The following is a 57,671-nucleotide window of genomic DNA, read 5'->3' as shown; positions in this document are numbered from 1 at the left end:
GCCCGCGATCGCGCTCGCGTCCATCCCGCTCGCCGTCATCGTGCGGATGACCAGGGCCAGCGTGCTCGAAGTGCTGGACGAGGACTACGTACGTACGGCGGAGTCCAAGGGCCTGGACAAGCGCGTCGTACGCTCCCGGCACGTCCTGCGCAACGCGCTGCTGCCGGTGATCACCGCCGTCGGTCTGCTGACCGGCAGCCTGCTGTCCGGCGCCGTCCTCACCGAGTCCGTCTTCTCCTTCGGCGGGATCGGGTCCTTCATCCGCACCTCGATCGACGCCCGCGACTATCCCGTGCTCGTCGGCTTCATCCTCTTCATCGCGCTGGTGTACGTGCTGATCAATCTGCTGGTCGACGTGGCGTACAGCCTCATCGACCCGAGAGTGCGGGTGCACTGACATGAATGCCATCCCGAACATGACGAAGAAGGCCGACAAGATCGACCGCCTCGCGCAGCTCATGGAGCGCACCGAGTCCACCTCGGGCGCCGGGCTGTGGCGCGAGGCGTTCCGACGGTTGTGCGCCAGCAAGACGGCGATCATCGGCGCGGTCGTGATCGGCCTGTTCGTGCTGATCGCGATCGTCGGCCCGTGGCTCGCCCCGTACAGCCCCACCGCGCAGGACTGGCGCGGCGAGGTCTTCCCCAACCAGGGGCGGTTCGTCGGACCGCGCGGCGACAACTGGTTCGGCCTGGACCACCTGGGCCGCGACGAGTTCTCCCGGATGCTCGTCGGCGCCCGGCAGACCCTGCTCGTGGGCGTCGTGTCGATGCTCATCGGCCTGGTGGCCGGCGCGGTCATCGGCGCCGTGTCGGGCGCGGCGGCGACGCTCGGCGGGGAGCCGGGCCGGCGCGTGGACAGCGTCATCATGCGTGTCACGGACATGATGCTGGCGCTTCCCTCGCTGCTGCTGGCGGTGTCCGTCGCGGCCGTGATGGGCCAGTCGCTGACCACCGTGATGATCGCGGTGGGTGTGGTCCAAGTACCGGTGTTCGCAAGGCTGTTGCGCGGGTCGATGCTCGCGCAGGGCAGCTCGGACTACGTACTGGCGGCCAAGGCGGTGGGCATTCGCAAGCGCCGTATCGTCCTCACCCAGATCATGCCCAACTCGCTCAGCCCGGTGATCGTCCAGGCGACGCTCAGCCTCGCCACCGCGATCATCGAGGCCGCCGCCCTGTCCTACCTGGGCCTCGGCAATCCGGACCCGGCGGTCCCGGAGTGGGGTGTGATGCTGTCGCAGGCACAGCGCTTCTTCGACAACGCGCCGATGATGTCGGTCTATCCGGCGGTCGGGATCATCATCACCGCACTCGGCTTCACGCTGCTCGGTGAGGCGATGCGGGAAGCTCTCGATCCGAAGCTGCGAGGCTGAAATCCCATGCCACTTCTGTCAGTTGACGCCCTGTCGGTCTCCTTCGCCGGACACGGTACGGGGCGGGGTAAGGGGCGCGACACGAAGGCCGTCGACGGCGTCTCCTTCGACGTCGCCGAGGGCCAGGTCGTCGGCCTGGTTGGCGAGTCGGGCTGCGGCAAGTCCGTGACCGCGCTCGCCCTGATGGGCCTGCTCCCGAGCAAGGGGGTGAGCGTCGGCGGGCGCGCCGAGTTCGACGGCGCGGACCTGCTGTCCATGGGCGAGAAGAGGATCCGCGACCTGCGCGGCAGCCAGCTCGCGATGATCTTCCAGGACCCGCTCTCCTCGCTCAACCCGGTCGTCCCCATCGGTGTCCAGGTCACCGAGATCCTCAGCCGCCACCGCGGACTGAAGGGCGAGCCGGCCCGCAAGGAGGCCGCCACGCTGCTCGACCGCGTCGGCATCCCCGACCCGGACCGGCGGCTCAAGGAGTACCCGCACCAGCTCTCCGGCGGAATGCGGCAGCGCGCGCTCATCGCCATGGCGGTCGCGTGCGCGCCGCGTCTGCTGATCGCGGACGAGCCGACGACGGCGCTCGACGTCACCATCCAGGCGCAGATCCTCGAACTCCTCAAGGAGTTGGTCGACCAGGAGGGCACCGCGCTCCTGATGATCACCCATGACCTGGGCGTCGTGGCCGGGCTGTGCGACCAGGTCAATGTGCTCTACGCGGGGCGCGCGGTCGAGACCGCGGGCCGCCGCGAACTGTTCGCACACCCCACCCATCCGTACGCGCACGGCCTGCTCGGCTCCATCCCGCGCCTCGACGCACCGCGCGGCGAACCGCTGCGGCCGATCCGCGGCTCGATCAACGACAAGATCGCGTGGGCCGACGGCTGCGCGTTCGCGCCCCGGTGCGACTTCTACACGATGGAGTGCCTGACGGGCACACCGGAACTCACCGAACCGCGCGCCCCCGGCCACCAGGTGCGCTGCGTCAACCCGGTCCTGCCGGCGGAGTCTGCCGCCGACACGGCGGAGGTCTCCTCATGAGCCTGCTCGAACTGGACGGCGTCAAGGTCCACTTCCCGGTCAGGAAGGGTGTCGTCTTCGACCGTACCGTCGGCCATGTGTACGCCGTCGACGGTGTTTCGCTGAAGGTCGAGGCGGGCCAGACGTACGGCCTGGTGGGGGAGTCGGGCTGCGGCAAGACCACCCTCGGCCGCGCCGTCCTGCGCCTCGTCGACATCACCGAGGGCGAGGTCGTCTTCGACGGCACGGACCTGGCGAAGCTCCCGGACGAGGAGATGCGGAAGATCCGGCACCGCCTCCAGATGGTCTTCCAGGACCCGCTGGGCAGCCTCAACCCCCGGCAGAACATCGAATCCATCCTCTCCGAGGGCATGGCGGCGCACGGCATCGGCGCCGACCAGCGGGAGCGCCGCGAGCGGATCAAGAAGATCCTCGCCGAGGTCGGCCTGCCGGCCAACGCGCTCTCCCGCTACCCGCACGAGTTCTCCGGCGGCCAGCGCCAGCGCATCGGCATCGCGCGGGCGCTCGTCCTCGAACCGGACGTGATCATCTGCGACGAGCCGGTCTCCGCGCTGGACGTCTCCATCCAGGCGCAGGTGATCAACCTCCTTGAGGAACTTCAGGAGTCCAAGGGCCTGACCTATCTCGTCATCGCCCACGACCTGGCCGTGGTCCGCCACATCTCGGACGTCATCGGAGTCATGTACCTGGGCTCGCTGGTGGAGGAGGCCCCGAGCGACGCGCTGTACGCCGAGCCGAGGCACCCGTACACCAAGGCACTGATGTCGGCGGTCCCGGTGCCCGACCCGGAGGTGGAGGACCACCGCGAACGGATCCTGCTCCACGGCGACCTGCCGTCACCGGCGGCACCACCGGCCGGCTGCCGCTTCCACACCCGCTGCCCGTGGAAGCAGGAGACACGGTGCGCGACGGAGCGGCCGGAGCTGACGGCGGTGGGCGACGGACACCGGGTGGCGTGCCACTTCACGGCGGAGATCGAGGCGGGCACGGTGGAACGGACGAGGGCGACGGGGATCGCGGCGGTGACGGAGACCGTATGAGACGGGACTTCCGGAAGGGCTTTCGGAAGGACTTCGGGAAGTCCTTCCGAAAGCCCTTCTAGAACACGGCCTTGAGGGCCGCCCGGCGGAGCGCCTTCGACGGGTACGGGGTTTCCCTGCTCTCGTCCTGGATCTTGAGATAGAAGTCCGTCAGCACCGCGGCGAGCGGGGCGTGGCGGGCGAGGATCGCCCTGGCCTCTCGCGGTCCGTCCGGCGGGACCTGCCCTCGCGCACACGCGTGGATACGCGCCACGCGTTCCTTCCGCTCGTATCCGTACAGATCCGTGATCAGCCAGTTCACCAGCCGACTGAGCGTGTAGCAGCGATCGTAGGTCCGGTGCGATGCGAAGAATCCGGTCTCGCTCCGTGACAGATCGAACCGGGAGGAGAGCGCGAGGCCGTAGTCGGCGAAGTAGAGGCGTCGGCCGTCGGTGAGGATGTTCTGGAAATGGGCGTCGAAGTGCAGGAGCCCGCGAGCGTGCATGAAGGACGTGCCGGCCTCCAGCTCGCTCTCCACCAGGCGCAGCGCCCGGTCGGCGGACTCCTCACCAGCCCGTACCTGCTCGGTGAGCCACGCGTGGAGCGTCCGAGGGACGTACTCCAGGAACAGCGCGAGGCAGGCGGAGGACCGCTGAAGGGCCTCGATACGGCGTCGTACCTCCGGCCCGCCTCCCCAATAGGCCACGGCCCGCTCCACGTCCGCCAGTTCGTCGGGAAGCGCGGTCGTGTCCGGCAGCACGCGCCAGTGGTACATCATCGGAAAACCCGCGTACCGCCCTTCGAGTACCCAGTTCGTCGTCATGGTGTGAACGGCGAGCTCCCGCCACGCCCCGAAACCCGGCCCGCCGACGCCGTACTGGCAGAAGGTGGGGAGCCCGAACAGATTGGCCGTGGACCGTACATGCTCCGGCAGCCGCTCCAGGTCCGTGAGCGGCACCCGCTTCACGAAGACCGGCCTTCCGTCCACCTCCAGCAGCGCGGACTTCCCGCCGATACCGGAGCCGAGTGGCACGGCGGCGTCCACAAGCTCGCCCAGCCGCCGATCACTTCGCAGGGCGAGTGAGGTGGCGACAGCGCTGTAGGCGGCCAGGCGCGCGCCCGGTGACATATCGGGATGCTCGACCGCTGTCCGTGTCGCAACGCCCACTTCGTTTCCTTCCGCTCTCTCCACCGCGCCCGCGAGTGCCCACGGACTCCCGCCCCCGCTCCGTAGAGGTGGGACGCGCGAGCGCCTGATCCGGTGCCCGGCGCCAGGTGTAGAACTGTCGGGTGTTCCAGGAACTGTTCAGCCCCTCCGTCCAGCACTCGCTCGACCTCGCCGGAATCTTCGTCTTCGCGATCTCCGGTGCCCTGCTCGCCGTCCGCAAGAACTTCGACGTCTTCGGTATGGCGGTGCTCGCCGAGGTCACCGGGCTGGGCGGTGGTCTGCTCCGGGACCTGATCATCGGAGCCGTACCGCCGGCCGCCTTCACCGACCTCGGCTACTTCGTCACGCCGCTGGTGGCCACCGTCCTGGTCTTCTTCCTGCATCCGCACGTCGAGCGCATCCAGGGCGCGGTGAACGTCTTCGACGCGGCGGGGCTCGGGCTGTTCTGCGTGACGGGCACGGTGAAGGCGTACGAGTACGGGCTCGGCCTCACCGCGTCCGCCGCGCTCGGTCTCGCCACGGCGGCGGGCGGCGGTGTCCTGCGTGACGTGCTCGCCAACGAGGTGCCGTCGCTGCTGCGCTGGGACCGTGACCTGTACGCGGTGCCCGCGATCGTCGGGGCGACGACGGTGGTGATCTGTATACGGTTCGACGCGCTGAACGGGCTGACGAGCGGGCTCGCGGCCATCACCGCGTTCGTGCTGCGGCTGCTCGCGACGCGCTTCCACTGGCGGGCGCCCCGCGCGTACAACCGCCGCTCGACGGCGGCGGAGGAGCCACCGGCGCCGTCCGGACCGAACATATAAGCTACCGCTCAGTAATGCATTGTTGTACGGTGCTGCTCATGGCACAGGCAGCGCGGGAACCCACCGCGGACAACGAGTTCGACCGCGACACCGCCGTCACCCTCCGCGAACCGGGCGTCTACGACGCCGACCTCCGCGAGGGCTGGGCGATCCTCTCCGCCGTCAACGGCGGCTATCTGCTGGCGATCGTGGCCCGCGCCCTGCGCGACGCGCTGCCGCACCCCGATCCGTTCACGGTCACCGCCCACTATCTGAGCCCGTCGCGGCCCGGCCCGGCGGTCGTGCGCACCGAGACGGTACGGGCCGGCCGTACGCTCGCCACCGGCCAGGCGTCGCTGTTCCAGTACGAGCCGGACGGCACGGAGGTCGAACGCGTCCGGGTCCTCGCCGCGTACGGCGCGCTCGACTCCCTCAGCGACGACGTCCGCACCTCGGTGAAGCCGCCCGCCCTGCCGCCGCCCGAGGAGTGCCTGGGCACGGACGACGGGCCGGCCGCCTTTCCCGGCGACTCCGGCTTCACCCGGCGCGTGGTGGTCAAACTGGCCCCCGAGACCACGGGTTGGGCGGTCGGCTCCCCTTCGGGGAAGGGAGAGGTACGCGGCTGGTTCTCGCTGGCCGACCCCCGCGAGCCCGACCCGCTCTCCCTGCTGCTGACGGTGGACGCCCTTCCGCCGACCTCCTTCGACCTCGGGCTCACCGGCTGGACCCCGACGGTCGAACTGACCACGCACATCCGGTGCCGCCCGGCGCCCGGACCGCTGCGGGTCTTCGTCACCACGCGGAACCTGGCGGGCGGCTATCTGGAGGAGGACGCGGACGTCTGGGACAGCGCGGACCGGCTGGTCGCCCAGTCCCGGCAACTGGCGCGCGCTCCTCGGGAGGCCCGCGGGCCGAGCGGGAGGGAGTAGGGGGCGGCAGGGGCCTCTGCCGCACCCGTTGCCGCACCCGACGGTCGGACCGTGCGCCGTACGCGATGCCGCACCGATGCCGCACCGTACGCCGCACCCGGCCCGCGCGGTGCGCGCGGTGCGCGCGCCCGTACGCGATCCTGGCCCCGTGAAGTCCGACCGTCTCCTGTCGATCCTGCTGCTGCTCCAGACCCGCGGGCTCGTCCCCGCCACCGAACTGGCCACGCGCCTCGAGGTGTCCGTACGGACCGTCTACCGCGACGTCGAGGCGCTGTCGTCGGCGGGCATCCCCGTCTACGCCGAACGCGGCAGGCACGGCGGCATCGCGCTGCTGCCCGGCTTCCGTACGGACGTCACCGGCCTCACCGCCGACGAGTCCCGCGCCCTGTTCGTCCTCGCCGCCCGGGGCGCGCACTCCGCGCTCGGTCTCGACCAGGCGCTCGGCTCGGCGCTCCGCAAGTGATGGCCGCGCTGCCCGCCCCGCACCGCCCCGCACCGCCCCGCCGCCGAACAGACCAGCCGCCGCATCATCGTCGACCCGGAGCGGTGGATGCGCGCCGGGCGGCCCGCCGTCGACCTGGACGTCCTGAACACGGCGGTCTTCGCCGACCGCCGGCTGCGGCTGGGCTACCGGCACAGCGGCACCACGGAGCCGAGGACGTACACCGTCGACCCGTACGGCCTCGTCCTCAAGGCCGGCGTCTGGTACCTCGTCGCCGACCACCGCGCCGTGCCCGGTCTCTACCGCGCCGACCGCGTGCGCGACGCCACCTTGACCGACGCCCCCGTACGCCGCCGCGACGGCGTGGAACTGGGCGACGTCTGGAAGTCGCTGCGCCGGAAGGTGGAGCTGCGCCCGACCGCCGTCGACGTGACGGCCCGGGTCCGCGTCACCCGGCTGGACATGTTCCTGCGTATCCAGGCGGCCCAACTGACCGACGAGGAACCGGTCGTGGAGACGCCGGGAGAGTGGGCCCGGGTGCCCCTCGCCTTCACGGAGCTACTGGCGGTCCGCGCCCTGCTCGCCTTCGGCGACAACGTGGAGGTGCTGGCACCGCCCGAGGCCCGCGCCGTACTGGCCGAGGCCGCCGCCGCGGTTACGGAGCTGTACGGAGGAAGTCGCCCAGCGCCAGGGTGAGTTCGGCGGGGGCGTCCTCCTGTACGAGGTGGCCGGCGCCCGCGACGAGGCGCAGCTCGGCACCGGGGATCAGCCCGGCGAGCCGCCGCCCCTTCTCCTGCGGGATCCAGGTGTCCTCCGCGCCCCAGCAGATCAGCACCGGCAGGTCCAACTCGCCGTAACGGCCCTCGATCTCGTCGGTGAAACGCTGGTCGTTCCGCGCGATCTGCCGGTAGAAGGCGGCCTGCCCCTCCCGCGTGCACCACGGCTCCACCACGGCGTCCAGGACGTCGGCGCGCAGCCCGAGGTGGCTGGCCGACCCGACGTACTCCCGCACGAGCGCCCGGTGCAGCGCGGGCGGCAACTGCGCGAAGACGTCGCCGTGTTCGCCGAGCAGCCGGTACGTGGGCGAGCCCCACGGAGCGAGCGCCACAGGGTCCACGAGCGCCAGCCGTTCGTACCGCGCGCCGTGCAGCAGCGTCGCGCGCAGGGCGACGCACCCCCCGAAGTCGTGCGCGACGACGGCGGGCCGCTCCAGCCCCCAGTGCCCGAGCAGTTCGCCGAAGACCCGCGCCTGCGCGGCCAGCGACACGTCCTGCCCCTGCCGCATCTCCGACGCCCCGTACCCGGGCATGTCCCACACGTACACCCGGTGCCGACCCGCGAGGGCCCGCGCGGGGCCCCGCCACACGTACGACGAGAACGGCGTTCCGTGCAGCAGCACGACGGGCGGCCCGTCGACGGGTCCCAGTACGTCCCACCGGACGTCACCGGACGAGCTGTTGAAAGTGCGGTCGAGAGTCCATCCGTCCATGCCCACCAGGCTAGGTCCTGTTGCGAAAGTCCCGCCTGGCCGACGACGCCCGGCACGCACTCCCCCGTAGCCCCGAGGGGGGCACGGGAGGTGCCCCTCGCCGCGTTGACAGCGTTTTCGAAGACGTCCAAGTACGGCCGGGCCATCCACAACGCCGACCCTCGGCCTTGCGATCGCACGCACCAACGTGACATCAGCCGCTGCGCGGCGGGCGCCCCCTGACCCAGCCTGATCCAAACGACAGCCCCTGGACGAGCCGCTCCGAAGCCCCGTCTGCCCGCCCCCTCGCCCCGCGCGCCCGGGAGGAAGCGGGCGATCCCGCCCGGCGGGTGAGGAACATCTCGGTCCTCCTGCCGCGACCTCCCCGTACAGCGCCGGGACACCCCTCGCCGGGGCGTCCGGCACTGTCCGGGACGGTCCGCGCCGCCCCCCACCCCCGCCCACGGCGGCCCGCGCCCACCGCGGCTCGTAGAATCGTCAGCACCATGGCATATCTCGACCACGCCGCGACCACCCCGATGCTTCCCGAGGCCATCGAGGCGATGACCGCCCGGTTCACCGACGTCGGCAACGCCTCCTCGCTGCACGCCGCCGGGCGGCGGGCACGGCGTACCGTCGAGGAGGCGCGCGAAGAGCTGGCCGAATCCCTCGGCGCGCGGCCCAGCGAGGTCGTCTTCACCTCCGGCGGCACGGAGGCCGACAATCTCGCGGTGAAGGGCCTCTACTGGTCGCGCCGCGACGCCGACCCGGCCAGGACACGCGTACTCGCCAGCCCCGTGGAGCACCACGCCGTCCTCGACGCCGTCGACTGGCTCGGCGAGCACGAGGGCGCGAACGTCGAGTACCTGCCCGTCGACGGCTACGGCAGGGTCTCGCCGCAGTCCCTGCGGGAAGCCATCGAGCGCGACCCCGACGACGTCGCGCTGGCCACCGTCATGTGGGCGAACAACGAGATCGGCACGATCCTCCCCGTACGCGAACTCGCCGAGGTCGCCGCCGAGTTCGGCATTCCGCTGCACTCGGACGCCGTCCAGGCGTTCGGCCAGACCGAGGTCGACTTCGCCGCGTCCGGGCTCGCCGCGATGACCGTCACCGGGCACAAGGTCGGCGGCCCCTACGGGGTGGGCGCGCTGCTCCTCGGCCGTGAGTACACGCCCGTCCCCGTCCTGCACGGCGGCGGCCAGGAGCGCCACGTGCGCTCCGGGACCCTCGACGTCCCCGCGATCGCCGCCTTCGCCGTCGCGGGGCGGCTCGCCGCCGAACGCCGGGGCGAGTTCACGCGCGACATCGGCGCCCTGCGGGACGAGTTGATCGCCTCCGTACGGAAGGCGGTGCCGGACGCGATCCTCGGCGGCGACCCCGTCGACCGCCTCCCCGCCAACGCGCACTTCAGCTTCCCCGGCTGCGAAGGCGACTCGCTGCTCCTGCTGCTGGACGCGCAGGGCATCGAGTGCTCGACCGGGTCGGCCTGTACGGCGGGGGTGGCGCAGCCCAGCCACGTACTGCTGGCCACCGGCACCGACCCGGAGCTGGCGCGCGGCACGCTCAGGTTCTCGCTCGGTCACACTTCTACGGAGGCCGACGTCAAGGCGGTCGCCGCGGCGATCGGCCCGGCGGTGGAGCGTGCCCGGACGGCGGGCCTGAGCTAGGGCCTCTCGTTTGGATCTTGCCGGGCTCGCGGTCCCTGGCACCGCGCCTCGCCGCGTTGATGGCGGAAGGGGGGGCACGGCTCCCGCCATGCCTCCCTCCTCCGCCTCGCGATCCACGGCACCAGACCCCGCTCCCTCATCCGGCCCGATCCAAACGAAAGACCCTAGCCCGGTGGTCGTTGTCCTCAAGCGCCGGGCGGGCTTGCGGTGAGTTGCGGTTGTCGGTCGTGGGCGGGGTGCGGGGTCTGCGGGTGGGTGTGTCCGGACGGCGTGATTTACGCCGCGTGCAACGCTCGTTGGACCCGACGGGACCGGGTTGTCCACGCGACACAAATCAGCCTGAGTGTCCGAACACACCCACCCTCCGACCCCGCCCCCCGGCCACCACCGCAACCACCCCAGTCCGTCCGGCGTTCGAGGACGGACCCCGCCACCACGCGGACACGGTCCGGCCAACCCGGCCACACCGCGACCAGCCAGCCCGTCCGGCGCTTGAGGACAACCACCCACCGGGCCGGCGGAATTGAAGCCCGGCCGGCGGTTGAGGCCACAACGACCACCGGGCGGACCCGGTCAAACGAAACCCCGGCCCGCTACACCCGCACCGCCCGCACCAGCTTCATGTACCGGTCCCAATCCCAGTGCGGCCCCGGATCCGTGTGGTCCGTCCCCGGCACCTCCACGTGCCCGATGATGTGCTTCCGGTCGACCGGTATCGCGTACCGCTGACAGATCCCCGCCGTCAGCCGCGCCGACGAGGCGTACATCTCGTCCGTGAAGTCCTCCGGCCGGTCCACGAACCCCTCGTGCTCGATGCCGACGCCGCGTTCGTTGTAGGAGCGATTCCCCGCCTGGTACGCCACGTCCAGCTCACGGATCATCTGTGCCACATGCCCGTCCTTGCGCACCACGTAGTGGGTGGCCGCCTGGTGCGCCGGGTCCTTGAAGACCTTGAGGGCCGTGCGGTAGCTGCCCTGCACGACATGGATGATCACCCGGTCCACGGGGTAGTCGTCGGGCCGGTCCGCCCGGCGCCAGTTCGCCGACGACGCCGCCACCCACTCGGCGCCCGCGTGATCCAGCTCACCCGGTTCGCGCGGCTTCTCCACGCCCGGCACCCGGTACCAGAGCCGCGTCGCCTCGTCCTGGCCCGCCATGATCGCGACCGCCCCACCGCCCACCACCACGGCGGCGCCCCCGATCAGCAGGGTGCGCCGTCCGATCCTCGGTCCCCCGCCGACCGGGGGCGCGCCCGCACCGGTGCCGCCCGCACCTGGGGTGTCACCGTTCGCGCCACCGCTCGTGGCGTCCCGCTCTCTCTTGCCCATGCACCGTCAACGGATACTCGCGCGACTCTGGTTCCCCGGCACCCTTACGCTTGAGTGGCTATGACTCAGACACCTCAGCGCCCCCTCCGTGTGCTCGCCGCCATGTCCGGCGGCGTGGACTCCGCCGTCGCCGCCGCCCGCGCCGCCGAAGCCGGTCACGACGTCACCGGCGTCCACCTCGCGCTCTCCGCGAACCCGCAGTCGTTCCGTACGGGCGCGCGGGGCTGCTGCACCATCGAGGACTCACGAGACGCGCGGCGGGCCGCCGACGTCATCGGCATCCCCTTCTACGTATGGGACCTCGCCGAGCGCTTCCGTGAGGATGTCGTCGAGGACTTCATCGCCGAGTACGAGGCCGGGCGCACCCCGAACCCGTGTCTGCGCTGCAACGAGAAGATCAAGTTCGCCGCGCTGCTCGACAAGGCGATCGCGCTGGGCTTCGACGCCGTCTGCACCGGCCATTACGCGACGGTCGTCACCGGCCCCGACGGGGCCCGTGAGCTGCACCGCGCGAGCGACATGGCCAAGGACCAGTCGTACGTCCTGGGCGTGCTCGACGAGCGGCAGCTCGCGCACGCCATGTTCCCGCTCGGGGACACCCTCACCACGAAGGACGAGATCCGCGCGGAGGCCGAGCGCCGTGACCTGGCCGTCGCGAAGAAGCCCGACAGCCACGACATCTGCTTCATCGCCGACGGCGACACCCAGGGCTTCCTCGCCGCCCGGCTCGGCAAGGCCGAGGGGGACATCGTGGACGAGTCGGGGGCCAAGGTCGGCACCCACGACGGCGCGCACGGCTTCACCATCGGCCAGCGCAAGGGCCTGCGGATCGGCCACCCGGCACCGGACGGCAAGCCCCGCTACGTGCTGGACATCTCACCCGTCGACAACACCGTGACGGTCGGCCCCGTGGCCGCCCTCGACGTCGGCGCCCTGACGGCCATCAGGCCCCGTTGGTGCGGCGGCACGGCCCCGTCCGGCCCCGGTGAGTACACGGCGCAGCTGCGCGCCCACGGCGACGAGACGCCGGTCACCGCCGAGCTGGTCGACGGCACCCTGCACGTCGCCTTCGCCGAGCCGGTACGGGGCGTGGCGCCGGGCCAGGCGATCGTGCTGTACGACGGCACGCGCGTGGTCGGCTCGGCCACGATCGCGACGACGGAGCGGCACCGCACGGAAGCCCTGACCGGCTGACCTGTGTGGCGGTGGGCCGCTCGGCCCGTGGTGCGGGGGAGCTGGTCGCCGCACCCGTGGGGAAGACCCGTTACGCAAGCGTGATCGGGCACGCTCTTGTGGCTTGTGAGGGGTCTGCCCCAGGATGTGCGTGTATGCGCATACAGGCGGCGCATGCATGCGGCCGTCCGCTCCGTTGAGCCGTCCCCCACCGTTCTGCTCTCCTCCCAAGGAAGTGCGACGCCATGACGCCTGCCCCAACCCCCCGCCGCCGCACCGTCCTGGGCGGAGCCGCCCTCGGTACGCTCGCCGCCGCGGGCCTGCCCGCCGGGGAGGCCCAGGCCGCCCCCGTCGCCCCGGCCCCGCCCGGCGACACCGGCCTGGCCGGCTCGGTGTCGTACCGGAACAAGCAGATCCTCATCGGCGGCAAGCCCGCCCTCGTACTCGCCGGAGAGATCCACAACTTCCGGCTGAAGAAGGCCGACTGGCAGTCCAGGCTCGACAAGCCGGCCGGCGACGGGAACGACCGGATCGGCATCACGGGGGAGCGCCACGGCTTCGCCGCACCGGTCGATCCGGAGGGCAGGCCAGGGGTCAGCTACGCGCCGACGCGGCGGACGGTGCGCGATGGGCGGCCTCGCCGGTGTCCTCGCGCCGATGCGCACGACCTACGACGACGTGGCGCTCGGCTTCGTACCGGATCACTATCTGACCGAGTACCACCCGCCGAAGCTCGCCTCCGTACAACGTGTGCTGGACGAAGCGGTGAACACGCGCGGTGCGGGTCCACGCGGCTCCCTGGCCCGCGCGATGCCGCTCGGCGGCTTCCGCTACCGGGGCGTGAACCTCCAGGCGGGCGACCTGGACCCGAAGACCGTACCGGTGCTCGCACTGGCCACTGGCGAGCACCTGGGCGCCGAACTCCAGCGGCGCCTGGTCCGCTACACCGAGGCGGGCGGAAAGCTGCTGCTGTCCGGGAGGCTGCCCGTCAAGGACATGGCAGACGAGCCCTGCACCGTGCTCGCGGACGCGCTGGGCCTCAGGGCCGGTGACACGCTCACCGACGCGAACCGCTTCTGGCTGTCGGTCACCGCCCACGGCTGGGCGGCGCCGCTGCCCGAAGTACGGCTCTCACGTACCCAGTTGTGCGAGCCCTCCCGAGGAACGACCGTGCTGCGCGAGCTGTCCACGGGCAAGGCTGCGGATTCGACATCCCGCTCGGGCGGGGGCGGGCCGTCGTGATCACCACGGACTACCAGTGCGACCTGACCTTCTGGGGCCGTGCCTTCCGCGTCCTGGACGCCGCCCCCGCCCTCCGGCACAGCGCGACCGACCCGGGAGTCTTCCTGCTGACGACGGCGGACGGCGAGCGCGGACGGCTGCCGCACGCCTTCAACGTCTCCTCCGGTTACGACCAGGACTTCACGGTCACGGAGAACGGCAAGCCCCTCTTCGGCGGCGAGAAGCTGCACCTGCCCGGTCGTACGGCGGCGATCCCGCCGCTCGGGCTGACCGTGGGCGGCCTGCGCGTCGCGTACGCGACGGCGGAACTCACCGGCGCCGCCGACGGCCGGGCGACGTTCCGCGCGCTCGGCGATCCGGGCGCTCCCGGCGCTCCGGGCGGGGAATCGGTGGTCGCGGTGGACGGCGCGGCGCGGTGTGAGGGCGCCCGGACCTCGACCGAGGGCGGCCGGTCCGTCCTGCGCGTACGCCGAACCGAGTTCACCGTGCACCGCGGCTGACCGCCGACCGCCGGCTCTGTCCCGCGGGGGCTGTCGGTGGCCCTGCCGCGGGGCGGGCTACGGTGACGGGACCCCGCCCCGCCCAGACCGAGAGAAGCCCACCGTGGCCGAGCACTTCCTGGACTCCGTGCCCGGCACGGTCAGCAACGTCTTCTCGCGCGAACTGACCCCGGTGCTCACCGTCGACCCCGGCGACACCCTCACCGTCCACACGCTCGACTGCTTGGGCCATCTGGAGCGCCGCCACACGGCCGACGAGAACGTGCCGCGCATGTTCGGCGAGCGGCGCGGCCACCGCCTGGTCGGTCCGATCGCCGTACGCGGCGCCGAGCCCGGCATGGCCCTCGCCGTACGGCTGGAGTCCCTGCGACCCGACGCGTGGGGCTTCACCGCGGCGGCGACGTACGACACCCCGCTCACCCGCCGGCTGGGCATGGCCGCCGAGGACTCCGAGTGGCTGCTGTGGGACCTGGACGCGGACCAGGGCACCGGGACCGACCAGTACGGTCACACGGTCTCCCTGGCGCCCTTCCTCGGCGTCATCGGCACACCCCCCGACGAGCCGGGCGAGCACTCCACGACGCCGCCCCGCACCCTCGGCGGCGGCAACATCGACTGCCGCGAACTGGTCGCGGGATCCACCCTGTTCCTCCCCGTCACCGTGCCCGGCGCGCTGCTCAGCGTCGGTGACGGCCACGCCGCGCAGGGCGACGGCGAGGTCTCCGGCACGGCCGTCGAATGCGGCATGACGACCCGGCTCACCGTCGACCTCCAGCCGGTCCCGGCCCTCCCGGCACCCCACGCGCTCACCCCGGCGGGCCGGATCACCTTCGGCTTCGACGCGGACCTCAACGAGGCGTCGGCCCAGGCTCTCGACGCGATGCTGACGTGGATGACGTCGCTGTACGGGGTGAGGCGGGCGACGGCGCTGGCTCTGGCGAGCACGACGGTCGACCTTCGGGTGACCCAGGTGGCCAATCAGACGTGGGGAGTGCACGCACTGCTGCCGGACGACGCGATCCGCTGAACCCCACGCGCCCGTGCCGGCACCGGGCCTGGGAGGCGAGCAGCCCTCCGTTCGCCGCTCTTCCCGTCGCCGCGCTCCCGGCCATCGCGCTCACCGCTCGCCCCGTCCTCACGCCGCCGCGGCGAAATACTCTTCGAGGACCGGCGCCAGCACATGGGGCGCCACCTCGTGCACCTGACCCGTCAGGGTGCGGTGCCGCCCGCGCGGCAGCGCGTCGGCCACCGCCCGCGCCGCCGCCCGCATCGGCCGCGGACTCGCGCCCCCGTCCACGACCATCACGCGCGCCGTGATCCGCGCGAGCCGTTCCGTCGGGACCGGGCCCGGACCCATCACGGCGTTGTCGTACGCGAGGGTGTGCGCCAGCGCCGTCATGCCCCGCCAGATCGTCGCCCGGCGCATCACCGCCACCACGTCGGGCGGCACTCCGAGCACCGACAGGAACAGCTCCACGGCCTCGTCCCGCAGCCCCCGCGACAGCAGGTCGTCGAGCCGCGCCGTGCAGGCCGCGTTGTCCGTGGCATCGCCAGGACCGGTGTCGTACGGAGGCTCGTACACGGCGAGTTGGGTGAACGGCAGCCCCGTCGCGGCCGCCTCCAGCGCCAGTGCGGCGCCCGAGGACATCCCGTACACCGAGGCGCTGCCGCCCACCTCCGTAAGGAGGGCGGCGATGTCCTCGACCTCGCGCTCCACCGCGTACGGCGCGGTGTCGCCGCTGCCGCCGCGCCCCCGCCTGTCGTAGGTGATCACGCTGAAGCGAGGTGCGAGGAGCGCCGCCAGCGGTGCCTGTGCCTCCGCCGTGCTGAACGCCCCTCCCACCATGATCACCGGCGGCCCGTCGCCGCCCGTCCGCCGGTACGCGATGAGGGTGCCGTCCCCCGACTTCGCCTTGCCCACTAGGTCCATACGCATATGGACCGGCGGCCTCACCGGAACTCATCGCCGGCGAGCGGAATTCGGCGGAGTTATTTTCCGGGGCCGCCGCTCAGCTCCCCACGACCTCTGTCTCGTAGAAGCAGAAGTGGTCCTTGATCTCGGCCACTTCGTCCTTCGGCTCGGGATATGCCCAGACCAGGTCGGGCGCGTCCGGCAGCGACCAGTAGGACGCGTCGCCCTTGAACGGGCAGTGGGTCGTGGTGTCCGACGGGCTCAGCAGCTCCGTACGTACGTCCTCGGGCGGCAGGTAGTAACGGACGGGCAGCCCGGTCTCGCGCAGCAGCAGCGGGCGGTGGCTGTCCGCGACAACCTGTCCGTCACGGACGACCCGTACGTGCTCGGTGCCCTGCTCGACGGTGATGGTGTGGCCCTTGGCCATGACGATCGGCTCCTTCGGTGAACTCGGTCCCTCGTCTTCCGCGGTCCCTTCTACCGTCAGCAACGGCCGAACACGCCCTCTTCCCAAAGAGGTCACCCGGATACCGTGGCGCCATGAATATCTGCGTCTTCCTCTCCGCCGCCGACCTCGACGAGCGCTACACCCGACCCGCCCGCGAGTTCGCCGAACTGCTCGGCAAGGGCGGTCACACGCTCGTCTGGGGCGGTTCGGACGTCGGGCTGATGAAGGTCGTCGCCGACGGGGTGGAGGAGGCGGGCGGGCGGCTCGTCGGGGTCTCCGTCGGCTTCCTGGGTGCCACGGCGCGGGCGCGGGCCGACGAGATGGTGATCGCCAAGGACCTCGCCGAGCGCAAGGCGCTGCTCCTCGCCAAGTCCGACGCCGTCGTGATCATGGTCGGCGGTACGGGCACCCTGGACGAGGCGACCGAGATCCTTGAACTGAAGAAGCACGGCATGCACGACAAGCCCGTGGTGCTGCTCAACACGGCGGGCTTCTACGACGGCCTCAAGGAGCAGTTCGGCCGGATGGACCGGGAGGGCTTCCTGCCCGCTCCCCTGACCGACCTGGTCTTCTTCGCGGAGGACGCGGTGGGCGCCCTCGCCTACCTGGAGGAGTCCGCCGGGATCCGCTGACCCGGCGAACGGGACGCTGGCGGGGCCGGACAGGGCCTACGGCGGGACCGTACGGCCGTGCCATGGGGTGATGCGAACATGACCCCATGGCTACCCATCTGATCACCGGCGCGGGCTCCGGCATCGGCGCCGCTGTCGCGCGCCGGCTGCACGAGCGCGGCGACGACCTGCTGCTCTTCGCCCGCGACGCCGGCCGCGGCAAGGAACTCGCCGCGGCCTACCCCGGAGCCCGCGCGCTCGTCGGCGACCTCGCGACCCCCGACCGGCTCTCCTGGGCGCTGTCGCACCAGACGCTCCCCGACCACCTGGACTCGCTCCTGCACATCGCGGGCATCGTCGACCTCGGCCCCGTCGGCGAGTTGACCCCCAAGGCGTGGACGAGCCAGCTCAACGTGAACCTCGTCGCGCCCGCCGAGCTGACCAGGCACTTCCTGCCCCAACTGCGCGCCTCGCGGGGCCAGGTGGTCTTCGTCAACTCGGGCGCCGGTCTCACCGCCCACGCCCAGTGGGGCGCGTACGCCGCCTCCAAGCACGGCCTGAAGGCGCTCGCCGACGCCCTCCGTGAGGAGGAGCGGCCGAACGGCCTGCGTGTCTCCTCGGTCTATCCGGGCCGTACGGCCACCCCCATGCAGGTCAAGGTGCACGGGCAGGAGGGCAAGGAGTACGACGCCGCCCGCTGGATCGACCCGGAGTCGGTCGCGACGACGATCCTCACCGCCCTGGACCTGCCGCGCGACGCGGAGATCAACGACCTGACGGTGCGGCCGGGACGATGACCGAGCCCACGAGTGACAGCGGGACCGAGACGCCGGCGAAGCCCTGGTGGGGTGCCGCCACCGGCGTCGGATCGATGCCCGGCGACGACGCACGCGAGACGGCCAAGGGCGTCACCGGCACCTTCGAGGACTTCCCGCACCTCGCCGAACTGCCCGCGCGTGGCCCCGGCGCCGACATGATCGGGCGCACCGCCGGGCTCCTCGTCGAGGTCTTCGCCCGCGTGGAGCCCAGCGGCTGGCGGATCGGCGACCGCCCCGGCCGCGACACCCGGCGGTCCTGGTCGTGGCTGGGCGAGGACCTGGACGCGCTCGAAGAGTTCACCCAGGGGTACGAGGGTCCGCTCAAGATCCAGGTGGTCGGCCCGTGGACGCTCGCCGCCGCCCTGGAACTGCGCAACGGCGAGTCGGCGCTCAGCGACCCCGGAGCCTGCCGCGACCTCACCGGATCCCTGGTGGAAGGAGTGACGGCGCATCTCGCGGACGTAAGGCGCCGGGTGCCCGGCGCCCGGCCGGTGCTCCAGCTGGACGAGCCGTCCCTCACCGCCGTACTGCGCGGCCAGGTCAAAACGGCCAGCGGGTACCGGACCCACCGGGCGGTGGACCGGCAGGTCGTCGAGGACGCGCTGCGCCGCGTGATGCGGGCGAACGACGGCCCCGCCGTCGTGCACTCCTGCGCCCCGGACGTCCCGTTCGCGCTGCTGCGCCGTGCGGAGGCGGCGGCCGTGTCGTTCGACTTCTCCCTGCTCACCGAACGTGACGAGGAGACGATCGGCGAGGCGGTGGAGGGCGGTGTGAAGCTCTTCGCCGGCACCGTGCCGGGCACCGACACCCCATTGTCAGACCCTGCCGGTAGCGTCATGGGTGTCAGAACGCTGTGGCGCAGGCTGGGGCTGGATCCGGGGATTCTCGCGGAGTCCGTGGTGATCACCCCGTCCTGCGGGCTCGCGGGTGCTTCGCCCGGTTATGCCCGTGCCGCCATGGCGCACTGTGTCAGGGCGGCGCGATCCCTCGCGGACAACCCTGAGTGACATTCGCAGACATGGGCCGCGCTGATCGCGGCGCTCGCGGCGACGCGGTGAATCGGGAGGACGAAACGGTGGCTGGCGAACAGCAGACGGCAGTGCCCGCGGAAGCGCGGGAGCGGCACGCGCACCTCGCCGAACAGGTCGAGGAGCACCGGTTCCGCTACAACGTGAAGGACCAGCCGGTCGTCAGCGACGGCGAGTTCGACAAGCTGCTGCGCGCCCTTGAGGCGCTGGAGGAGCAGTACTCCGAACTGCGTACGCCCGACTCGCCGACCCAGAAGGTCGCGGGGACGTACAAGACGGAGTTCACCGCGGTCGAGCACCGCGAGCGCATGCTGTCGCTGGACAACGCGTTCGACGACGAGGAGCTGGCCGCCTGGGCGGAGCGCGTCGCCCGGGACGTGGGCGCGCCGGGCTACCACTTCCTGTGCGAGCTGAAGGTGGACGGACTCGCCGTCAATCTGACGTACGAGCAGGGCAGGCTGACGCGCGCCGCGACCCGCGGGGACGGCCGCACCGGCGAGGACATCACGCCCAACGTCCGTACGATCGCGGAGATCCCGCACCGGCTGACGGGCGACCGCGTCCCGGAGCTGGTCGAGATCCGCGGCGAGGTCTTCTTCCCCATGGAGGGCTTCAAGGAGCTGAACGCCCGGCTGGTCGAGGCGGGTGACAAGCCGTTCGCCAATCCGCGCAACGCGGCGGCGGGTTCGCTGCGCCAGAAGGACCCCAAGGTCACGGCGTCGCGCCCGCTGCACATGGTGGTGCACGGCATCGGCGCGCGGCAGGGCTTCGACATCGACTGCCTGTCGCACGCCTACGTACTGCTGGAGGAGTGGGGCCTGCCGACGGCCCAGCACAACAAGGTCGTCGAAGACCTCGCCGGCGTACGGGAGTTCATCTCCTACTTCGGTGAGAACCGCCACTCGGTGCGGCACGAGATCGACGGCGTCGTGGTCAAGCTGGACGAGATCGCCCTCCAGGGAAGGCTCGGTTCCACCTCCCGCGCCCCGCGCTGGGCGATCGCCTGGAAGTACGCGCCCGAAGAGGTCAACACCAAACTGGTCGACATCCGGGTCGGCGTCGGACGCACCGGGCGGGTCACTCCGTACGCGGTGGTCGAGCCGGTCACCGTCGCCGGTTCCGAGGTCGAGTTCGCCACGCTGCACAACCAGGAGGTGGTGAAGGCCAAGGGCGTCCTCATCGGTGACACGGTCGTGCTGCGCAAGGCGGGTGACGTCATCCCGGAGATCCTCGGCCCGGTCGCCGACCTGCGGGACGGCAGCGAGCGCGAGTTCGAGATGCCGGCCGTCTGCCCCGAGTGCGGCACGGAACTACGGGCCATGAAGGAGGGTGACATCGACCTCCGCTGCCCCAACGGCCGTTCCTGCCCGGCCCAGTTGCGTGAGCGGCTGTTCTATCTCGGCGGCCGTAAGTGTCTGGACATCGAGAACTTCGGCTATGTGGCCGCCGCCGCGCTGACGAAGCCGCTGGAGCCGTCGACGCCCCCCCTGCTCGACGAGGGCGACCTCTTCTCCCTCACCGTGGACCAGTTGCTGCCCATCAAGGCGTACGTGCTGGACCAGGACACCGGTCTGCCCAAGCGCGACCCGGAGACCGGCGAGGAGAAGACCGCCACCGTCTTCGCCAACCAGGAGGGCGAGCCGAAGAAGAACGCGCTGGCGATGCTGGAGCACATCGCGGCGGCCAGGCAGCGCCCGCTGGCGCGCATCATCGCGGGGCTGTCCATCCGGCACGTGGGGCCGGTCGCCTCGGTCGCGCTGGCCCGGGAGTTCCGGTCCATGGACCGTATCCAGCAGGCCACGGAGGAGGAGTTGGCGGCCGTCGAGGGCGTCGGCCCGACCATCGCCGCCTCCCTCAAGCAGTGGTTCGAGGTGGACTGGCACCGCGAGATCCTGCGCAAGTGGCGCGAGGCCGGGGTCCGGATGGAGGACGAGGGCGCCGGCGAGGACGAGGGGCCGCGTCCGCTCGCGGGCCTCACCGTCGTCGTCACGGGCACGCTGACCGATCACACCAGGGATGGCGCGAAAGAGGCCCTCCAGACGCTCGGAGCGAAGGTGGCCGGGGCGGTGTCGAAGAAGACCGCCTTCGTGGTGGTCGGCGACAACCCCGGCTCCAAGTTCGACAAGGCGATGCAGTTGAAGGTGCCGGTGCTCGACGAGGCGGGGTTCGCCGTCCTGCTCGCCGAAGGCCCCGACGCGGCGCGGGAGGCCGCCGTACAGCCGCCGGAGGCCCCTGAGGAGAGTGCGCCGGAACCGGCCAAGGATGTCCCGAAAGCGGCTGACGACGCGTCCGCCGAGAGCGGCGCCGAGTGACCGAACGGGCACAACGAGCCCTCGTACGTCACCCGTTCGGCGCATACCAGATGGATAAGGAAGGGCGGGTTGCATTCGGGCAACAGCGGTAGAGCGCTGCCCGTTGAAGCCATTCGCGGCCTACTGTTGAGGGGTACGCCTGTCGTGCACGGCTGCGTGTGGGAAATCAGTCGTCGTGGCATGACAACGCGCCATCGCGTGGTAACGGCACTGCCGGCTGTGAGAGGGACGGGAATGAAACCGACCGAGAGCGCCGCCCCGGTCTCACGTCCGCGTGGATTCGCGGGACTTGGAGGCACGTCGGCCTCAGTGCCCCTCGTCGTGGTGGGACTCGCCGCCGTCGTGCTGGCGTTCGGCATCGTCCAGGAGGTACGGGACGGCCGGGCGCTCTTCCCGGGCGGCACCACCGGCTGGTCGCTCGCGGTGCTCACCGGCATCGTCGTCGGCCATCTCGTCGCGCTCGGCCGCGACCGCTGGTGGGGCGGCACGGGCTCCGGCGCCGCTCTCACCCTCGGCGTGCTGCTCCTGTACGGCTGGGTGGCCGCCGGGCTGGTCAGTCTCGCCGTCGTGGTGCTGGTCGGCATCGCCCGCCGACACCGCTGGCGGCAGGGCGCGTTGCACGGCGCCGTGGACATCCTCGGCATCGGGGCTGCGGCGCTGGTCCTGCTCGCCTTCGGCGACGTACCGACGGTCGCCGACCCCGGGCGGCCCCTCCACTGGGGGATCGGCGCCGTCCCCGAGATCGTGCTGGCGGCCGGGGCGTATCTGGTGGTGACCCGGCTGCTCCTGTGGTATTCGCAGACCCCGCAGGGCGGCGGCCTGCCGACCGTCGACCGCACGGCCCTCCTGCGGCAGTGCCTCCTCGCCGTCGCGCTGCTCGGCATCACCCCGCTGATCTGCGTGGTCGCCGTGTCCCGGCCGGTGGTGCTGCCGCTGTTCGCCGTCCCGCTGATCGCTCTCGACTCCACACTCTGGATAGCCAGGGCGCGCGCCGAGGAGCAGTTGCGCGACCCCCTGACCGGGCTGCCCAACCGGCAGTGGCTCCTTGAGCGGACCTGGACGGCGCTGGAGGAGGCCAAGGCCCTCGGCGCGCGCTCCGCGCTGGTCCTGATCGACCTCGACCGGTTCCGCTCGGTCAACGACACTCTCGGCCATCTCGCGGGCGACCGGCTGCTGTTGCAGATAGCTGACCGGCTCAAGCTGGCCCTGCCGCGCGGGGCGGAGGCCGCGCGGCTCGGCGGCGACGAGTTCGCCGTACTGCTGCCGCTGGTCGACTCCACGACCAGCGCGCAGCGTGTGGCCCGCCATCTCGCGGCCGAACTGTCCTCGCCGCTCGACCTGGACGGACTGACACTCGTCCTGGAGGCGAGCGCCGGTGTCGCCGTCTACCCCGAGCACGCGGTGGACGCCGAAGGGCTGCTCCAGCGGGCCGACGTCGCGATGTACCAGGCCAAGCGGGACCGTACGGGCGTGGAGGTGTACGAGTCCAAGCGGGACTCCAACACCCCCGACCGGCTCGGCCTGTTGGGCGATCTGCGGCGCGCACTCGACGCGGGCGACGTGGAGCTGCACTACCAGCCGAAGGTCCGCTTCGACGGCCAGGTCGTCGGCCTGGAGGCGCTCGTGCGGTGGGTGCACCCCGAGCGGGGGAGAGTGCCCCCGGACGAGTTCATCGCCATCGCCGAGTCCTCGGGCCTGATGCCGCATCTCACCGAGTACGTACTGGAATCGGCCCTCGGCCAGGTCGCCCGCTGGCGCGCCCAGGGCCTGTTCGTGCCGGTGGCCGTCAACGTCTCACCGCGCGATGTCCACACCCCGGGCTTCGCCGGCGCGGTCGCCGCGCGCCTCGCCCGGCACGGTGTCCCGGCCGGCGCGCTCCAACTGGAGATAACCGAGCACGTCCTGCTGGAGGACCCGCAGCGGGCCGCCGACACCCTGGCGGGCCTGACGGGCCACGGCGTGAAGATGTCCCTCGACGACTTCGGCACGGGCTACTCGTCGCTGGTCCATCTGCGCCGGCTCCCGGTGAGCGAGCTGAAGATCGACCGCTCGTTCGTGGCCCGCCTCGCCATCGACAACGAGGACGCGGAGATCGTCCGTTGCACGATCGACCTCGCCCATTCACTGGGTCTGGTGGTCGTCGCCGAGGGCGTCGAGGACGACGAGACCTGGGAGCGCCTGCGCGACCTGGGCTGCGACGCCGTCCAGGGCTGGCTCGTGGCCGCCGCGATGCCCCCGCACGAGGCGACGTCCTGGCTGCTGGCCCGCGGCGAGACCGGCTGGCGCCGCCCGCCGCGCACACCGGCCCTGGAGCCGCCGCGCACCGACGCGTCGGGCACCTCCAGCCGCGTGGTCCAGTAAGCCGACACCGACACCGACACCGACACCGACAGCTCGCCGACGCCGGCACCTCGCCGGGGCCGGAGCGTGCGACGGGAACCGTTTCGTCGGCACGGTGCCGCGCCCCATAGGATTGGGCCAAAATCCCGACACCCACCCAGAGGATCGCCGCATGCCTGGCATCACGCGCGAGGAGGTCGCCCACCTCGCACGACTGGCGCGTCTGGAGCTGAAGGGCGAAGAGCTCGATCACTTCGCCGGTCAGCTCGACGACATCATCGGCGCGGTCGCCCGCGTATCCGAGGTCGCCGACCAAGACGTTCCGCCGACCTCCCACCCGCTGCCGCTGACCAACGTCATGCGCGCGGACGAGGTACGCCCGTCGCTCACCCCCGAGCAGGCGCTCTCCGGCGCCCCGGCCCAGGAACAGCAGCGTTTCAAGGTGCCGCAGATCCTGGGGGAGGACTAACAGCCATGACGGACACCAAGACCGACATCATCCGGCTCACCGCCGCCGAGATCGCCGAGAAGATCGCCTCCGGCGAGCTGACGGCCGTCGAGGTCACCGAGGCCCATCTCGCCCGCATCGAGGCCGTCGACGAGAAGGTTCACGCCTTCCTGCACGTCGACCGCGAAGGCGCCCTCGCGCAGGCCCGCGCCGTGGACGAGAAGAAGGCCAGGGGCGAGAAGCTCGGCCCGCTGGCCGGCGTCCCGCTCGCGCTCAAGGACATCTTCACCACCGAGGGCATCCCGACCACCGTCGGCTCCAAGATCCTCGAAGGCTGGATCCCGCCGTACGACGCGACGGTCACCCGGCGTCTCAAGGAGGCCGGGGTCGTCATCCTCGGCAAGACCAACATGGACGAGTTCGCCATGGGGTCCTCCACGGAGAACAGCGCGTACGGCCCCACGGGCAACCCCTGGGACCTGACCCGCATCCCCGGTGGCTCCGGCGGCGGCTCGTCGGCCTCCCTCGCGGCGTACGAGGCGCCGCTGGCCATCGGTACGGACACCGGCGGCTCCATCCGCCAGCCCGCGTCCGTCACCGGCACGGTCGGCGTCAAGCCCACCTACGGCGGTGTCTCCCGCTACGGCATGGTCGCCTTCTCGTCCTCGCTCGACCAGGGCGGACCGTGCGCCCGTACGGTCCTGGACGCGGCCCTCCTGCACGAGGTCATCGGCGGCCACGACCCGCTCGACTCGACCTCCATCGACGCCCCCGTCCCGCCGGTGGTCGAGGCCGCCCGCAACGGCACCGTCGCCGGTATGCGCGTCGGCGTCGTGCGGCAGTTCTCCGGCGAGCACTACCAGGCCGGCGTCATGCGGCGCTTCGCCGAGTCCGTCGACCTCCTCAAGGAGCTGGGCGCGGAAGTGGTCGAGCTGGACTGCCCGTCCTTCGACCTCGGCCTCTCGGCGTACTACCTGATCGCCCCCTCCGAGTGCTCCTCCAACCTCGCGCGCTTCGACGCCATGCGCTACGGCCTGCGGGTCGGCGACGACGGCACCCGTTCCGCCGAGGACGTCACCGCCCTCACCCGTGAGGCGGGCTTCGGCGACGAGGTCAAGCGGCGCATCATGCTCGGTACGTACGCGCTCAGCTCCGGCTACTACGACGCGTACTACGGCTCCGCGCAGAAGGTCCGCACCCTCATCGTCAGGGACTTCGAGAAGGCCTTCGAGCAGGTCGACGTGATCGTCTCGCCGACCACGCCCACCACCGCCTTCCCGATCGGTGAACGCGCCGACGACCCCATGGCGATGTACCTTTTCGATCTGTGCACCATCCCGACCAACCTGGCCGGAAACGCCGCCATGTCGCTGCCCTGCGGACTGGCGCCGGAGGACGGTCTGCCGGTCGGGCTGCAGATCATCGCCCCCGCGATGAAGGACGACCGGCTCTACCGGGTAGGCGCCGCGGTCGAGGCGGCGTTCGTGGAACGCTGGGGACACCCGCTGTTGGAGGAGGCACCGTCGCTATGAGCTCAATGACCAAGAAGGCCAAGGGCTTCAAGAAGTCGAAGTCCGGCATGTACCTGTCGATCGGCACGACCGCTTTCGGAGCGGTCAGCGTCATCAAGCAGGCCAGGACGGCCCGCGAGGACCACGACACGCTGCGGCTGATCGACGCCGCCGTCTCCGCCGCCGCCATCATCACCGGCATCGCTCTGCTCTACCGCGAGCTGAAGCGGCTGGGCGACGACGACGTCCTGCTGGGCTGAGCCCGCAGAGAGGGAAAGTTTCACCGTGACCGTCACTGAACACGTGTCGCTCGTCCCCTACGAGGACGCTCTCGCGACGTACGACCCCGTCATGGGCCTGGAGGTCCATGTCGAGCTCGGCACCAGAACGAAGATGTTCTGCGGCTGCTCCACCGAGCTGGGCGCCGACCCCAACTCGCAGACCTGTCCCACCTGTCTCGGCATGCCGGGGGCGCTCCCGGTCGTCAACGCGATCGGCGTCGAGTCCGCCGTCAAGATCGGTCTCGCGCTGAACTGCGAGATCGCTCAGTGGTGCCGGTTCGCCCGGAAGAACTACTTCTACCCGGACATGCCGAAGAACTTCCAGACCTCGCAGTACGACGAGCCGATCGCCTTCAACGGCTATCTGGACGTCCAGCTGGAGGACGGCGAGATCTTCCGGGTGCAGATCGAGCGCGCCCACATGGAGGAGGACACCGGCAAGTCGCTGCACGTCGGCGGCGCCACCGGCCGTATCCACGGCGCGTCCCACTCCCTGCTGGACTACAACCGCGCCGGCATCCCCCTCATCGAGATCGTCACCAAGCCGATCGAGGGCGCCGGGGCGCGTGCGCCGGAGGTCGCGAAGGCGTACGTCGCGGAGCTGCGCGAGCTGATCAAGGCGCTGAACGTCTCCGAGGCCCGGATGGAACAGGGCCAGTTGCGCTGCGACGTCAACCTGTCGCTGCGCCCGCACGGCCGGGAGAAGTTCGGCACCCGCTCCGAGACGAAGAACGTCAACTCGCTGCGCAGCGTGGAGCGGGCGGCGCGCTACGAGATCCAGCGGCACGCCGCGGTGCTCAACGGCGGCGGCACGATCATCCAGGAGACCCGCCACTTCCACGAGGAGGACGGTTCCACGACGTCCGGCCGTGTGAAGGAGGAGGCGGAGGACTACCGGTACTTCCCCGAGCCCGACCTCGTCCCGATCGCGCCCCCGCGCGACTGGGTGGAGGAACTGCGGGGCGGACTGCCGGAGTTGCCCCGGCTGCGCCGTAAGCGGCTGCGCGAGGAGTGGGGCGTCTCGGAGCACGACATGCAGTCGATGCTCAACGCCGGCGCGGTCGACCTGATCACCGCCACGATCGAGGCCGGTGCCCCGGCCGACCAGGCACGCAAGTGGTGGATGGGCGAGCTGGCGCGCAGCGCCAACGAGACGTCCACGGACCTCGCGGCGCTCCCGATCACCCCGGCGCAGGTCGCCAGGGTGGCGGCACTGGTGGCCGCGGGCGACCTGAACGACAAGCTGGCCCGGCAGGTGCTGGAAGGCGTCCTCGCGGGCGAGGGCGACCCGGACACCGTCGTCGAGAAGCGCGGCCTGAAGGTCGTCTCCGACGAGGGCGCGCTGGGCACGGCGGTGGACGAGGCGATCGCCGCGAACCCGGCGATCGCGGACAAGATCCGCGCGGGCAAGGTCGCGGCGGCGGGCGCGCTGGTGGGCGCGGTCATGAAGGCCACCCGCGGCCAGGCGGACGCGGCACGGGTCCGCGAACTGATCCTGGAACGCCTGGGCGCGGAGGGCTGATACGGGGGCGGGTGGCGCCGGGGCAGAGCTTCGACCGGCCCCGCCCCGGCCCCGGTGCCACCGCACAGGCCCCCGGCGCCACTGCCCCGGCCCCGGTCGCGTGTTCCACGACAGGCCCTGGCCCTCAATCGCCCGGACGGGCGGCGAGTTCAGCCCGTCCGGCGATTGAGGACAGGCGCGGCCACGAGCCGCGCGACCCTGCCGACGACCCCGGGCCACAGCATCGGGCGAGAGTGTCGCGGGGCGGATCCCCACGCGGGCCGTAGGTTTGGCGGGCGTCGCGTGTGGTGCGCGGCCCGCGTGAACTCCTCGTCCGCCCACCAGCACCCAGGCGCCGCCCGTGAACAGCCTCGTCGCCGAGATCGTGTCCGCCGGGTTGCTCCTCGGCGTGCTCGCCTTCGCCGTCGCGCGGCCGAGAGGCCTGCCCGAAGCTGTCGCCGCCCTCCCGGCCGCCGGGCTCGTCGTCGCCATCGGCGCCGTCTCACCCGCCGACGCCTGGGAGCAGACACACACGCTGCTGCCCGTGGTCGGATTCCTCGCGGCGATTCTCGTACTCGCTCAACTCTGCGACGACGACGGTCTGTTCGACGCGGCCGGCGATCTTGTCGCCCGTCTCTGCGGCGGGCGCCCGCGCCGTCTGCTCGGTGGCGTGTTCGGCGTCGCCGCCGTCACCACCGCCGTGCTCAGTCTCGACGCCACCGTCGTCCTGCTGACGCCCGTCGTGTTCGTGACCGCGAGCCGCGTCGGCGCCCACCCCCGCCCGCACGTCTACGCCTGCACCCACCTCGCGAACTCCGCGTCGCTCCTGCTGCCCGTCTCCAACCTCACCAACCTCCTCGCGTTCACCGCCAGCGGGCTGAGCTTCACCCGGTTCGCCCTGCTCATGGCGCTCCCGTGGCTGGCGGCGATCGCCGTCGAGTACGTCGTCCTGAGCCGTTTCTTCGCGACCGACCTGGCCGTCGCGGCGCACCCTCCCAAGGAGGCCGCGCCGCGCGCCGTACCACCGACCTTCACGCTCGTCGTCCTCGGCCTGACCCTCGTCGCGTTCGCCGTCACCTCCCTGATCGGTGTCGAACCGCTCTGGGCGGCCTTCGCCGGTACGGCCGTGCTCGCCGCCCGCGCGCTGCGGCGCCGGCGCACCACGGTCCCCGCCCTCTTCCGTGCCGCGTCCCCGCTCTTCTGCCTCTTCGTGCTGGCCCTGGGCATCGTCGTGAAGGCGGTCGTCGACAACGGCCTGGACACCGGAATCGAGCGGATCCTGCCGAACGGCGAATCCCTCACCACCCTGCTCGCGATCGCCGCCGTCGCCGCCCTCCTGGCCAACCTGATCAACAACCTGCCCGCGATCCTCGCCCTGCTGCCGGTCGTCGCGCCCGCGGGCCCCGGCCCCGTACTCGCCGCGCTCATCGGGGTGAATCTGGGCCCCAACCTCACGTACGTCGGTTCCCTCGCCACCCTTCTGTGGCGCCGTGTCCTGCACGAACACGACTCGGCGCCCTCGCTGGGGCAGTTCACCCGGCTCGGGTTGCTCACCGTGCCCGCGACTCTGATCGCTTCGACCGTTGCCCTGTGGGGCACGCTCCAGTTGTGAGTGACGTGAAGACAACCGCCCTCGTCTGGATCAGCCCGTCCACCTGGCCCGCCTGTGTCGACGCCGCACGGGAGAGAGCGCCCGACGACCACGTCGTACTGCTGCACGTCGGCGACGACCGGATCGCCGCCGAGGCCCACCGCGCCTACGCGGGGCTCCTCGGCCGTGGCCACGGGCCCGAGCGGGACCCCGGCAGCCGTCTGGAGGCGCTGTCCGGCGCGGCCGGCGCCGACCTCCTTGAGGAGGCCGCGCACCGGCTCGGCCGGCCCTGCGAACTGCTCGACCGGCACGGCCGTCCACAGGAGGAGGTCATCCGCGCGGCGGCCGACGTGGATCTGCTGATCTGCGCGCGGGACGGAGACCGTGACCGACCGGGCCCGCACAGCCTCGGCCCCGAGTCCCGCTTCGTGGTCGATCACGCGCCGTGCCCCGTCCTGCTGGTGTGGCCGCACCAGAGCTGAGCACCGGAACCGAGTGGTGGCGCCGCGCCCCGGTGCGACAATTTCCGCATGAACATAACGAGCAAGGACGAACTTCTGGCCGAAGCCGTCGAACTGCGCACACGTGGGGAAGCGGAACAGGCCCGGGAGCGGCTGGTGGCTCTCGCCGACCGGTATCCGGACGACGCCGTGATCGCTTGTCAGACCGCCTGGACCCACGACGCCCTCGGCCTGGAGGCGGAGGCCGTCGCCTACTACGAAACGGCGCTGGCCGGCCCGGACCTCCCGCCACAGGACCGACTCGGCGCGCTGGTGGGTCTCGGCAGCACGTTCCGGATCCTCGGCCGCTACGAGAAGGCCGTCGAGACGCTGCGGGGCGGGCTGGTGGAGTTCCCCGACGACGGTGCCCTGCGGACCTTCCTCGCGATGGCGCTGTTCAACACCGGGCGGCACGACGAGGCGATGCGGCTCCTGCTGGAACTGCTGGCATCGACCAGCGAGGACCCCGAGGTGCGGGCGTACCGGGACGCCATCAGCCACTACGCCAAGGACCTGCGCGAGGTGGTGGGACAGCAGCCATGAGCGTACGCGGCGCACCGCTGTGGGGTGTGCTGCTCGGTGCCCTGCTGCTGACGGGTTGTCAGCAGCACGCCACCCCCGGTCCGGACGGTGCGGCGCCCCCGGCCCCGCTGCTGTCGTCCCCTTCGGTCAGTGCCTCCGTACAGACGCCGTACGTGGAACCGGGCGTGGTCGACGGCGCACCCCGTGACAACACCGCCTATCGCCGCCCCGGCGAGATGTCCCCGGCAGGCGAGAAGGCGGCCCTGGCGCAGGCCGAGCGGATGACGCCCGTCGTGGAGCGTCTGACGCGCGCCGGGGACATCGAGCCGGCGACCGTCCGCGAGGAACTGCTCAAGCTCGGTTACCGGCCGGACGACCTTGAGGTGCAGCCGATGTACGCGCGTTGGAAGGACGACGGGAACGTCACTCCGCCCGGCGCGCTCATCGGCCTCACGGTCGGCGCGGACGCGTGCGTCACCGGCTACGCGCACGACAACGGCGGCGCGGTGCGGGCGAGCGGCCGGTTCATGGAGACCGGCTGCGTCACCCCGCCGATCGGCCACTGAAAGGCCACCGAGCGCCCGCTGAGCGCCCGTTGAACGGGCTGGCCGAGCGGTTACGGGTACAGGTCCCGGCCGTACGTCGTGGGGTCGTCCAGCGCCCCGAGGACGAGGTCGGCGAGGTCCGCGTAGGTCGTGCGGGGCGCGAGGCCCCGGTGCGGCGTGAAGGAGCGGGGGCGGGTGCCGCGTGCGGGGCCGTGGCGCAGCACCCCGGACCGTACGACGGTCCAGTCGAGGCCACTGGTGAGGATCACCGCGTCCTGCGCCTCCCGTTCGCGCAGGAGGGGGCGGGCCGTCGCGCGGTAGAGGGCGGCGACGGTACGGCCCGAGAGGCCGCGTACGTGCGGGCCGTACCCGGCCTCCGAGATGACGATCAGCCGCCGTACGGCCGGCTCCCGCATCGCGTCCACGATCAGTTCGGTGCCGCGTGAGTACAGCGGCGTCGTCCGGTTGCCCTTCAGGCCGAAGGCGATCACCGCGGCGTCGGCGCCGGTGAGGGCGTCGGCCACGGAGCTCTCGTCGAACGGGCTGCCGGTCACCACCCGGTCGACGGGGGCGGCGCCGAGGCGCGCCGGCTCCCGCACCTGCGCGGTGGTGCGGTGCCCGGCGCGTGCGGCGGCGGTGAGGAAGGCTTGTCCGGTACGCCCGGTGGCGCCGAACACGGTGACATTCATGGGCTTGCTGTCCCTGTCGTCTTCGTGATCGTCTGCATGGGTCTCATCATCGGGCGCGCCCGAGGCCGGAGCCCGCGAGAGGTTCCGTGGGAGGCGCGGTCCCCGGACCCGCTCAGCTTGCGCCACGCGGCGTCCGACCGCTACGGATCCGCCCGGACCGGGGCCGGCCCGTCCGACGGGGCCGACTCCCGGACGTTCATCGCCGGGCCGCCCCGGGGTCTTCCCGTCGCCATCTGCGGTGGCTAGCTTCCGGGCGTACCACCTGACTCGGGAGGATCTTTTGGCCACGGACATGTCACGGGACATTTCACGGCGACGGCTCTTCGCGCTCGGCGGTGGCGCCGTCGGCGCCGCCGCGGCGGGCTCCGTACTGCCGCCGTCCCTGCGGGCCGCCATCGCCGCCGAGCCACCGGCCGGGGGACTGGACGCCGTCCGGCACGTCGTGGTGCTGATGCAGGAGAACCGGTCGTTCGACCACTACTTCGGCACGCTGCGCGGCGTACGCGGCTTCGGCGACCGCAACGCCGTCGAACTGCCCACCGGCCGCCCCGTGTTCGAGCAGCCCGGCACCCTCGGCGGCGGCCCGGTCCTGCCCTTCCCCGTCCGCGAGGCCGCCGAGGCGCAGCTGAAGGACCTTCAGTACATAGGCGACCTCGACCACTCCTGGAACGGCGGCGCCAAGGCGTGGAACAACGGCTGGATGGACGGCTGGGTCTCCGCCAAGACCGCCGCCACCATGGCGTACTACGACCGCGCCGACATCCCGCTGCACTACGAGCTGGCCGACACCTTCACCGTCTGCGACGCCTACCACTCGTCCGTCCACACCTCCACCAGCCCCAACCGCAACCACCTGTGGAGCGGCTGGACCGGCCACGAGGCCGACGGGCGGCGTGCCGTGGGGAACGACGCGTACGCCGAGGGCACCCATCCCGGCTACGCGTGGCCGACATACGCCGAGCGGCTGGAGAAGGCCGGGCGGAGCTGGAAGACGTACACGGAGTGGGAGAACTTCACCGACAACAACATCGAGTTCTTCACCTCCTTCAAGAAGATCGCGCACAAGGCGCTCGCCACGGCGCGCTCTCTCGAAGGCGGCGGCGACTTCACCTACATGGAGGCCTTCTACGCCGCGGTGCGCGAGACGGACGACCCCGCCGCACGGGCGCGGCTCCTCGACGCGCTCGACGAGGGCGTCGCCACCCTCTCCGGGCCCGAACGGTCGCTCTTCGAGCGCGGGTTGCGGCGCGTCGAGTCCGGCACCCTCGCCGCGGCGTTCCGCGCCGACGTGGCCGCCGGGCGGCTGCCCGAGGTGTCGTACCTGGTGCCGTCGGCGGTCGACTCCGAGCACCCCGGCGCGTCCTCGCCGGTCGCCAGCGCCGGCCTCGTCCACCAGGTGCTCGACGCGCTCGGCGCGCACCCGGAGGTCTGGCGGCACACGGTCGTACTGATCAACTACGACGAGAACGACGGTTTCTTCGACCACGTCCCGCCGCCCGTGTCGCCCGTGGACGACCCCGACGAGCGGTGGGAGGGCCGCCCCACGGGGCTCGGCATCCGCGTGCCGCTGCTCGTCGTCTCGCCCTGGACCGTCGGCGGCTACGTCTGCTCCCAGGTCTTCGACCACACGTCGGTCGTCCGCTTCCTGGAGACGTGGACCGGCGTGCGGGAGCCCAACATCACACCGTGGCGGCGCACCGTCACCGGCGATCTGACGTCCGCCTTCGACTTCGGACGGGGCCGGCCACGCCCGGACGTCGAGCGGCCGGGGCCCGTCCCGCCGTTCACGGGGCGCTGGCGGCCGGTGCCGCCGACCGTGCAGCGGATGCCGGAGCAGGAGCCCGGTACGCGGCCGGCCCGCCCGCTGCCATACCAGCCGGACGCCTACGGCCGCCTCGTGGCGGGCCGCGCCGGGGGGCGCGCCCTTCGGCTCGAACTGCGCAACACGGGGCGGGCGAGCGCGCACTTCGCGCTCTATCCGTACGCCGGCGAGTTCGACGTCCCGCAGCACCGGGACGTAAGGGGCGCGGCGCAGTGGAGCGTGCCCCTTACCGGCGACGCCTACCGCTTCACGGTCACCGGCCCCAACGGCTTCCGCCGCGAGTTCGCCGGCCCCGTCGCGGGCGGCGGCGCCGAGGTCACCTCGTCCGTCGACCATCACGACCGCGATCTGCATCTCACTCTCCGTAATGAGGGTGATCTGCCCGTCACCTTCACGGTGCGCTCGCTCGGCTACGCCGACGAGGCCGATCTCGGCGACTGGAAGCGCGAGTTCACCGTCAAGCCGGGGCGCCGCCGCGGCGTCGTGCACTCGGCCGCCGACGCGCACGGGTGGTACGACATCGAGGTGACGGCGGGCCGGGGCTTCCGGCGACGGCTGATGGGCCACATCGAGAACGGGAAGCCGAGCGTCTCCGGCTGAACCGGAATTCGCACCTCCCTTTGATCGAACGCCAGGTCAACACTGTGTGAGGAACCCCACCAAACGGGCAAACGATCACGATTCGATGTCAGAGTTGGGCTCTCCGAACCACACAGGGGGAGCAGACCGTTGGCAGCAGTCGCGCGGTGGTGCGTCAGGCACCGGCTCCTGGTCGTACTCCTGTGGCTGCTCGCCCTCGGCTCCACCGGAGCCGGCGCCGTCGTCGCCGGGACCTCGTACTCCAACGACTACGAGGCACCCGGCACCGAGTCCGGCCACGCCGTCGAACTCCTGGAGAGCGGCTTCCCCGGCCGCGGCGGCGACAGCGACACCGTCGTCTGGCACACCGAACGCGGATCCGTCCGCGCGCAGGACGTCGAACTGCGCATGGGCGTCACGCTCGGTGAGATCGCCAAGCTGCCCGGCGTGGCCGGCGTGATGAGCCCCTACGCCCTCACCGGCGGCGGGACGGCCCCGGACCCACCCGGCCCCGACGACGGCGAGGGCGCCCGCCAGATCAGCGAGGACGGCCGCACCGCGTACGCCGTCGTCACCTTCGAGCAGCAGGTCGACAACATCCCCGCCGCCCAGGCCCAGGCCGTCGTGGACACGGCGAAGAAGGCGGCCACCGACGATCTCCAGGTGGAGCTCGGCGGCAGCGCCGTCGCCCTCACCGAAGGCACCACGGCGCACTTGGCGGAGGTCGTGGGCGTCGCCATCGCCGCCGTGGTCCTCTTCCTCGCCTTCGGGTCGCTCGCCGCGAGCCTGTTGCCCATCGCCAGCGCGCTGGTGTCCGTCGGGACGGCGTACGCGGGCATCGCGCTCCTCGGTCACGTCATGACCGTGGCCGACTTCGCGCCCATGCTCGGTCTGCTCGTCGGGCTCGGCGTCGGCATCGACTACGCGCTGTTCATCGTGACCAGACACCGCAAGGGCCTCAAACAGGGCCTCACGGTCACCGAGGCCGCCACCGAGGCCGTCGTCACCACGGGGCGCGCCGTCGTCTTCGCCGGGGCCACCGTCTGCATCGCGCTGCTCGGCATGCTGGTGCTGCGGCTGAGCTTCCTCAACGGTGTCGCCATCGCCGCCTCGCTCACCGTCGCGCTGACGGTCGCCGCTTCCGTGACCCTGCTGCCGGCCCTGCTGTCGTACACCGGCGCACACGCGCTGAGCCGCCGCGAGCGGGCCCGGCTCGCCGAACACGGTCCGCGGCCCGAACTGCCCACCGGCTTCGCCGCCCGCTGGTCCGCCTTCGTCGAACGCCACCCCCGGCTGCTCGGCGTCGCCGCCGTGGTCGTGATGCTGGTGCTCGCCCTGCCCACGTTCTCGCTCCATCTGGGCACCGCCGACCAGGGCAACAACGCGGCCTCCAGCACCACCCGGCAGGCGTACGACCGGCTGGCCGAGGGCTTCGGCCCCGGCGTCAACGGCCCGCTGACCCTCGTCGCCGAACTGGACGGCGCCGACGACCGGCTCGCGATGGACCAACTGCCGGACACGTTGCGCGAGTCGCAGGGCGTCGCCTCCGTCGGGCCGATCGTCTTCAGCGGCAGCGGCGACACGGCCCTGCTCACCGTCGTCCCCACATCGGCGCCGCAGTCGCAGCAGACCAGCGACCTTGTCGACCGCCTCCGTACCGATGTGCTGCCCCGCGCCCAGGACGGCACCTCCCTGGACGTGTCGGTCGGCGGTGTCACCGCGAGCTATGACGACTTCGCCGACGTCGTCATCGGCAAACTGCCGCTCTTCGTCGGCGTCGTCATCGCCCTCGGCTGTCTGCTGCTCCTGCTCGCCTTCCGCTCCGTCGGCATCCCGCTGAAGGCGGCGGTGATGAACGTGGCCGCCGTCGCCTCGTCCTTCGGGATCGTCGTCGCGATCTTCCAGTGGGGGTGGGGGAGCGAACTCCTCGGCCTCGGCAGCGCGGGCCCGATCGAGCCGTTCCTGCCCGTGATCATGGTCTCGGTCCTCTTCGGGCTCTCCATGGACTACCAGGTCTTCCTGGTGAGCCGGATGTACGAGGAGTGGCTGGAGACCGGCGACAACCGACGGGCCGTGCGGGTCGGCCTCGCCGAGACCGGCCGTGTCATCAACTCGGCCGCCGTGATCATGATTTCGGTCTTTCTCGCGTTCGTCCTCAGCGGGGACCGTGTCATCGCGATGTTCGGCATCGGGCTGGCCGCCGCGGTCGCACTGGACGCCTTCGTGCTCCGTACGCTCCTCGTGCCCGCCCTGATGCACCTGCTGGGTGGCGCCAACTGGTGGCTGCCGCGGTCGCTGGACCGCTGGCTGCCGCGGATCAGCATCGAGGCGCCCGCCGCTCGCCACGGGGCGTCTGGGAAGATCCCTGCACGGCGTGACGAGCGCGACGCGTGTGACAAGCGCGACGAGCATGTGGAGCACGCGGAACGTGCGGAGCACGTACCGCGGCGTGCGGGCCGTAGCTGAGCCGACCGGACCGAAGGAGTGCGATGTTCGCGATATCACTGGGTGACCAGGCGGAACTGAGACCGCTGGAGCCGTGGCAGGCCGAGGAGTTCCTCGCGCACATGGACCGCGCGAGGGAGCTGGTCACCGAACACGTCGGGCTCGCCGACGCCGTCAGCGACCTCGCGTCGGCGCGGTCGTTCCTCACCACGTACGCCCAGAAGCAGGCCGCCGACGCCGGACGGATCTACGGGATCTGGCTCGACGACACCCTCGTCGGCGGAGTGCTCTACCGGATCTTCGACGCGCCCGGTGGTAAGTGCGAGGTCGGCTGCTGGCTCGAACCGGCGGTGACGGGGCGCGGTCTGGTGAGCCGCGCGATACGGGTGCTCATCGACTGGGCGGTGGACCGGCGCGGCATCCACCGGGTGGAGTGGGTGGCGTCGTCGGCCAACCTCGCGAGTGTCAAGGTCGCCGAACGGCTCGGCCTGCGCCGCGACGGGGTGCTGCGCGAGAGCAACCTCCACCACGGGGTCCGGCAGGACCTGGAGGTCTGGGCCGTACTGGCTCCCGAGTGGCGTGAGCTGCGGCGGCACACGCCTTGAGGAAACTCTCATGGATCTCTCATACGGGCCGCCTACCGTGCGGCGCATGAACCCCACGACCAAGCCAGAACAGCCCGCTGACGAAAGCGGCGACAACGAGGCGGAGCGCGCCGTTCCGGCTGCTGCCGAGAAGCACGACGCGCCGGGCCCGATCCTGGCCAAGGAATCGGGGGAGAGCCCTGAGACGGGCGACGCCCATGGCGCCCACCGCGCCCACCGCGCCGACGGCGCCGACAACGCAGCGGACGACGGGGACGACGGCGACCTGCTGGACGACGACCTGGACGGCTACACCCCGCCGCCCTCCAGCGGGCTCGCCGCGGCGTCCACGGCGCTCATCTCCGTGCTGCTCTCGCTCGTCGCGCTCATCGGCACCTGGTCCGGCAAGGTGCTCTCCGAGCGCGAGACGCTCCAGGGCCAGATCAACCTCGGTCAGACCGGCACGACGGAACAGCAGATCTCCGAGGGCTTCGGCGACGCCTGGCACGCCATCGCGCTGACCAACGGCGTCTTCGCCGTGCTGGCGCTCATCGCCGGCCTGGCGGCGCTCGGTCTGCCGCAGCGCAACAGCTGGGTGCGTCCGTTCGCCGTGGCCGGTGTCGCCCTCGGCGCGCTCGCCCTGCTGATCTCCGTCGGCATGTACTTCGACCTCTTCGTGTCCCTGCCGGAGCCGCCGCCCCCGGCCCCCACCCCGCCGGCCGTCGGCTGACGCGGCTCGGCCGGGTCCGCCCGGTGATCGGTCTCTCCCCGATCGCCGGCCGGGCCACCGCACTGTCCTCAAGCGCCGGACGGGCTGATGCCCGTCCGGCGCTCGGCGTATCGGGCGGGGACTTCGACGACAGGGCCTGGGGCCTTAGGCCGCCGCGCCGCCCCCACAGGGGCGCCTAAGGCGTCCGCGCCGCGAAGATGCGGCACTCGCCCGATGCGGGCGTACCCCCTGGGAGACGAGTGTTGAGGCATCGGCAGGACGCCGAACCACTTCGTGACAGGGGAGTCGAGATGTTCGATTACGAGATGCACCAGCTGCGGGCGGCCGAGCTGATGCGCGAGGCCGACAACCGGCGGCTGGTCCGCCAGGTCCGCAAGGCCCGCAAGGAGGCCGCGCGCAACGCCGGGAACGACGCCGCTGGGCAGGTGGGATCGCACCGCGACCGGTACGTCAGCGCGGCCTGACGGGCGTACGGCGATGGCCGCCCGCCCCGACCTCCGTACGACGCCGGATCCGCGGTCGCCGTATGTGCCGATGGCACATACGGCGACCGCGATATCGAGTGCCGCGCTGTCATACCCCTGTGCGATGCTCGTCACTGTGGAGACCAAGTCAGTCAGTCCCGTGTTCGTCGGTCGCGACGGCGAGCTGGCCGTGCTCACCGACGCCCTCGCCCGTGCCGCCGCGGGCGAGCCGCAGGCGCTGCTCGTCGGCGGTGAGGCGGGGGTCGGCAAGACCAGGCTCATCGAAGAGCTGACCTCGGTGGCCTGCGGCGACAACGCCTTCGTCGCGGTCGGCGGCTGCGTCGAGATCGGCGGCGACGGACTGCCCTTCGCGCCCTTCTCCGCGGCCCTGCGCGGTCTGCGGCGGCTGCTGCCCGAGGAGATCGCCGCGGCAGCCGAGGGCCAGGAAGGGGAACTGGCGAGGATCCTGCCCGAGTTGGGTCCCTCGGTGAGCGACGCCCTGGGCGAGCACGGCACGGCCAGCCTCTTCGAACTCACCGTCCGGCTGCTGGAGCGTGTCGCCGCCGACCGTACGGTCGTCCTCATCCTGGAGGACCTGCACTGGGCGGACGCCTCCACCCGCCATCTGCTCGCCTACCTGTTCCGTACGCTGCGCCGCGGCCGGCTCCTGGTCATCGCCACCTACCGCGCCGACGACATCCACCGCCGGCACCCGCTGCGCCCGCTCCTCGTGGAGCTGGACCGGCTGCGTACGGTCAGCAGGATCGAACTCTCCCGCTTCTCCCGCGCCGAGGTCCGGCGGCAACTGCACGGCATCTTCGGGGACGAACCGGAGCCGCAGCTCGTCGACGAGATCTTCGGCCGCTCCGACGGCAACGCGTTCTTCGTGGAAGAACTGGCCGTCGCCGTCGAGTCCGGCTGCCGTTCCGGACTCACCGACTCGCTGCGCGATCTGCTGCTCGTCCGTGTCGAGACGCTGCCCGAGAACACCCAGCGGGTGGCCCGGATCGTCGCCGAGGGCGGCGCCACCGTCCAGTTCCCCCTGCTGCTGGCCGTCGCGCAGCTCTCCGAGGACGATCTGATCGAGGCGCTGCGGGCCGCCGTCGGCGCGAACATCCTCCTCACCACGGCGGACGGCGACGGCTACCGCTTCAGACACTCGCTCGTGCGCGAGGCCATCGGCGACGACCTGCTTCCCGGCGAACGCTCCCGGCTCAACCGCCGCCTCGCCGAAGCCCTGGAGGCCGACCCCACCCTCGTACGGGGCGACGAGCGCACCACCCGTCTCGCCGGCTACTGGTACCACGCGCACGACGCGGCGAAAGCCCTGCCCGTCGTCCTGCTCGCCTCCGTCGAGGCCCGCCGGCGCTACGCCCACGCCGAGCAACTGCGGCTGCTGGAGCGCGCCATGGAGCTGTGGGACGCCGCGCCCGACGACGTACGGGCGTGCCTCAGACCCCCGGACGACATCGAGGCGTACCCGCCCCTCGCCGAAGGCGAGAGCGCCCCGCTGCGCTATCTCGACCTGCTGGCCGAGGCGACCGTCGCGGCCCGCTTCGGCGGCGAACGCGAGCGGGCCCTGGCGCTGTCCAAGAAGGCCATGCGGGTGCTGGAGACCGTCGAAGATCCGCTGCGCGCCGCCTGGTTCTGGACCCAGCGCTCACGGCTGGTGCAGCAACTGACACGCGGCGACGGCTGGGAGGAACTGGCCACCGCCCAGGACCTGGTGCGCGGTCTGCCACCCTCCGCCGTGCACGCCTCGGTGCTCTCCGACGTCGCGAGCTGGGGCGCCCTGCACCGTCCTGGACCCAACAGCCTGGCCGCCGCCGACCGCGCCGTGGAGTACGCGCGCCTCGTCGGCGCGGAGAACATCGAGCTGAACGCCAGACTCACCCGCGGCTGGCTCACCACCGAGTCGGGATCCATCGAGGAGGGACTCTCCGAGATGTACGCGGTACGGGACCGCGTCTTCGAACTCGGCAATCTGGTCACGCTCGGCATCCTGAGCCGCATCAGCATCAACCTGCCGTCCACACTGGAGAGCATGGGCCGCGCCGAGGACGCGGTCGCCGCCGCCGAATTCGGCATCACCCTCTGCCATCAGCACGGTCTGTCCGACACGGAAGCCTGGATCCGGGTCAACCTGAGCGAATCGCTCTTCTCGCTCGGAAGGTGGAACGAGTCCCGGACGGCCGTCGACGAAGCGGCCCAGATCGCGCTCGCCCCCAAGGCGCGCGCCCTGGTGGCCGTACGACGCGCGACGCTCGCCCTCGGGCGCGGCGACGCGGCGGAGGCCGAGAGCCAAGTGACGCTGGCCCGCGCGGCCTTCGGCCCGCACGACCCACAGCCGCAGGACGTGATCGCGCCCGCCAGGCTGGCGATGGTCAGCGCCGCCCGGCAGGGCCGGCTCGCCGAGGCCCGCGCCGAGTTCGAACAGGTCGCGGCGCAGGGCTTCCCGCCGGGCATGCAGCGGTACGCGCTGCCGCTGCTCTGCTCGGCCGCCGCGATGGAGGCGGACGCCCGCGGCCTGCCGGAGGCCGATGCGGGCCGGGAGTCGATCCTGGCGACCGTCCGCGACCACGCCAAGCGACTGCCCGCCGTCGTCCCGATCTGGCACGCGTACTCCCTGCTGCTCGAAGCCGAACTCGCCCGCGCCGACGGCGTCGTCGCCCCCAAGCTGTGGGCCCGCGCGGTGGCCGCCTTCGACGCGCTGGCACGGCCGTACGAACTCGCCGGCGCCCGCCACCGCTGGGCGGCGGACCTCCTCGCCGCGCCCGCCGACCGGGAACAGGCCGCCGCACTCCTGGTCGAGGCCCACACCGCGGCGAAGCGGCTCGGCGCGCGGCTCCTGATGGAGGAGACGGAACTCCTCGCCGGCCGGGCGCGGATCAGCCTCTCCACCACCCCACGGCTCGCCCCTGCCCCCGCCCCGCAGGCCGACGCTGTCAGCTCACTGGGCCTGACCCCGCGTGAACAGGACGTCCTGCGCCGCGTCGCCGAGGGTTTCAGCAATCGCCAGATCGCCGAGGAGCTGTACATCTCACCCAAGACGGCGAGCGTGCACGTCTCCAACATCCTGGCCAAGCTCGGCGTCTCGGGCCGCACGGAGGCGGCGGCGATGACCCACCGCCTGCGCCTCTTCAACGACCTGGAACCAACACGTCCGTAAGGCTCCGCTCGCCGGACGGGCACGCTCCGTCCTCCAGCGCCGGACGGGCTGTGTGCGTTGTCCTCCAGCGCGGGGCGGGCCGACAACGCACCCCGGCGTTCTCGCTATGTCACCTCCAGTCGAAGGATCTTGTCGTCTCCCGGCTTCGGGGTGCCCCGGCCGTCCGTATTGCTCGTCATCAGCCAGAGCCCTCCGTCACTCGTCGCGACGACCGTGCGCAGGCGGCCGTACTCGCCCCGCAGGAACGCCTCGGGCGCCGCCGACGGCTTCACACCCGCCAAGGGGATCCGCCAGAGACGTTCGCCGCGCAGCGCGGCCATCCAGATGGACCCCTTGGCGAAGGCGATACCGCTCGGTGAGGCATCGCTCGTCGGCCACTCCTCCACCGGGTCGACGAAGCCCGGCTTTCCGCCCTTGCCCTCGACCTCCGGCCAGCCGTAGTTCTTCCCCGGCTCGATCAGATTCAGCTCGTCCCAGGTGTTCTGCCCGAACTCCGAGGCCCACAGCCGCTTATCGGAATCCCAGGCGAGACCCTGCACATTGCGGTGCCCGTACGTGTAGACGACCGAATCCGCTTCCGGATTGCCGTGCACCGGCTGCCCGTCCGGGGTCATCCGCAGAATCTTCCCGCCCAGGGACTTCTTGTCCTGCGCGAGACCCGTCTCACCCGTCTCGCCCGTGCCCGCGTAGAGCATCTTGTCCGGGCCGAAGGCGATCCGGCCGCCGTTGTGGATGTTGCCCTTCGGGATGCCCCGCAGAACCGTGTCGGGCGCGCCCAACTGCTGGCCCACCGGCCTCTTCGGGTCGTACAGCATGCGGGCGATGCGATTGTCCGATTCCGTCGTGAAGTACGCGTACACATAGGTGTCCGAGGCGAACGACGGGGAGATCGCGAGGCCCAGCAGACCGCCCTCGCCACCGGGCGCGACCCCGGGCACCTGGCCCACCTCCGTCTTCTTTCCGGTCTTCGAGTCGACCCGCGTGATCGTCCCCCCGTCGCGCGAGGAGACCAGCAGATCTCCCTCGGGCAGCGCCGCCAGGCCCCACGGCGACTTGAGATCCTCGGTCAGCGTGGACACCACCTTCGCCGAGCCCTTCGCGGGCGGCGCCGACGGCTTCGCCTCGCCGTCCGCCGGCGTCGCCCCGCCGGACACCGACGCGGACGGGGAACCCGCCGAACCCGCCGGCTTCGCCGTGCCGCCGGAGGACGAGCACGCGGTCACCACGAATAGCGCCGCTGCGGCCAACACGGCCGTCACTGGAGCACGTTGCACGGTCTTGATCCCTTCGACGGCTGCGTCTCTACGTTTCATACACCGCAGCCCGCGTTCAGGTTCCCATTCACCCGGTATCAGTTCCACGACTCCCACGCCGCGGGCAGCGCGGCGATCTCGGCCAGATCCGCCGCCGACAGCTCCAGGTCGGCCGCCCGCGCGTTCTCCACCGCCCACCGCTCGCGCTTCGCCCCCGGAACGGGCACCACCTGGGGGCCGCGCCCCAGCACCCACGCCAGCGCCACCTGCGCCGGTGTCGCCCCGTGCCGCTCGGCGACCCGCCGCAGCCCCGCCACCACCGGCTGGTTCGACGCCATCATCTCTGCCGTGAAGCGCGGATGCCTGGCCCGTACGTCGTCCGGCTCGAAGCCCTGTCCGGGAGTGAGCGTGCCGGTCAGATAGCCGCTTCCCAGCGGCATCGCGGCCAGGAACCCGACGCCCCGCGCCGCGCACCACGGCAGCAGCCGCTCCGTCGCCCGCGCGGACCACACCGACAGCTCCGCCTCCACCGCGCTCACCGGAAACACCTGCTGCATCCGCTCCAGCAGCCGGATCGTCGCCCCGAACCGGTCCGTGCCGTCACGGCGCGACGCGCGGGCGTCCACCGCGCACATCCCCAGCGCCCGTACCTTGCCCGCCGCCACCAGCTCCGCCATCGCGCCCCAGGTCTCCTCGACCGGCACCTCGGGATCGGCCCGGTGCAGCTGGTAGAGGTCGATCACGTCCGTCCGCAACCGCCGCAGCGACGCGTCGCACGCCCGGCGCACATAACCGGGACGGCCGTTGGCGACGATGTGCTGATCGCCCACCAGCAGACCGCACTTGGTGGACACGAACGCGTCGTCGCGCCGCTGACCGAGCACCCGCCCCAGCAGCAGCTCATTGGTGAAGGGGCCGTACATGTCAGCCGTGTCGAGCAGCGTCGTACCGGCGTCGAGCGCCGCGTGCACCGTGCGCGACGAACGGTCGCCCCGCTGCTCGGAGGCGCTGTAGGCCCAACTCATGGGCATACAGCCGAGCCCGACGGCGCCCACCGTGAGTGCTGTCGCACCGATCGCCCTGCGCTCCAACTGCCCCGCCCCTCCCGCTTCCTTCCGTGCCCGCTCCCGACGGCCACGCTCCAGCTAACCTCATCGCTTCGCCGGCGCCGCTCCACCCCGGCCCCCGGCCCCGACGCGGCCCCGGCCCGTACCGGCCCGCGGGACGCCCTTCAGCGACCCCATGGGCTTCGCATAGCCTCCTGGCCATGACTTCAGACGTATGGCTGCCGATTCCGGCCGACGAGATCGAAGGGCTCCCCGAGGGCCTGAACTACCTCCACTGGGACGGTGCCCCCGCCTATCCCGCCGACCCGGCCGACTGCGCCTTCTACGTGGTCCCCTACATGAAGGGCATGGACGTCGCGCTCCAGCCGCTCGCCGCGATGACGTCCGTACGCGTCGTCCAGACCCTCTCGGCGGGCATCGACCACGTGTCACCCGGACTCGACTCGCTGTCCCCAGGCGTACGCCTGTGCAACGCCAAGGGCGTCCACGAGGCCAGCACCGCCGAACTCACCATCGCCCTCGTCCTCGCCTCGCTGCGCGGCATCCCCGGCTTCGTCCGGGGCCAGGACGCCGAGGAGTGGAGGTCCGGGTTCTACCCGGCGCTGGCCGACAAGTCCGTACTGATCGTGGGGTACGGCTCGATCGGCGCCGCCATCGAGGACCGGCTCGCGCCCTTCGAGTGTGCGCGGGTGGCGCGCGTGGCGCGCTCCGCCCGCGCCTCCGAGCGCGGCCCCGTGCACGCATTCACCGATCTGCCGGACCTGCTCCCCGAAGCCGACGTCGTGATCGTGTCGACGCCGCTCACCGAGGAGACGAGGGGCCTGGCGGGCGCCGAGTTCCTGGCCCGGATGAAGGACGGCGCGCTTTTCGTGAACGTCGCGCGGGGACAGGTCGCCGACACCAAGGCGCTCCTCGCCGAGCTGGAAAGCGGCAGGATAACGGCCGCTCTCGACGTCACCGATCCCGAACCCCTCCCGGCGGGCCATCCCCTCTGGCATGCTCCAGGTGTGGTCATCAGCCCTCATGTGGGCGGATCCACCTCGGCATTCATGCCCCGCGCCAAGCGCCTGCTCGCCGACCAGCTCACCCGCTACGCGGCGGGGGGCGCCCTGCGCAACGTGGTGCTCACCACCGGCTGAGCCGCCGTCGATCCGCACTCGGGTACGACAACTCCCCTGCTCGTCACGGAGAGTAGAAGAACTATGTCCCTGAGTGACGGGTCTGGTGTATCGTCCCGATCTGGGGGCCACGTCGCGCGAGGGGCGCTGTGGCGGAGCGATCAGAATCCGAGGGGGGCGACGGGCGATGTACTGCCGATGGACGAACGATCCGACGCGGAAGGGCCGCCCACGACGGCCTTCGAACCTGCCGACGCACGGCCCGGTGCCGCCGGCCCACGCCTCGGCGAGGCGCGTCCCACCGACAGGTGCGTCACCGAGGCACACCGCTCGGACGTACACAGCACAGGCGCACGCCGCGCAGACGTGCACCGACCAGACGCGCACCGCGCCGACGCACACCTCGGACACGCGCACCTCACCGGCGCCCGGACCGGGCGCGTCGGCGGTGACGGCGACACCTCCCGAGGTGACTCCGTGAGCGCCCCCGGGGCGCTCCTGGGCCGCCGCGCCGCACCGGACGGCGGCAGCGGCGCCGGCCGTGGCACCGACAGCGGCGGAGGCGGCACCGGCCTCCTCGCGCAGCTCCTCCTCGCCCTGATCTGCGGCGGTTACGCCACCGGCGCGGCCCTCGGCTGGGGTTCACCCGAAGTGGCCCTGTTCATGGGCGACTTCGGCCTCGCCATCGCCGCCCTCATCGCCGCGGTCTCCTGCTTCCTCTACGCCCGCGGCAACGACAGCCGCTTCCGGCCCGCCTGGCTGCTCTTCTCGCTCTCCTCCGCCATGGCCGCCGGCGGGAACGCGGTCTGGGGCTGGTACGAGGTCGTGCTCGACCGCCCCGTGCCGAGTCCGTCCCTCGCCGACCTGTTCTTCCTCTGCTTCGCGCCGCCCGCCATCGTGGGTCTGCTCGTTCTCGCCAAACGCCCGGTCAGCAAGGCCGGCTGGGTCTGTCTGGGCCTCGACGCCTGGCTGATCGGCGGCTCGCTCCTCACACTCTCCTGGAGCCTGGCCCTCGCGCACACCACGCACTTCGACGGCGAGACCGTCGCCCACGCCGCGCTCTCCCTGGCCTATCCGCTGCTGGACATCGTGCTCGTCAGCATGGTCCTCGCCCTGCACTTCCGGCGCTCGACCGGCAGCCGTACGGCGATCAACTCCGCCATCGCCGCCCTGGCGCTGACGGTCCTGTGCGACGCCCTGTTCACCTCGCCGCTCCTGCGGGAGAACTACCGCTCGGGCCAACTGCTCGACGCGGGCTGGTTCGCCGGTTCGCTGCTGCTCGCGTACGCGCCCTGGGGCGTCCGCAGGGCCGCCGAGAGCGTGCCCGCGCAGCTGCGGCCCCCGCGCCCGCCCCGGAACGCCAGCAGGCCGATCGCGGGCTCCCTGGCCGCCCTCACGCCGTATCTCGCCGCCGCCGTGTGCACGCTGGGCATCCTGTACAACGTCATCGAGAACCGCCGCATCGACCGCGTCGTGGTCCTCACCGGCTGCACGGTCGTCCTCGCCCTGGTCGTCCGGCAGGGCATCATGCTCGTCGACAACATCGCGCTCACCCATGAACTGGCCCAGAAGGAGAACCACTTCCGCTCCCTGGTCCAGGGATCGAGCGACGTCATCATGATCGCCGGACCCGAGGGCACCCTCGACTACGTCAGCCCCGCGGCGGCCGGCGTCTACGGACGCGAGGCGGACGGCCTCGTCGGTGCCGAACTGGAGTCGATCATCCACCCGGACGACCGCGGCCGGGTCAAACGCGAAGTGCGCCGCTTCCTGGCCGCTCCTCCTTCGGACGAGCCCACCACCCGCATCGAGTGCCGCTTCAAGTCCGGCTCCGGCGCCTGGCTGAACGTGGAATCCACGGTCAACCGGCACCAGGGCGGCCTGATCCTCAACAGCCGCGACGTCACCGAACGCGTACGGCTCCAGGCCCAGTTGCAGCACAACGCCGAGCACGACCCGCTCACCGACCTGCCCAACCGCGCCCTGTTCACCGAGCGGGTCCGCCAGGCCCTCTCCGGGCGCCGGGCCAACGACCCCGGCACAGCCGTGCTCTTCATCGACCTCGACGGCTTCAAAGGAGTCAACGACCGCCTCGGCCACCAGGTGGGCGACGAGCTGCTGATCCACGCCGCCCGCCGCCTCCAGGACTCGGTACGGGCCGGGGACACCGCCGCCCGCCTGGGCGGGGACGAGTTCGCCGCCCTCGTCCTCGGCGACGGCACCGACGACCGGACCGCCCGTGAGTACCAGGTCCACGAGATCGCCGACCGGCTGCGCCTCAAGCTGTCGCAGCCGTACCGCATCGAAGGCAACGACGTCCGCGTCGCGGCCTCCATCGGAGTCGCCTTCGCCGAGCCCGGCACCACCCCCATCCACCTCATGCGCAACGCCGACCTCGCCATGTACCGGGCCAAGGCCGGGGGTAAGGACCGCGTCGAGCTGTACGCCCCCCAGATGCAGGCCGACGTGGTCCGCAGGACCGAGCTGGCCGCCAGGCTCCGCACCGCCCTGCGGGACGGCGAGTTCGCCCTGCTGCACCAGCCCGTGGTCGATCTGGCCACCGGCCAGATCTCCGCCGTCGCCGCCCAGGCCCGCTGGCGCTCCGCCCAGGGCATCCTCTTCACCCCCGCCGAGTTCCTGCGGGTCGCCGACGACAGCGACCGCACCGCCGAGTTAGGGCGCTGGCTGCTCGAAGAAGCCGTCGAACAGGCCGCCGAGCGCGGCAGGACGGGCCATCTCGTACCGGTCACCGTCCGCCTCTCCGCCCGCAGACTCCTCGACCGGTCCATGCCGCTGGGCTCCATCGAAGCCCTCCTGACCCGCCACGGGCTCCCCTCCGGCGCCCTGCTGATCGAGCTGGCCGACAGCGACCCCCGTACGTCCCTGGACGAGCTGGAGCACCGCCTGGTCGCGCTGCGCCGGCTCGGCGTACGGATCGCTCTCGACGGCTTCGGCAGCGGCTACGCGGCGATCAACGCGCTGCGCCGGCTCCCCGTCGACGTACTGAAACTGGACCGCGGGCTGGTCGAGGGCGTCGTGGAGTCCGCCAGGCTGCACAAGATCACGGCGGGGCTGCTCCGGATCGCCGGCGACCTGGGCATGGTCTCGGTGGCCGACGGCGTCGACGTACCGGAACAGGTTCTCGCGCTCCGCGCCATGGGCTGCACCCACGGCCAGGGCATGGCCTTCTCCGGTCACCTGGACGAGCACCGGCTGCGCCGCGCGCTGGTCCGCGGCGACTTCCCGCTCCCCGGCACCACCCCACTGCCGGTGCTGAGCGGCGGCTCGCTGCCCGTCCGCCGGACGCGGGCGGCCACCCCCGACATGATCCCCCGACCGGCCACCCGACCGTCCAGCCGCTCAAATGTTGAGACGCCAGTCCCACCCACTTGACAGTGATGGCGCGTCGGAGGGAGGGTCAATGCCATGCGCACCCGAATTCTCGTACTTGGAAAGCGCGTCGGCTGAAGCAGCGCCCATCACCGGCTCTGCAGACCGCACCGACGCGCTCCCCTCGCCTGCCTCCCGGCACGAGGGGTTTTTTGTTGTATCGGTACCGCCCAAAACCCCGCAAAAACCCTCAGCTTCGAGAAGAGAATGACGATGACCGAGCAGGCCACCGGGGCTCACCCGACGCCGCGCGCCCGTAACGGCGGACCCGCGTCCGCCACCGTTGAGCACGTCACGGGCGCGCAGTCCCTCATCCGCTCTCTTGAGGAAGTGGGGGCCGAGACGGTATTCGGCATCCCCGGCGGCTGCATCCTCCCCGCCTACGACCCGATGATGGACTCCACCCGGGTCCGGCACATCCTGGTCCGCCACGAGCAGGGCGCCGGCCACGCGGCCACCGGCTACGCACAGGCCACCGGCAAGGTCGGGGTCTGCATGGCCACCTCGGGCCCCGGTGCCACCAACCTGGTCACCCCGATCGCCGACGCGCACATGGACTCCGTGCCGCTCGTCGCGATCACCGGCCAGGTCGCCAGCAAGGCGATCGGCACGGACGCCTTCCAGGAGGCGGACATCTGCGGCATCACGATGCCGATCACCAAGCACAACTTCCTGGTCACCAAGGCCGAGGACATCTCGCGCACCATCGCCGAGGCGTTCCACATCGCCTCCACGGGCCGCCCGGGACCCGTCCTGGTCGACATCGCCAAGGACGCCCTCCAGGCGAAGACCACCTTCAGCTGGCCGCCCACCCAGGAGCTGCCCGGCTACCGCCCGGTCACCAAGCCGCACGCCAAGCAGATCCGCGAGGCCGCCAAGCTGATCACCCAGGCCAAGCGGCCGGTGCTGTATGTCGGCGGCGGCGTCATCAAGGCCGGTGCCACCGCCGAGCTGCGCGTTCTCGCCGAACTGACCAACGCCCCCGTCACCACCACTCTGATGGCGCTGGGCGCGTTCCCCGACAGCCACCCGCTGCACGTGGGAATGCCGGGCATGCACGGTGCGGTCACCGCCGTCACCGCGCTGCAGAAGGCCGACCTGATCGTCGCCCTCGGAGCCCGATTCGACGACCGCGTCACCGGCAAGCTGGACAGCTTCGCCCCGTACGCCAAGATCGTCCACGCCGACGTCGACCCGGCGGAGATCGGCAAGAACCGCGCCGCCGACGTGCCGATCGTCGGCGACGCCCGCGAGGTTCTCGCCGACCTCGTCCAGGCGGTCCAGGCCGAGCACACCGAGGGCAACGTCGGTGACTACAGCGCCTGGTGGCGCGACCTCAGCCGCTGGCGCGAGACGTACCCGCTCGGCTTCGACCAGCCGGCCGACGGCAGTCTCTCCCCGCAGCAAGTCATCCAGCGCATCGGCCAACTCGCCCCGGACGACACGATCTACACGGCGGGCGTCGGCCAGCACCAGATGTGGGCCGCCCACTTCATCGACTACGAGCAGCCCGCCACCTGGCTCAACTCCGGCGGCGCGGGCACGATGGGCTACGCGGTCCCGGCCGCGATGGGCGCCAAGGCCGGACGGCCGGACCGCACCGTCTGGGCGATCGACGGCGACGGCTGCTTCCAGATGACCAATCAGGAACTGGTCACCTGCGCCCTCAACAACATCCCCATCAAGGTCGCGATCATCAACAACGGCGCGCTGGGCATGGTCCGCCAGTGGCAGGCCCTCTTCTACAACCAGCGCTACTCCAACACCGTCCTGCACAGCGGCCCCGACGTCGCCGACGGCGGCTCCTTCGAGGGATCGGCCGCGGAGGGCGCGAAGCCCAACGGCGGCACCCGTATCCCGGACTTCGTGAAGCTGTCCGAGGCCATGGGCTGCGTCGCGATGCGCTGCGAGTCCCCGGACGAGCTGGACGCGGTGATCGCCAAGGCCAACTCCATCAACGACCGCCCCGTGGTGGTCGACTTCATCGTCCACGAGGACGCCCAGGTCTGGCCGATGGTCGCCGCGGGCACCTCCAACGACGAAGTCCTGGCCGCCCGGGGTGTGCGCCCCGACTTCGGCGACAGCCTGGACGACTGAGCCGGATGCCGAGAGCGAGAGAAAGAACGACGAAAATGTCTTCCAAGCACACCCTCTCCGTCCTGGTGGAGAACACCCCCGGCATCCTGGCCAGGATCGCCGCGCTGTTCTCCCGGCGCGGCTTCAACATCGACTCACTCGCGGTGGGTGTCACCGAGCACCCCGACATCTCCCGCATCACCATCGTGGTCAATGTCGAGGATCTGCCGCTCGAACAGGTCACCAAGCAGCTCAACAAGCTGATCAACGTCCTGAAGATCGTCGAACTCGAGCCCGGCGCCGCGATCCAGCGCGAGCTCGTCCTGGTGAAGGTCCGCGCCGACAACGAGACCCGCTCCCAGATCGTCGAGATCGTGCAGCTCTTCCGCGCCAAGACCGTGGACGTCTCACCCGAGGCCGTCACCATCGAGGCCACCGGATCGACCGACAAGCTCGACGCGATGCTGAAGATGCTGGAGCAGTTCGGCATCAAGGAGCTGGTCCAGTCCGGCACGATCGCCATAGGACGTGGCGCGCGGTCCATCACGGACCGCAGCCTGCGGGCGCTCGACCGCAGCGCGTAGACCCCCTGAGACGGCGCGCGTGGTCCGCGCCGCCGGAGCCGGCCGTACGGGAGCGGGACCGGTTCGCATGCCGAGACCGTGAGACGGCCTTTACCCGCCCCGCCGTACGGTGGGGCGCACACAGCGACACCCCAGTTTGCACACCAAGGAGAAGACCCAGTGGCCGAGCTGTTCTACGACGACGATGCCGACCTGTCCATCATCCAGAGCCGCAAGGTCGCGGTCATCGGCTACGGCAGCCAGGGCCACGCCCACGCGCTGTCGCTGCGTGACTCGGGTGTCGACGTCCGGGTCGGTCTGCACGAGGGGTCCAAGTCCAAGGCGAAGGCCGAGGAGCAGGGCCTGCGCGTGGTGACGCCCGCCGAGGCGGCCACCTGGGCCGACGTCATCATGATCCTGGTTCCGGACCCGATCCAGGCGCAGGTCTACGAGGAGTCCATCAAGGACAACCTGAAGGACGGCGACGCGCTCTTCTTCGGCCACGGCCTCAACATCCGCTTCGGCTTCATCAAGCCGCCCGCCGGTGTCGACGTCGCCATGGTCGCCCCGAAGGGCCCCGGCCACCTGGTCCGCCGTCAGTACGAGGAGGGCCGCGGCGTGCCGTGTATCGCGGCCGTCGAGCAGGACGCCACCGGCAAGGGCTTCGAGCTGGCGCTGAGCTACGCGAAGGGCATCGGCGGCACGCGCGCCGGCGTCATCAAGACGACCTTCAGCGAGGAGGCCGAGACCGACCTCTTCGGTGAGCAGGTCGTCCTGTGCGGCGGTACGTCCGCGCTGGTCAAGGCGGGCTTCGAGACGCTGGTCGAGGCCGGTTACCAGCCGGAGATCGCGTACTTCGAGTGCCTCCACGAGCTGAAGCTGATCGTGGACCTGATGTACGAGGGCGGCCTGGACAAGATGCGCTGGTCGGTCTCCGAGACCGCCGAGTGGGGCGACTACGTCACCGGCCCGCGGATCATCACGGACCAGACCAAGGCCGAGATGAAGAAGGTTCTCGCGGAGATCCAGGACGGCACGTTCGCCCAGAACTGGATGGACGAGTACCACGGCGGTCTGAAGAAGTACAACGAGTACAAGAAGGCCGACAGCGACTCGCTGCTGGAGAGCACGGGCCGTGAGCTGCGCAAGCTCATGAGCTGGGTCGACAACGACGACGCCTGAGACGTCCGAGGTGCCGGGTCCGCGGTGCGGGCCCGGCACCGGGCGGGTCGGCGCGCCGTTCGTCGTATCGGCTGTCGTGCCGGCTGTCGTGCCGGTCGCGTCAAGGAACGCGTCGAGGAACGCGTCGAGGAAAACGCGTCAAGGGCGCGTTCCGCCGTCGTCGGTAAGCGCTTGTGGCGGGTCCGACCACGTACGGGTGATCTGCCCGCCGAGGCGGGAACCCCCCGCCATCGGCACCACTACACTGCTGCATACATCCGCGTCAGGCCCACAATGTCGTGCGTCTTCCACGCGATCAGGCCCGGACCAGGGCCTGGCACCCTCCGCCGCCTGCGGCCGTCGGGACGGCCGTCCGCAATGGACTTGTGAGGACCCACGTGAGCTCGCGTTCCAATCAAAAGCCGGTTGTACTCATCGCCGAAGAGCTGTCGCCCGCCACTGTCGACGCGCTCGGCCCGGACTTCGAGATCAGGCACTGCAACGGCGCCGACCGCGCCGAACTGCTGCCCGCCATCGCCGACGTGGACGCGATCCTCGTCCGCTCCGCGACCAAGGTCGACGCCGAGGCCGTGGCCGCGGCGAAGAAGCTGAGGGTCGTCGCCCGCGCCGGCGTCGGTCTCGACAACGTCGACGTCTCAGCCGCCACCAAGGCCGGCGTGATGGTCGTCAACGCGCCCACCTCGAACATCGTCACCGCCGCCGAGCTGGCCTGCGGTCTGCTGGTCGCCACGGCGCGCAACATCCCGCAGGCCAACACCGCCCTGAAGAACGGCGAGTGGAAGCGCGGCAAGTACACGGGGGTCGAGCTGAGCGAGAAGACGCTCGGTGTCGTCGGCCTCGGCCGTATCGGTGTGCTGGTCGCGCAGCGCATGTCGGCGTTCGGCATGAAGATCGTGGCGTACGACCCGTACGTACAGCCCGCGCGAGCCGCGCAGATGGGCGTCAAGCTGCTCTCGCTGGACGAGTTGCTGGCGGTGTCGGACTTCATCACCGTGCACCTGCCGAAGACCCCCGAGACCCTGGGGCTGATCGGCGACGAGGCGCTGCACAAGGTCAAGCCGACGGTGCGGATCGTCAACGCCGCGCGTGGCGGGATCGTGGACGAGGAGGCGCTGGCCTCCGCGCTCAAGGAGGGCCGCGTCGCGGGCGCCGGTCTGGACGTGTACGCGAAGGAGCCCTGCACGGACTCCCCGCTCTTCCAGTTCGACCAGGTCGTCTGCACCCCGCACCTCGGCGCCTCGACGGACGAGGCGCAGGAGAAGGCGGGCGTGTCGGTCGCCAAGTCGGTGCGCCTCGCGCTCGCCGGTGAGCTGGTGCCCGACGCGGTCAACGTCCAGGGCGGGGTCATCGCCGAGGACGTACGGCCGGGTCTGCCGCTCGCCGAGAAGCTGGGCCGGATCTTCACGGCGCTGGCGGGCGAGGTCGCCGTTCGTCTCGATGTCGAGGTCTACGGCGAGATCACGCAGCACGACGTGAAGGTGCTCGAACTGTCCGCGCTGAAGGGCGTGTTCGAGGACGTGGTCGACGAGACGGTGTCGTACGTGAACGCGCCGCTGTTCGCGCAGGAGCGCGGCGTCGAGGTGCGCCTGACGACGTCGAGCGAGTCGCCCGACCACCGCAACGTGGTCACGGTGCGGGGCACGCTCTCGGGCGGCGAGGAGGTGTCGGTCTCCGGCACGCTCGCCGGTCCGAAGCACCTTCAGAAGATTGTCGCGATCGGTGAGTACGACGTCGACGTGTCCCTGGCCGACCACATGGTGGTCCTGCGGTACGAGGACCGTCCGGGTGTCGTCGGCACCGTCGGCCGGATTCTCGGCGAGGCGGGACTGAACATCGCCGGGATGCAGGTATCGCGCGCCGAGGTGGGCGGCGAGGCGCTGGTCGTCCTGTCCGTCGACGACAACGTGCCGCCGGCGGTGCTGGCGGAGATCTCCGACGAGATCGGCGCGAATTCGGCGCGCTCGGTGGATCTGACCGACTGAGCGACTGACCGGCTGACCCGCTGACCGATCCGGCAGCGCTGATCCGTCGCACTGGACCGCGAGACACGGCGAGGGACCCGGGATTCACTCCCGGGTCCCTCGCCGTTTCCCGTCCCCGCCGACGGACCCTGGCCCGACGGGCCGCCCTCCGTTGTCGTAGGTGCCCTCTAGGTCCTGTCCGGCGGATCTTCGGGGATCGGCCCGGGGCGTCTGGTGCGGTGCGTCGCAAGGCGGAGGATCGGCCTCGTACTGGACGTACTCGGATGCCTTCGAAAACGCCGACAACGAAGCGAGGTGCCGTGCCGGGCGTCCCGGACCCCCGAAGATCCGCCGGACAGGACCTAGGGTTCTCAGGGACCGAACAACTTCTGCCGGAGGCTCCATGAGTGACGTGTACTCACCCATACCCGAACTGAACTCGCTGAGGGAGCTGGAGGACCGGCTGGCGGGTCAGTTCTTCGCGCCGGGCTTCGAGTTGTTCGATTACGACGACGGCCTCGACTGGTTCTGCGGCCGGGCGGAGCCGGAGTATCTGGAGAGGCTGATCTACTTCGGCCGTGCCACCAGCTCCGGTTCGTACTACGCGCTGTGGCGCTGCGACGACCGCGACGACCTCGCGACCCTGCCGGTCATCTTCCTCGGTGACGAGGGTGACCTCTACGTGGCCGCACGCGACCTGCGGGAGTTGTTCCGGTTGCTCGCCTGCGAGCCGGACGACCCGGACGACCTCTGCCCCGGGCGCGGCGAGTATCTGGCCTGGCTGAGCCGGGAGTTCGGGCTCACAGCCCCCGACTCCACCGAGGCCGTCACCGGTCCGGCCGAGGAGGAGTACGAACAGCGGTTCGCCGACTGGGTACGACTCGCGACGAACGGCACCGTCGAGTTGCGGGTTTCGTAGGAGCGGACGCGTCCCCGAGCGCGTGATACGCCCGGCGGAAGGGGGCCGGACCCGGGTTCCGCCCGGGAAGTGGCCTCGCGCAGGCCGACTGTCACCAGGTGTGTCCACTCCCGTACAGTCCGTGGCGCGAGTGCTGCGGCACGGACAGGCGCAACGGTTGACCAGGAGAGGAATCATGGACCCCGAAGTCAGTCCCGGCCCCCTTCCGCCCGCTCCCGGAACGGGACGGCCGGTCCCCGAAGCCGATCCCGGACTCGTGCGGCGGTGGCGGTCGGGGGGAGGCGAGCTGGTCGAGCTGCTGTCCGAGGTGCGCGAGCGGTTGGGCGGCGTCGCCGCGTTCCGCCTTGGGCCGGCCCCCACCGTTCTCGTCACCGACCCGCAGGCGGTCCAGCATGTGCTCGCCCGGCACCCGGACCGTTACGTCAAGCGCTCCCACCGTGCCCGTCTGCTGATCGGCGACGGTGTCCTCGCCGCCACCGGTGCGGCGTGGAAGTCCCAACGCCGTTTGTTGCAGTCCCAGTTCACCGGTCCTGGCATGCGCCGCTACGAACAGCGGATCACCGGGGCCGCCCGGACCACCGCCGCGCGCTGGGAGGGGTACGCCCGTACCGGGCAGACCTTCGACGTCGGGCGCGAGGCGCGGCGCTTCGCCCTGGACGCCATCTGGCGCTCGCTCACCGGGCACCCCCTCGATGACGGGACGGAGCGCGAGCTGGACGCCGTGGCCGCCGTGGCGACGGCACTTCCGACCCTGCCGGCCGATGGCACCGACGCCCAGGTCGCCGTCGCCGCCGATCTCGCCCGGATCGACGCCGTCGCCCACGGCGCCATCGAGGCCGCCCGCGGCGGGGCGGCCGGCCCCGACGGACCTGGCCTGCTGCATGTGCTGATCGACGCCGCCACCGAGCGCCCCGAGTACACCGACCGGCTGATCCGCGACGAGCTGGTCACGCTGCTCGCGGCCGGGCACGAGACCACCGCGACCACCCTGACCTGGCTCTACCTGCTCCTCGACCAGCACCCCGCCGCCCGCGAACAAGCCCTCGCGGCCGGCGCCGAAGGCTCGGCGGAGCGCCGCCAGGGCGTCCAGGCGCTGGTCCACGAGACGCTGCGGCTCTACCCGTCCGCCTGGATCCTGCCCCGCCACGCCACCGAGGACGACACCGTCGCCGGCTACACCGTGGAGGCGGGCACCGACATCCTGGTCTGCCCCTACCTCACGCACCGCGACCCCGAACTGTGGCCGGACCCCGAGCACTTCGACCCCCGGCGCTTCACCGCTCCGGACGGCCGACCGGGCAACCAGGGCTCCTACCTCCCCTTCGGCATCGGCCCCCGCGCCTGCCTCGGTCTGCAATTCGCGCTCCGCGAATCGACCGTCCTCCTCGAACACCTGCTGCCGGTCCACGCCCCGGTCTTCCGCTCCACCCCCACGAAGGCGGCGTTCGGCATCACCGTCCGCCCGGACGGCCCCACCCCCGCGACCCTGTGACGCCTCGCACCTCAGCTTTCGGTCAGGGCGACCCGCCCCGCGTGCAGACTTCCGTCGCCGCCGTCGAAGTAGGCACGGCCACCGGAGACGGTGAGGAGCGGGTCCGCGCCGGTGGTCAGGGGGGCGTCGCCCAGGGATGTGCCGGTGCGGCGGTCGAGGGCCCGCAGAGTACCGCCGTCGCTGAAGTGGACCGCGCCGCCGGTGAGTACGGGTGAGGAGGCCGGGCCGGTCGTCCCGTACTCCCACAGCGGTCTGCCGGATCCGGCGGTGAACGCGTACACGCGGCCGGGGCTGTCGTCGGTGTCGAACCGGCCTCTGACGCTCGCGTAGACGACGCCGTCGGCGACGAGGGGCGGGTCGGTCCATTCCGCGTCCTCGACGGTCGACCGGTACGTCCAGCGCACTTCGCCGTTGGTGGTGTCCGCGGCGCGGAGCGTGCCGTCGTCACTGCCGGCGTAGACGGTGCTCCTGGCGACCGAGACCGCGGTCACCTCGCCTTCGTTGCTGCCGCCGGTCTTGATCCGCCACAGATGGTCGCCGGTGTCCGCGTCCAGGGCGTAGAGGTAGTTCTCGTAGTCCTTCCCTCCGAGGCCGCAGTAGATCACTCCGTCCGCCACGGTGAGCGCGGTCGACAGGCCGCGGTCGACGGGGCGGCTCCACAGCTCCTCCCCGGTCTCGGCGTCCAGCGCGTACAGGGCGGGCCGGCCTTCCGGCCAGGGGTTGGTGAGCAGGTAGACGGTTCCCTTGGCGGCGGCGACAGCGGTGAACCCGTACTCGGTGCCCTCGGGAGCGGCGCCGTTCGAGGCGTCATCGATCTTGAAGCTCCACCGTTTGCCACCGGTCCGCGCGTCCACGGAGTGCAGCGTGCCCGAGTCCGCGCCGAAGGCATGGACAGCCCCGTCGGCGATGGCGACGGGTTGTAGCCCCTTCGCCCCGGCGTACGTCCAGACCTGGGTGCCGCTGTCGGTGTCGAGGGCGCGCAGGGTGCCGTCGTCCCGGTCGCCGAAGTAGACCTTCCCGTCGGAGATCACTGGTGGGTGGGTGGGATCCTTCTCGTAGGACCACAGCTCTTCGAAGGCCAGCTCCGTCACCGGGGGAGTGGGCCCCTTGTTGCCCTGGGCGTTGTCCCGGTCCTCGTCGAGGAGGCGGTCGGGCAGGAGCAGTGTGGCCGCGAGGACCGCCAGGACCGCCGTGACGGCGAGGCCGATCAGGGCGTGGCGCCGGGGCAGGCCCAGCAGTCGGCCGGCGGAAGCCGGCCGAGGCGGCGGCGCGGGATGCCCGGCCGGCCGGGCGTCCCCGGTCGCCGCGGTGGCGACGTCGGTTCGGGACACGTCACCGGCCGGGGACTGTTCGGCGCCGGCGGCCGGGGCGCCGGCGGGGGGCGCTGTGAGGACTACGGTGCCGGTGGCTGTCTCCGGCGGTGGCATCGCCTGAATGCGGGTGACCTCGGTGGCCACCGGCGCGGGAAGCCAGCCCGCACCGCCGAACACCCCTTCCGCCGGGCGGACCGCCGACAACTGGCCCAGTCTGTCGACCAGTTCCGGCACCGGCGGGCGTCGCTGCGGATCCTTGGCGAGGCACCGGGCGACGATGTCCGCGAGCCGGGCCGGTACGTGGCTGAGGTCGGGTTCCTCGTGGACGACCCGATAGGCCACGCCGTGCGGGCCGCCGCCC

General features: G+C 71.5%; 47 protein-coding genes and 1 pseudogene (2 of these 48 only partly in view). 39 read left to right on the top strand and 9 right to left on the bottom strand.

Features of this window, described 5'->3' with window-relative positions:
* The 4 genes in view from OG700_RS10055 to OG700_RS10040 are tightly spaced (at most 19 nt apart) and all read left to right on the top strand, a layout consistent with a single transcriptional unit that may run on beyond the window.
* Positions 1 to 397, top strand: partial view of an ABC transporter permease gene (locus tag OG700_RS10055; protein WP_405611958.1) — the 3' end only. The gene continues 608 nt to the left of window position 1, outside the view; 397 of the gene's 1,005 nt are visible here — the last part of the coding sequence; its start codon lies beyond the left edge, outside the window; it ends in the stop codon at positions 395 to 397.
* 19 nt (positions 398 to 416) lie between these two features.
* Entirely contained in the window at positions 417 to 1,370 is a 954-nt protein-coding gene (locus tag OG700_RS10050) for an ABC transporter permease (protein ID WP_405621566.1), read from the top strand.
* Between the two features lie 6 nt (positions 1,371 to 1,376).
* On the top strand, positions 1,377 to 2,402 hold the full coding sequence (locus OG700_RS10045) for an ABC transporter ATP-binding protein (RefSeq protein WP_405611956.1): 1,026 nt from the start codon (positions 1,377 to 1,379) through the stop codon (positions 2,400 to 2,402).
* Entirely contained in the window at positions 2,399 to 3,442 is a 1,044-nt protein-coding gene (locus OG700_RS10040) for an ABC transporter ATP-binding protein (RefSeq protein WP_405611954.1), read from the top strand. Before OG700_RS10045 ends, OG700_RS10040 begins: the two co-directional genes overlap by 4 nt.
* 58 nt (positions 3,443 to 3,500) lie before the next feature.
* On the opposite strand, the gene OG700_RS10035 is transcribed toward OG700_RS10040, so the two are convergent.
* Positions 3,501 to 4,550, bottom strand: coding sequence for a protein kinase family protein (locus OG700_RS10035; RefSeq protein WP_405611952.1), 1,050 nt, complete (start codon positions 4,548 to 4,550; stop codon positions 3,501 to 3,503).
* Between the two features lie 161 nt (positions 4,551 to 4,711).
* Between OG700_RS10035 and OG700_RS10030 the strand changes: the two genes are divergently transcribed.
* From OG700_RS10030 to OG700_RS10020, 3 genes and pseudogenes are all read left to right on the top strand, one after another.
* Positions 4,712 to 5,395 (top strand): trimeric intracellular cation channel family protein, encoded by a 684-nt coding sequence (locus OG700_RS10030; protein WP_405611950.1) that lies wholly within the window; start codon positions 4,712 to 4,714, stop codon positions 5,393 to 5,395.
* A 38-nt stretch (positions 5,396 to 5,433) separates the two neighbouring features.
* Positions 5,434 to 6,303, top strand: a complete 870-nt coding sequence (locus tag OG700_RS10025) for a thioesterase family protein (RefSeq protein WP_405611948.1) — start codon at positions 5,434 to 5,436, stop codon at positions 6,301 to 6,303.
* A gap of 148 nt (positions 6,304 to 6,451) precedes the next feature.
* Positions 6,452 to 7,441 (top strand): annotated as a pseudogene (locus tag OG700_RS10020) (helix-turn-helix transcriptional regulator).
* Here OG700_RS10020 and OG700_RS10015 read toward each other — a convergent pair.
* On the bottom strand, positions 7,401 to 8,234 hold the full coding sequence (locus OG700_RS10015; protein WP_405611946.1) for an alpha/beta fold hydrolase: 834 nt from the start codon (positions 8,232 to 8,234) through the stop codon (positions 7,401 to 7,403). The pseudogene OG700_RS10020 and the gene OG700_RS10015 overlap by 41 nt on opposite strands.
* A gap of 485 nt (positions 8,235 to 8,719) precedes the next feature.
* Between OG700_RS10015 and OG700_RS10010 the strand changes: the two genes are divergently transcribed.
* On the top strand, positions 8,720 to 9,883 hold the full coding sequence (locus OG700_RS10010) for a cysteine desulfurase family protein (RefSeq protein ID WP_405611944.1): 1,164 nt from the start codon (positions 8,720 to 8,722) through the stop codon (positions 9,881 to 9,883).
* A gap of 593 nt (positions 9,884 to 10,476) precedes the next feature.
* Here OG700_RS10010 and OG700_RS10005 read toward each other — a convergent pair.
* Positions 10,477 to 11,211 carry an N-acetylmuramoyl-L-alanine amidase gene (locus tag OG700_RS10005; RefSeq protein WP_405611942.1) on the bottom strand — a complete coding sequence of 245 codons (735 nt, stop codon included), beginning with the start codon at positions 11,209 to 11,211 and terminating at the stop codon, positions 10,477 to 10,479.
* A 60-nt stretch (positions 11,212 to 11,271) separates the two neighbouring features.
* On the opposite strand from OG700_RS10005, the gene mnmA reads away from it, so the two are divergent.
* The 4 genes from mnmA to OG700_RS09985 all read left to right on the top strand — a co-directional run bounded on the left by mnmA (position 11,272) and on the right by OG700_RS09985 (position 15,153).
* On the top strand, positions 11,272 to 12,405 hold the full coding sequence (mnmA, locus tag OG700_RS10000; RefSeq protein WP_405611940.1) for a tRNA 2-thiouridine(34) synthase MnmA: 1,134 nt from the start codon (positions 11,272 to 11,274) through the stop codon (positions 12,403 to 12,405).
* Between the two features lie 606 nt (positions 12,406 to 13,011).
* Positions 13,012 to 13,626: a hypothetical protein gene (locus OG700_RS09995; RefSeq protein WP_405611938.1), complete on the top strand. Its 615-nt coding sequence runs from the start codon at positions 13,012 to 13,014 to the stop codon at positions 13,624 to 13,626.
* Positions 13,623 to 14,126, top strand: a complete 504-nt coding sequence (locus OG700_RS09990) for a hypothetical protein (protein ID WP_405611936.1) — start codon at positions 13,623 to 13,625, stop codon at positions 14,124 to 14,126. Before OG700_RS09995 ends, OG700_RS09990 begins: the two co-directional genes overlap by 4 nt.
* Positions 14,127 to 14,229: 103 nt before the next feature.
* Positions 14,230 to 15,153, top strand: a complete 924-nt coding sequence (locus tag OG700_RS09985) for an acetamidase/formamidase family protein (protein WP_405611934.1) — start codon at positions 14,230 to 14,232, stop codon at positions 15,151 to 15,153.
* A gap of 108 nt (positions 15,154 to 15,261) precedes the next feature.
* On the opposite strand, the gene OG700_RS09980 is transcribed toward OG700_RS09985, so the two are convergent.
* Both OG700_RS09980 and OG700_RS09975 read right to left on the bottom strand, forming a co-directional pair.
* Positions 15,262 to 16,047, bottom strand: a complete 786-nt coding sequence (locus tag OG700_RS09980; RefSeq protein ID WP_405621563.1) for an alpha/beta fold hydrolase — start codon at positions 16,045 to 16,047, stop codon at positions 15,262 to 15,264.
* Between the two features lie 88 nt (positions 16,048 to 16,135).
* Entirely contained in the window at positions 16,136 to 16,465 is a 330-nt protein-coding gene (locus OG700_RS09975) for a DUF427 domain-containing protein (protein WP_405611932.1), read from the bottom strand.
* Positions 16,466 to 16,578: 113 nt separating this feature from the next.
* Here OG700_RS09975 and OG700_RS09970 point away from each other — a divergent pair, with 113 nt between their 5' ends.
* The 13 genes from OG700_RS09970 to OG700_RS09910 all read left to right on the top strand — a co-directional run bounded on the left by OG700_RS09970 (position 16,579) and on the right by OG700_RS09910 (position 30,515).
* Positions 16,579 to 17,118, top strand: coding sequence for a TIGR00730 family Rossman fold protein (locus OG700_RS09970; protein WP_405611930.1), 540 nt, complete (start codon positions 16,579 to 16,581; stop codon positions 17,116 to 17,118).
* An 86-nt stretch (positions 17,119 to 17,204) separates the two neighbouring features.
* A complete protein-coding gene (locus tag OG700_RS09965; protein ID WP_405611928.1) occupies positions 17,205 to 17,894 on the top strand; it encodes an SDR family oxidoreductase in 690 nt (229 codons plus the stop codon).
* Positions 17,891 to 18,922, top strand: a complete 1,032-nt coding sequence (locus tag OG700_RS09960) for a methionine synthase (protein WP_405611926.1) — start codon at positions 17,891 to 17,893, stop codon at positions 18,920 to 18,922. The genes OG700_RS09965 and OG700_RS09960 overlap by 4 nt, the downstream gene beginning before the upstream one ends.
* 68 nt (positions 18,923 to 18,990) lie before the next feature.
* The gene (ligA, locus tag OG700_RS09955; protein WP_405611924.1) at positions 18,991 to 21,255 is read left to right on the top strand and encodes an NAD-dependent DNA ligase LigA; all 2,265 of its coding nucleotides are present in this window, start codon (positions 18,991 to 18,993) and stop codon (positions 21,253 to 21,255) included.
* A gap of 234 nt (positions 21,256 to 21,489) precedes the next feature.
* A complete protein-coding gene (locus tag OG700_RS09950; RefSeq protein WP_405611922.1) occupies positions 21,490 to 23,616 on the top strand; it encodes a putative bifunctional diguanylate cyclase/phosphodiesterase in 2,127 nt (708 codons plus the stop codon).
* A gap of 151 nt (positions 23,617 to 23,767) precedes the next feature.
* Positions 23,768 to 24,064: an Asp-tRNA(Asn)/Glu-tRNA(Gln) amidotransferase subunit GatC gene (gene gatC / locus OG700_RS09945; protein WP_015036350.1), complete on the top strand. Its 297-nt coding sequence runs from the start codon at positions 23,768 to 23,770 to the stop codon at positions 24,062 to 24,064.
* A gap of 5 nt (positions 24,065 to 24,069) precedes the next feature.
* On the top strand, positions 24,070 to 25,575 hold the full coding sequence (gene gatA, locus OG700_RS09940; protein ID WP_405611920.1) for an Asp-tRNA(Asn)/Glu-tRNA(Gln) amidotransferase subunit GatA: 1,506 nt from the start codon (positions 24,070 to 24,072) through the stop codon (positions 25,573 to 25,575).
* Positions 25,572 to 25,814 carry a hypothetical protein gene (locus tag OG700_RS09935; protein ID WP_405611918.1) on the top strand — a complete coding sequence of 81 codons (243 nt, stop codon included), beginning with the start codon at positions 25,572 to 25,574 and terminating at the stop codon, positions 25,812 to 25,814. The genes gatA and OG700_RS09935 overlap by 4 nt, the downstream gene beginning before the upstream one ends.
* Positions 25,815 to 25,839: 25 nt before the next feature.
* The gene (gene gatB / locus OG700_RS09930) at positions 25,840 to 27,357 is read left to right on the top strand and encodes an Asp-tRNA(Asn)/Glu-tRNA(Gln) amidotransferase subunit GatB (protein WP_405611916.1); all 1,518 of its coding nucleotides are present in this window, start codon (positions 25,840 to 25,842) and stop codon (positions 27,355 to 27,357) included.
* Between the two features lie 340 nt (positions 27,358 to 27,697).
* The gene (locus OG700_RS09925; protein ID WP_405611914.1) at positions 27,698 to 28,948 is read left to right on the top strand and encodes an SLC13 family permease; all 1,251 of its coding nucleotides are present in this window, start codon (positions 27,698 to 27,700) and stop codon (positions 28,946 to 28,948) included.
* Complete coding sequence (locus OG700_RS09920) at positions 28,945 to 29,409, top strand: universal stress protein (RefSeq protein ID WP_405611912.1); 465 nt, start codon at positions 28,945 to 28,947, stop codon at positions 29,407 to 29,409. The genes OG700_RS09925 and OG700_RS09920 overlap by 4 nt, the downstream gene beginning before the upstream one ends.
* Before the next feature lie 48 nt (positions 29,410 to 29,457).
* Entirely contained in the window at positions 29,458 to 29,970 is a 513-nt protein-coding gene (locus tag OG700_RS09915) for a tetratricopeptide repeat protein (RefSeq protein ID WP_405611910.1), read from the top strand.
* Entirely contained in the window at positions 29,967 to 30,515 is a 549-nt protein-coding gene (locus OG700_RS09910; RefSeq protein WP_405611908.1) for a hypothetical protein, read from the top strand. Before OG700_RS09915 ends, OG700_RS09910 begins: the two co-directional genes overlap by 4 nt.
* Before the next feature lie 50 nt (positions 30,516 to 30,565).
* Here OG700_RS09910 and OG700_RS09905 read toward each other — a convergent pair whose 3' ends face one another.
* Positions 30,566 to 31,183, bottom strand: coding sequence for an NAD(P)-dependent oxidoreductase (locus OG700_RS09905; RefSeq protein WP_405611906.1), 618 nt, complete (start codon positions 31,181 to 31,183; stop codon positions 30,566 to 30,568).
* 292 nt (positions 31,184 to 31,475) lie between these two features.
* Here OG700_RS09905 and OG700_RS09900 point away from each other — a divergent pair, with 292 nt between their 5' ends.
* The 6 genes from OG700_RS09900 (at position 31,476) to OG700_RS09875 (ending at position 40,976) form a co-directional block, all read left to right on the top strand.
* Positions 31,476 to 33,605: a phosphocholine-specific phospholipase C gene (locus OG700_RS09900; RefSeq protein ID WP_405611904.1), complete on the top strand. Its 2,130-nt coding sequence runs from the start codon at positions 31,476 to 31,478 to the stop codon at positions 33,603 to 33,605.
* 129 nt (positions 33,606 to 33,734) lie between these two features.
* Positions 33,735 to 36,050 carry an MMPL family transporter gene (locus OG700_RS09895; RefSeq protein ID WP_405611902.1) on the top strand — a complete coding sequence of 772 codons (2,316 nt, stop codon included), beginning with the start codon at positions 33,735 to 33,737 and terminating at the stop codon, positions 36,048 to 36,050.
* 23 nt (positions 36,051 to 36,073) lie between these two features.
* Complete coding sequence (locus tag OG700_RS09890) at positions 36,074 to 36,634, top strand: GNAT family N-acetyltransferase (RefSeq protein ID WP_405611900.1); 561 nt, start codon at positions 36,074 to 36,076, stop codon at positions 36,632 to 36,634.
* 46 nt (positions 36,635 to 36,680) lie between these two features.
* Entirely contained in the window at positions 36,681 to 37,343 is a 663-nt protein-coding gene (locus tag OG700_RS09885; protein ID WP_405611898.1) for a hypothetical protein, read from the top strand.
* Between the two features lie 290 nt (positions 37,344 to 37,633).
* A complete protein-coding gene (locus OG700_RS09880; RefSeq protein WP_405611896.1) occupies positions 37,634 to 37,807 on the top strand; it encodes a hypothetical protein in 174 nt (57 codons plus the stop codon).
* A gap of 70 nt (positions 37,808 to 37,877) precedes the next feature.
* Complete coding sequence (locus OG700_RS09875; protein WP_405611894.1) at positions 37,878 to 40,976, top strand: AAA family ATPase; 3,099 nt, start codon at positions 37,878 to 37,880, stop codon at positions 40,974 to 40,976.
* Between the two features lie 104 nt (positions 40,977 to 41,080).
* On the opposite strand, the gene OG700_RS09870 is transcribed toward OG700_RS09875, so the two are convergent.
* Positions 41,081 to 42,235, bottom strand: coding sequence for a PQQ-dependent sugar dehydrogenase (locus OG700_RS09870; protein WP_405611892.1), 1,155 nt, complete (start codon positions 42,233 to 42,235; stop codon positions 41,081 to 41,083).
* Positions 42,236 to 42,327: 92 nt separating this feature from the next.
* Entirely contained in the window at positions 42,328 to 43,320 is a 993-nt protein-coding gene (locus OG700_RS09865; RefSeq protein WP_405611890.1) for an aldo/keto reductase, read from the bottom strand.
* Between the two features lie 176 nt (positions 43,321 to 43,496).
* Here OG700_RS09865 and OG700_RS09860 point away from each other — a divergent pair, with 176 nt between their 5' ends.
* From OG700_RS09860 to OG700_RS09825, 8 genes are all read left to right on the top strand, one after another.
* The gene (locus OG700_RS09860; RefSeq protein ID WP_405611888.1) at positions 43,497 to 44,435 is read left to right on the top strand and encodes a 2-hydroxyacid dehydrogenase; all 939 of its coding nucleotides are present in this window, start codon (positions 43,497 to 43,499) and stop codon (positions 44,433 to 44,435) included.
* 456 nt (positions 44,436 to 44,891) lie between these two features.
* Complete coding sequence (locus OG700_RS09855) at positions 44,892 to 47,807, top strand: putative bifunctional diguanylate cyclase/phosphodiesterase (protein ID WP_405621560.1); 2,916 nt, start codon at positions 44,892 to 44,894, stop codon at positions 47,805 to 47,807.
* Between the two features lie 210 nt (positions 47,808 to 48,017).
* Complete coding sequence (locus OG700_RS09850) at positions 48,018 to 49,901, top strand: acetolactate synthase large subunit (protein ID WP_405611886.1); 1,884 nt, start codon at positions 48,018 to 48,020, stop codon at positions 49,899 to 49,901.
* Positions 49,902 to 49,936: 35 nt separating this feature from the next.
* The gene (gene ilvN, locus OG700_RS09845; protein WP_405611884.1) at positions 49,937 to 50,464 is read left to right on the top strand and encodes an acetolactate synthase small subunit; all 528 of its coding nucleotides are present in this window, start codon (positions 49,937 to 49,939) and stop codon (positions 50,462 to 50,464) included.
* A 159-nt stretch (positions 50,465 to 50,623) separates the two neighbouring features.
* Complete coding sequence (gene ilvC / locus OG700_RS09840) at positions 50,624 to 51,625, top strand: ketol-acid reductoisomerase (RefSeq protein WP_405611882.1); 1,002 nt, start codon at positions 50,624 to 50,626, stop codon at positions 51,623 to 51,625.
* A 377-nt stretch (positions 51,626 to 52,002) separates the two neighbouring features.
* Positions 52,003 to 53,607, top strand: coding sequence for a phosphoglycerate dehydrogenase (serA, locus tag OG700_RS09835; protein WP_405611880.1), 1,605 nt, complete (start codon positions 52,003 to 52,005; stop codon positions 53,605 to 53,607).
* 382 nt (positions 53,608 to 53,989) lie between these two features.
* Complete coding sequence (locus OG700_RS09830; RefSeq protein WP_405611878.1) at positions 53,990 to 54,505, top strand: hypothetical protein; 516 nt, start codon at positions 53,990 to 53,992, stop codon at positions 54,503 to 54,505.
* Positions 54,506 to 54,680: 175 nt separating this feature from the next.
* Complete coding sequence (locus OG700_RS09825; RefSeq protein ID WP_405611876.1) at positions 54,681 to 55,997, top strand: cytochrome P450; 1,317 nt, start codon at positions 54,681 to 54,683, stop codon at positions 55,995 to 55,997.
* An 11-nt stretch (positions 55,998 to 56,008) separates the two neighbouring features.
* Here OG700_RS09825 and OG700_RS09820 read toward each other — a convergent pair whose 3' ends face one another.
* A protein-coding gene (locus OG700_RS09820; protein ID WP_405611874.1) for a protein kinase domain-containing protein crosses the window boundary here: on the bottom strand, positions 56,009 to 57,671 show its 3' portion. It continues 647 nt past the right edge of the window; only the last 1,663 of its 2,310 coding nucleotides appear in the window; the start codon falls outside the window, past its right edge — the gene reads right to left on this strand; the stop codon is at positions 56,009 to 56,011.

Origin of the sequence: Streptomyces sp. NBC_01508 (genome assembly GCF_045040315.1) — a bacterium.
GTDB lineage: Bacteria > Actinomycetota > Actinomycetes > Streptomycetales > Streptomycetaceae > Streptomyces.
The sequence above is the reverse complement of the archived record's forward strand: the minus strand, read 5'-3'. Positions and strand labels throughout refer to the sequence as shown.

What these genes read in the sequence shown, in the direction of transcription:
- OG700_RS10050 (WP_405621566.1), top strand. Translation starts at nt 417, where the DNA reads ATGACGAAGAAGGCCGACAAGATCGACCGCCTCGCGCAGCTCATGGAG.
- OG700_RS10045 (WP_405611956.1), top strand. Translation starts at nt 1,377, where the DNA reads ATGCCACTTCTGTCAGTTGACGCCCTGTCGGTCTCCTTCGCCGGACAC.
- OG700_RS10040 (WP_405611954.1), top strand. Translation starts at nt 2,399, where the DNA reads ATGAGCCTGCTCGAACTGGACGGCGTCAAGGTCCACTTCCCGGTCAGG.
- OG700_RS10035 (WP_405611952.1), bottom strand. Translation starts at nt 4,550, where the DNA reads ATGTCACCGGGCGCGCGCCTGGCCGCCTACAGCGCTGTCGCCACCTCA.
- OG700_RS10025 (WP_405611948.1), top strand. Translation starts at nt 5,434, where the DNA reads ATGGCACAGGCAGCGCGGGAACCCACCGCGGACAACGAGTTCGACCGC.
- OG700_RS10015 (WP_405611946.1), bottom strand. Translation starts at nt 8,234, where the DNA reads ATGGACGGATGGACTCTCGACCGCACTTTCAACAGCTCGTCCGGTGAC.
- OG700_RS10010 (WP_405611944.1), top strand. Translation starts at nt 8,720, where the DNA reads ATGGCATATCTCGACCACGCCGCGACCACCCCGATGCTTCCCGAGGCC.
- OG700_RS10005 (WP_405611942.1), bottom strand. Translation starts at nt 11,211, where the DNA reads ATGGGCAAGAGAGAGCGGGACGCCACGAGCGGTGGCGCGAACGGTGAC.
- mnmA (WP_405611940.1), top strand. Translation starts at nt 11,272, where the DNA reads ATGACTCAGACACCTCAGCGCCCCCTCCGTGTGCTCGCCGCCATGTCC.
- OG700_RS09995 (WP_405611938.1), top strand. Translation starts at nt 13,012, where the DNA reads ATGGGCGGCCTCGCCGGTGTCCTCGCGCCGATGCGCACGACCTACGAC.
- OG700_RS09975 (WP_405611932.1), bottom strand. Translation starts at nt 16,465, where the DNA reads ATGGCCAAGGGCCACACCATCACCGTCGAGCAGGGCACCGAGCACGTA.
- OG700_RS09970 (WP_405611930.1), top strand. Translation starts at nt 16,579, where the DNA reads ATGAATATCTGCGTCTTCCTCTCCGCCGCCGACCTCGACGAGCGCTAC.
- OG700_RS09965 (WP_405611928.1), top strand. Translation starts at nt 17,205, where the DNA reads ATGGCTACCCATCTGATCACCGGCGCGGGCTCCGGCATCGGCGCCGCT.
- OG700_RS09960 (WP_405611926.1), top strand. Translation starts at nt 17,891, where the DNA reads ATGACCGAGCCCACGAGTGACAGCGGGACCGAGACGCCGGCGAAGCCC.
- OG700_RS09950 (WP_405611922.1), top strand. Translation starts at nt 21,490, where the DNA reads ATGAAACCGACCGAGAGCGCCGCCCCGGTCTCACGTCCGCGTGGATTC.
- gatC (WP_015036350.1), top strand. Translation starts at nt 23,768, where the DNA reads ATGCCTGGCATCACGCGCGAGGAGGTCGCCCACCTCGCACGACTGGCG.
- gatA (WP_405611920.1), top strand. Translation starts at nt 24,070, where the DNA reads ATGACGGACACCAAGACCGACATCATCCGGCTCACCGCCGCCGAGATC.
- OG700_RS09935 (WP_405611918.1), top strand. Translation starts at nt 25,572, where the DNA reads ATGAGCTCAATGACCAAGAAGGCCAAGGGCTTCAAGAAGTCGAAGTCC.
- OG700_RS09915 (WP_405611910.1), top strand. Translation starts at nt 29,458, where the DNA reads ATGAACATAACGAGCAAGGACGAACTTCTGGCCGAAGCCGTCGAACTG.
- OG700_RS09910 (WP_405611908.1), top strand. Translation starts at nt 29,967, where the DNA reads ATGAGCGTACGCGGCGCACCGCTGTGGGGTGTGCTGCTCGGTGCCCTG.
- OG700_RS09905 (WP_405611906.1), bottom strand. Translation starts at nt 31,183, where the DNA reads ATGAATGTCACCGTGTTCGGCGCCACCGGGCGTACCGGACAAGCCTTC.
- OG700_RS09900 (WP_405611904.1), top strand. Translation starts at nt 31,476, where the DNA reads ATGTCACGGGACATTTCACGGCGACGGCTCTTCGCGCTCGGCGGTGGC.
- OG700_RS09890 (WP_405611900.1), top strand. Translation starts at nt 36,074, where the DNA reads ATGTTCGCGATATCACTGGGTGACCAGGCGGAACTGAGACCGCTGGAG.
- OG700_RS09885 (WP_405611898.1), top strand. Translation starts at nt 36,681, where the DNA reads ATGAACCCCACGACCAAGCCAGAACAGCCCGCTGACGAAAGCGGCGAC.
- OG700_RS09880 (WP_405611896.1), top strand. Translation starts at nt 37,634, where the DNA reads ATGTTCGATTACGAGATGCACCAGCTGCGGGCGGCCGAGCTGATGCGC.
- OG700_RS09875 (WP_405611894.1), top strand. Translation starts at nt 37,878, where the DNA reads ATGGCACATACGGCGACCGCGATATCGAGTGCCGCGCTGTCATACCCC.
- OG700_RS09860 (WP_405611888.1), top strand. Translation starts at nt 43,497, where the DNA reads ATGACTTCAGACGTATGGCTGCCGATTCCGGCCGACGAGATCGAAGGG.
- OG700_RS09850 (WP_405611886.1), top strand. Translation starts at nt 48,018, where the DNA reads ATGACCGAGCAGGCCACCGGGGCTCACCCGACGCCGCGCGCCCGTAAC.
- ilvN (WP_405611884.1), top strand. Translation starts at nt 49,937, where the DNA reads ATGTCTTCCAAGCACACCCTCTCCGTCCTGGTGGAGAACACCCCCGGC.
- OG700_RS09830 (WP_405611878.1), top strand. Translation starts at nt 53,990, where the DNA reads ATGAGTGACGTGTACTCACCCATACCCGAACTGAACTCGCTGAGGGAG.
- OG700_RS09825 (WP_405611876.1), top strand. Translation starts at nt 54,681, where the DNA reads ATGGACCCCGAAGTCAGTCCCGGCCCCCTTCCGCCCGCTCCCGGAACG.